The organism is Photorhabdus sp. P32 (genome assembly GCF_038085095.1).
In the GTDB taxonomy this organism is placed as follows: Bacteria; Pseudomonadota; Gammaproteobacteria; order Enterobacterales; family Enterobacteriaceae; genus Photorhabdus; species Photorhabdus luminescens.
This window is the reverse complement of sequence record NZ_JAZGJN010000276.1, coordinates 1-57,671: the sequence shown is the minus strand read 5'-3', so window position 1 is coordinate 57,671 and position 57,671 is coordinate 1. Positions and strand designations below refer to the sequence as shown.

Genomic DNA, 57,671 nt, shown 5'->3' with positions numbered 1-57,671 from the left:
ATAGCAATTTAATTCATCTATTGAATTTTTTTGATTTAATGCGGATATTAGCTCAATGTTGTTTAATTGTTCTATATCATGCAAATATAATTTATCACTAATTGAAATTAAATTCTCAAGCAATGATGGCTTGTGTTTTTTTATTAAATCCATCACTTTTGGACCATCAAGTATTTCTACATTTTTAGAATCCAAGAATAATAGTTCGTGTATCTCATTTAGCAATCTGTTATTAACTTGATATGGGGTTGCTAAGAATACTAAGTCAGGTAGTTGTTCATCTCCATTATGTAGTTTTATTTTTTTCGTAAAGCATTGTCTGAGTTGGACGATTAAATTGGAAAGTACGTTCTTTTCAGAAGTATTAGACTCTTCACCTATTTTTTTTGTTTGAATTGCATATATACTAATCCCTTTTAGTGGCATTTCGTGGATTGCTATGAGATCTTTACCTTGCTCATATGGGCCACCAACAAAATCAACTCGGGAAAACGACATTGATTCGAATAAGGGTTTCAATACACTTTTAGTGAAGTCATCTTCCTTCATATCCTGCATTGCTTTTAAGTATATATTAAGATTACTTTCGTCAATATTAACCATGATACATTTAATTTTTAAATTAGTAGATATAGAGTATACTGACACAACTCTTAATTTAAAAAAAGTATTAGTAGTCAAAGTGTAAGTGGCATCATATCCTCCTATTGGCAGCCTTGAAAATTGGGTAGCAACTTTAGATTGTAATTAAAAAAATAGTCTTATTGTGATATCTAAAACAATCTGCTTACCTAAATCCATTTAAAATGATGTTTTTGTATTGATACTTAGGCGCGTTAGGTTGTGATTTCAATCGCTTTCGCAGCATGGGGGAGTAAAATCCATTCTGATTTTACCTTATTTCAAGTGAGTTGAAACACGTACTCACTTACTTTTTCACATAAGTGTCAAGTAATGAAACCCATCAGCCTTTCGCCTCAATGAGATTGAACTATGCCTTAATCTCATTTCACCTCACATGAGCAGAATCGTTTTCGCACATCCAGCCCACGTTTGTGCTATTAGGATCTTAACGCTAGCTCTATTACGCTATTACGGTGGGCTTAGTAAACTATCGTAAGTTGGCAATGCCAGAACTTACCTGAATAATTCCAGAAATGTTATCTGAGCCAAAAAAAGAGCTTGCTCTACTCTGATAAGTATGGTTATAGTTTTCCGGCATCCGGTGTCAGGACGTTAATCCTGACAACTCAGAAGACGACACATGGTGCCCCAAACATCTTTTTTGTGCTATTAGTCTGACTCACCTTTTTTCCAAACATTGGATATAACCAGTGTCTTTCAAGAACAATGATGGCTCAAGCGGGGAAGCCGAAATATTTACCAATACTTTCAGAGCTGGTTGCACCATCCCTGTCCGGGCTACCACTAGCGAAATTGGCATATCCGGTGGAAACCCTTACCCACTTCTACTTGAAGGAATCTGCCACCATGCTGGCTACTACCCCACTCCAAAATTTCCCTAAATTCGAATATCGTTTTCTGGTCCTGCCACACGCTGACATGACGACTAAACCTTGCTGCGTCTCTGTTAAGGTTTCTACCGAACTGAAAGCCACTGCGTGCTGGCGCCTCATTTTATCCTGTTCTTTGCCGCCTAGGAGGTACGTCATGCATAATTCTCTTGACCTCGTTGACGCGATGAACAAAATCGAATGCCTAGCCGCTGCTGCTCAGTTTCTGACGAGCAATGAAGAAGAGCGCATGGTTCAAATGGAACTGCTCAGCATCATCGAAGATACCGCCCGTAAGGCACATGATTTCAAAGGAGGTAGCGATGCGTAACTATTTCCAGATCAAAGGCTATGGCATCAATAAACGCGGACTGATAGTAGGTATCAGCTATCAGATCATTCCTTCCACCAACAAACATACCACCGCAAACGCATTACAGAAGGCGGAGTAAGATGGCCTTACCCACGTCACCTCAATGTGCAGGAGATAGCAGCATGACCCATAGTCAAATGTCCCTTGAGGAAGTAATTAGCCGAGTACAGCAAGCGCAGACGGTGCTGTCTGTCTGGATGAAAGCTCTAACCACTGACGACGGTAACGTGCCGGACATGGTTGATTCAGTGATAACCATTCTGGACGGCTTACCAGATGCAATCGCACTTCAAATGGAGGAACCAAGCATGAGCCATGAAACCACTCTCCCTGAGATGGCTGAGAAAGCATGCCAAGCAGAAATCATTTGCCGAATGTTGGAAAGTTACCCGCATGAGATGACTGAGCCTGAGCTTGAAGCTATTTACTCCTTGCTTAGCAAATTAACCGGTAATGTTGCCTATTGGCTGGTCGAAGAACTAGCCCAAAAAGGAGGCAGATAATGACTATCGATTTTACTGACATCGACCAGCAGTCAGCGCAGTTGAAGAAAGCACGCGCTGTTCTTTCTTTGGTTACGAATAATCTACCTAACACCGACGAGAACGAAGAATGCTCATGGGCTATTTCGGTGGCATACAGCATCGTTTTTGATGTTATTGAGGCGCTAGATAAAACAGTTTCCATCCACCTACAAGAACGTCATGAGAGAAATAAATAACTATGAGAACTAACATCACTAACAACGCTCACCTTAATAGATGGCCGACAGGTTTAAAAGTCTCTGAAAGGGAAGCATGTTAAAAGGAAGGTTTCAGAAGCTGACAGGAGAAAAGACATCAGGGAAAACCCCTTACAACCACATGAGTTACCATTTCCGATTAAGATAAATCCTACTCTGGTGCTACCGCCTCTCCCATGCTGGATAGATGATTGGTGCTTATAGGTTCGGATAACTATACTTTTTCCAAAGGCTCTCGATTGGCCTTAGGATTAATCTGAATGACAACTTTTGGGGATGGAGATAGATATGAAAAAAATAGCGATTACCATTCTTTTGGCGCTAGCTCTGTCTGGTTGCGACAAACCGAAAATTGATGCGTCAAATGATGAATCAATGAAAGAATCAATTCAAAAGGTTAGAGAATCTTTACCCGAAGATAAGAGATCTCAGTTTGATGATGCTCTTATGATTGTCGCATTTAGCCAAATAAGTATGCAGGACCTTATACAGGGAGGAATAAGTGATAACTCATCCATACTTGAGGACAAAATGAAAGATTCCTTGGCAGGTAAGACTGGGGATGAAGTGATTACCTATGCTGATTCAGTCAAGAAGGAACGAGCCGCGAAGGAAAAAGAACAAGCTCTGCAAGAGATAAAAGAGCTAGAAGAGAAACAGCAAATCTCAAATAAAAACCTTGAGCAACTGAAAGCTTTCAAGGTAACAAGATCTCGGTTCTATTTTGAAAAACAACAATATGGCAGAGATCAACCGGTCATATCATTAAGTGTGGAGAACGGGACTACAAAATCTGTCTCCACAGCTTACTTTAAAGGCGTTATTGCCAGTCCCGATAGAGAAGTACCTTGGTTTAGCGATTCATTCAGTTACCAAATTTCAGGTGGCCTTGAGCCAGGTGAGAAAGCTGATTGGGATTTGGCGCCAAACAAATTCTCAGATTGGGGAACAGTTGATGCTCCCGCGGATGCTGTTTTTACCGTAACAGTCATTCAAATAGATGATGCTGAGGGTAATTCAATTTTTGGCGATACCTCATTCAATGATAAAGATGCCTCTAGGCTCGCGGAACTCAAAGCGAAATATCCTGAGGATACCTACTAAAAATGGACTGAATAGCCCACCGCCAGGTGGGTTATTTTGCGGAATGTTTCCCCTGGCGCAACCATGCGCTATAGGGAGACGTCAAGATGTCTAGACGATTGTATTTACAACACAAATCGACTTCTTTATTTATGCCTTAAACACCTGCGTCTGGTGCCATTCAATAAATTTATCTGCCGGGTAATACTGACGATTACGCGGCAGATAAAGGCTTTCGCCATCTCTGGCCCAGAACAATTGCTCAACAACCGGACTACGATTGACCCCATCAGAGATTTTAATCCTCAGATGCTCATCTATGCCAATTGCACCTCTGTCAAAAGCGGAATGATGAAGTGTGCAAAGTGCCAGACCATTCTCCACAAGGCACGGACCGCCGAACTGTTTCCATTTGATGTGGGCCGCTTCCAGACCGACCAGTGAGCCATCCAGACGTAAATCATAGCCACAAACGGCACATCGGTAGTGATAAGCGCGTAAAACCACATCACGAAAACGTGGATCACGGCCATTTAACTTCTTATTAATATCAAAACCGAGTCTCTCAGCCAGACTTACCTGAATGCTTTCCGGGAAATGTTCATTAAGGATCTGTTGTGCCAGTTTATCAATAAGCGCAGGCCGACGACGCAGTAACTGGAAACTGGCTGAATCAAAACCTCCAGCAACCTGATGCTCAATCAGCTCTCGTTTTGGCGGTTCCTTACTTCCCAAGCGCGGAGTGCAGTGTTCTGCATTTTTCAGCTCCCAGAAACCATCTCTTCGTAAACGCCAAAAAGGCATGGAAGGATAGTGTTCTTTGCGACTGGGACCGAAATCGGTGAGTAATTGTAATAATGGTTGGTGGATTTCATCACCGTAATTAAACAGTTGCCCATGCCCTTTTTTGTACTCAGACAACACATACAACAGCAGCAGTGGCTTATGTGGTGCGCGTTTATCGCCTTTACGCCAGACGGTGAGTTTTGATATCGCTGTTTGCAGTGCTACGGGTGAAGTCATAACTATTAGCTAAACTGGTGAATGAATTGCGATCATGCTCCCAAAAGTAAATGAATTCAATACTTAGTTGATGCTGAATATTGAACAATCAATTCAGACAGGAAAAGAAAATACAAAATAGGTAAATATACCAATATCTCAAAATTCAACTCACTCACCAGTATCCAGATATTTTAATAATTCTGGGTTGTTAGAATATTTCGATAAATATAGGGATTTAACTTTTACTTTCTTTTAATGTTTTTATTATTTCCGCTTCAATTAATTCACCAGAAATATATTCCTTTAGATTCAGAGGAGGAACAAAGTTATGGTTACCTAATACATCATAAAAATCTATTTAATTTTTATCTTTCAGAAATAACAGATAGAATAACTGTTATCGAATCATACTCTGGCAAGGATAATTTATTGATCATGATATTTTTACCAAACTCAAAATTTCCATAGTCAATCATTAGTTTATATTCCCCTACAATAAATTATTTAAATGAATACAAATTTATTTACCCACAATGCAATTATATTACGAAACCACTAAACATTATAAATTAGAATTATTACCAATCAAAACAATAAAAATACCATTACATAAAAGCATCTCATTGAATTAAAAATAAAAAACAGCAAACACATTAAATATCTAACTGAAAAATTACTTATTCCGATGGTTATCAAGATAATTTGTGTTTTCTCTAAAATACACATAATAATTATTTGCCCTGATGGTTTTAATGTGTTACTTATTTTCACTTGTTAAGATTTATTTTTTCTCTAACACATCTTGAACTACTTATGTAGTTGAATAACAAAATGTTATTATTACTTTTCTCAAAATATCAAGAGGAGACTGTTATGGCATTACAAGAAGTTGGAAAGATGAGTCTTAAAAACTCAGGTGGATTTATTGCTAGAATCCAATTTAGCTATATGGATGGCGACGGTGAAAAGCATTTAAGTAATAAAGGTAATGATATTAATCTTGGAGCAACAAAAACTGCTGATCCAGGTGATCTTGGTGTTCCTGACGGAGCAATGATCTTTATGCATGTGTCTGTAGTATGGGGAAATGATAATGAAGCTCGTCAAACTTTTTTATACAAAAAAGGAAGTCAATCGACTGCGAGTTATGTTATTAGTGGCACGACATTAAGCAACGATCTCGGCTTGATCGATGTTTCGTAATATATATGGCCCTCCATTTATGAGGGCTTTTTTCACAAGTTAATTATATTTCATACCTTATCTCCTTAATTATGACACACCCGATAAAACTAGAGATTTAACTCTTGAAAAATTGAGACCTCTCCTACATCCAGCAGACAATCCCGGTTTATCAGTGAATAGTTCCTGGGAGTTTCATTATCTAGCCGATACCCTTGCCAACCAGTAGAACTACGTTGGATATTATGGGATTTATAATGTCTGGCGAAAAATAATTTATTTCCCCGCAACCCGCCTTTTCCTGAAAGGAGATCTATAACCATGAAAAATCATAATTTTCCAATTATCTCTAGTAAGCTATTTTAAAAATACATATTAATGTTAAAATTTTTGTACCATTTCTACAGATGCGAAATCATATTCTTAATAAACTATTACAAAGAACAACCCGATTGATTTTTTTAATCTGTATTCGCAAACGCGTAGCACTGTCTATTCAGAAGGAGAGCTTATGAAATCAAGAGCTGCTGTTGCATTCGGACCGGGCCGCCCCCTTGAAGTTGTTGAAATCGATGTCGCCCCACCCCAAGCCGGTGAAGTGTTGGTCAAAATCAGTCATACCGGCGTGTGTCATACGGATGCCTTCACCCTGTCAGGGGATGATCCGGAAGGCGTTTTTCCTGTCATACTCGGGCATGAAGGCGCTGGCATCGTCGTTGAAGTTGGCGAAGGCGTCACCAGCGTCAAACCCGGTGACCACGTTATCCCTCTTTATACCGCAGAATGCGGAGAGTGCCTGTTTTGCAAATCAGGAAAAACCAACCTGTGTGTAGCTGTGCGGGCAACTCAAGGGAAAGGCGTAATGCCGGACGGTACAACCCGTTTTTCCTACAAAGGACAGCCTATTTATCATTATATGGGTTGCTCCACATTCAGCGAATACACAGTGGTAGCCGAAGTATCACTGGCAAAAATCAACCCGGAAGCAAACCATGAAGAAGTGTGCCTACTGGGCTGCGGTGTCACTACTGGCATCGGCGCAGTGCACAATACCGCTAAAGTACAGTCTGGTGACTCTGTCGCCGTCTTTGGGCTCGGCGGCATTGGCCTTGCCGTGATCCAAGGCGCTCGTCAGGCAAAAGCTGGCAGGATCATTGCCATCGATACAAATCCGGCAAAATTTGAGCTGGCAAGACAGTTCGGCGCCACCGACTGCCTGAACCCGAATGATTACGATAAACCTATCCAACAAGTCATCATAGAGATGACGGAATGGGGAGTAGATCATACTTTCGAGTGTATTGGTAATGTCAATGTGATGCGTGCCGCGCTCGAAAGCGCACACCGCGGCTGGGGGCAATCAGTGATTATTGGTGTGGCTGGTGCCGGACAGGAAATCTCAACCCGACCATTCCAACTGGTCACCGGTCGTTCGTGGCGAGGCACTGCCTTCGGCGGTGTCAAAGGCCGTAGTCAGTTGCCTAAAATGGTGGAAGAGGCAATGAAAGGTGAAATTGAGTTAAAACCTTTTGTTACTCACACCTTATCGCTCGAACGCATTAATGAGGCATTCGATCTGATGCATGAGGGAAAATCTATTCGTACAGTCATCCATTACTAAGCTGTTCTGAGGGAGTTAAAAACCATGCTGTAATAGGTGGTTTTTAACAAAACAGGAAACGATAGCCCCAGGTTCACCGGGAAATGAGTGAACCTGTAGGTTTTACTAGAGAGAGGAAAAATAATGGAGAGGATTGAACGCCACGCTTGTTTTGGGGGATGGCAGGATGTTTATCAGCATGAATCGGCCGTACTTGGCTGCACCATGAATTTTGCAGTCTACCTTCCTCCTCAGGCTGAACATCAGAAATTACCCGTGCTGTACTGGCTCTCAGGACTAACATGCAACGAGCAGAATTTCATCACTAAAGCGGGAGCTCAACGCTACGCCGCCGAACAGGGTATTATCCTTGTCGCCCCAGATACCAGCCCTCGTGGTGAGAAAGTTGCAGATGACGATGCTTATGATCTGGGTCAGGGCGCCGGTTTTTACCTCAACGCAACACAGGAGCCTTGGGCCCCACACTATCGCATGTATGATTATGTGGTATCAGAGCTACCGACACTGATCGAAGCACATTTCCCGGTAACAGCCGCTCGGGCCATCAGTGGTCATTCTATGGGTGGTCATGGAGCGCTGATGATCGCACTACGCAATCCAGATCGTTACCACAGCGTATCGGCCTTTTCACCGATTGTCGCTCCCTCTCAAGTTCCTTGGGGAGAAAAAGCTTTTCGCTCTTATCTGGGCGAAGATCGTGACACATGGAAATCCTATGACACAATCGAGCTGCTAACCAATAGCGCCAAATCATTGCATATGCTAATTGATATCGGTACCGACGACCCATTTCTTGAAGAGCAATTACGTCCTGAGCTGTTGATGAATGTATGCGAAAACAGCGGGCATCACTACACGCTGAACCTGCGCACTGGTTATGATCATAGCTACTATTTCGTCGCCAGTTTTATCGGCGAGCATATCGCATATCATGCCAATGTATTGAAGGAAATTTGTTCTGATAATCAATAAATCACACACAAATCCATCAATATTTTTACGATAAAGGATGACCAAATCAATACAAGTTCAGATAAAAAGCCCGATATTAAAAGGCATTAAGGAAGTTTTTTTACCACATTTATCTTGGGTCAATCCTGTAAAGTAGGCCGCTGGCTTGAAGTGAATTCTCCAGCGGCATCCTGCCAAATCTTGCAACAACTTTATGAAGAATCACTGGAATAACTTATTAAAAGGCAGAAGATATAGGAACAGACTTTTCATCGGTGACAAAATAAAAAATGAGATTCGTCATAAATAAATTGAATAATATCCCATGTAAGATATTGGAGAACAAAACACCCAATGAATTATTTTTAAATCAAAAAAATTATCTTATAGTATAGATAAAATCATTTTCACTTATTATACGAATATACAAACTTTAATAAATCATTCACCCAAGATGATAAATCTTAGTCATAAACCCACTAGATAATTGACTACGAAAAAATCAGGATGGCAAAACATCTAATGAATTATTAGAGAAATACGAAACTATTTACTCACAGTGTAATTATGTCGCAATTACTATGCAAAACAATTGAAATTATTACCAATAAAAATAATAAAGTTATTATTGTATAAAAATAACTATCTCATTAGATTATATTATAAAGAAAAAATAGGCACCAGATTACATATCTAATGAAATAAAATCGCTTATTCTGGTATTTATCAAAATAATTTTTGTTTTTGCTAAAATACACATAATAAATATTTGCTCTAATGATTTTAATATGTTATTTATTTTTACCTGTGAATATCTATTTTTTATCTAACACATCTTAAATTGCCTATGTATCTGAATAACTAAATGTTATTAGTTTTTTCTCAAAAGGAGACTGTGATGACATTGCAAGAAATTGGCAAAATGAGTCTTAAAAATTCAGGTGGGTTTGTTGCTAGAATCCAATTTAGTTATATGGATGGCGACGGTGAAAAGCATTTAAGTAAACAAGGTAATAATATTACTCTTGGATTAACCGATACTGTTGACCCAGGCGATCTTGGCGTTCCTGATGGCTCAATAGTTTTTATGCATGTATTTGTAGTATGGGGAAATGATAATGAAGCCCGCAAGGCTTTTTTATACAAAAAAGGAAGCCAAATACTTGCCAGCTACGATATCAGCGGTACGACATTAAGCAATGATCTTGGGTTGATCGATATTTCGTAATAGATATATACCTAATAGATTTCGAGTTGCAGCGCGGCGGCAAGTGAATGAATCCCCAGGAGCATAGATAACTATGTGACTGGGGTGAGTGAAAGCAGCCAACAAAGCAGCAGCTTGAAAGATGAAGGGTATAAACTTTTCATTTTTAAACTGCCTCCCTATGTACGGATTAGTGTCCAACATTTGGGAGACAGTTCATGCTTGCACTCTCTCACATTCCGAGCCTGAAAACACGTTTATCAGGCATTGTTCCTAATATTTCAGTCACTCTTCTACATGTACACCATCACACCAAAAGTGTGTTAGTTAGTAGCGAAATTCTTTTTTGTGATTTGAGTTATAAAAATCCATTTGAAAAAAAATAGTTCTGTTCATCTCCAGCACAGTACTGTTACTTTAGTATCTCTGTATCTTCTTATAGAGCTCCTGTATTAAATCATTACCTATTATTTGGTTGGAAATATAGAGGTGAAGACTTGAGCGATTTTATATTCTCGAAAAACCATCTGAATCCCTTTCAATCTCAGTTGGAGGAACTTGATGCAAAATTAGTTCCCATTGAGGGAGAGGTTCCTTCAAAGTTAAAAGGTACCTTCTTTAGAATTGGTCCCGGTCGCCTGCACAGGGGGGACGAATATTATAATCATCTATTTGATGGGGATGGGATGATATTCAAAGTAACGTTCAGTGATAATGGGGTATTCTATAGAAACAGACATGTATTAACAAAGGAATACTTAAGAGAGGAAAAAGCTCAAAGGTTACTGTATCGCTCAGTTGGAACCGTCCCCAGAAAAATAAAATTCAGGATGAGATTTTTTATTATTAAAAATACGGCAAATACAAATATTGTGTATCATTCTCATAAACTTCTGGCGTTATGGGAAGGAGGAATGCCACATTTAATTAATCCGGTAACTCTTGAGACAATTTCAAAATATGATTTTTCTGGAAAGCTAAGAACACGATTTTATTTCCTTCCCAAACTTAACCTTTGTGAAGCACCATTTACAGCACATCCTAGAAAAATATCAGATGATGATAATTTATATGGATTTGGCGTGACATATGGTATTGGATCTAAGTTGACGCTATACAAAATAGACAGTGCCGGCGACCTGACTGTGATACGCAATATTCAGCTTAAGAAAAGGTACTTAATTCACGATTTCATAGTAACAAAAAATTACTTTTTATTTTTTTTAGGTGGGCCGCATATAAAGCTTACGTTGAGGAATATAATTGGCAATGAAAGCATCCTTGCATCCATGAATTCACGTGAAAGTGAAAATAGCAGGATTCTTTTAGTTTCAAGAGAATGCCATGATGCGAAATTCTATGATGCAGTTCCTGGATTTATTTTTCACTTCGTAAATGGCTATGAAGATGCCAATGGGAATGTGATTTTTGATGCCTCATTTTGGAGGTCATTCCCAGCATTTACATACAATATATTTGAAAATAATAGCTCAGAGCTTTGTCGTTTTACTTTATGCACTGCATCCGGGAATATCGATAAAGAAATTTTATTCAGGGGGAATACTGATTTCCCAGCCATAAACCCTATAGTCGGTGGTAGAAAGCACAGATATGCCTGGTTCGTTTGCTGGGGGGATTCTGAAAGTGAAGAGAAGTCAATAATTAAATTTGATTTTTTTAACAAGAGTGTATTAAGCCGCAGTTTTGATAATGATTTGCCTGAAGAGCCTGTTTTTGTAGCCAAAGAGGATTCTGTTAAAGAAGATGATGGTTGGCTTATTTTTAGGGTTTATGTCGAAAAATTGCACTGTACAGATATCGTGGTTTTAAATGCTGATGATCTCTCAATGGTGTGCAGATTACGTTTGCCGCACCATATTCCAATGGGAATGCATCACTGCTGGATAGATGAAGTTATGCCGGAAGCCTAAAGCCTGTAGCAGCAATATAAACTTATCATTGTTTTTCAAATGATTAGTGAAATTATTTACGTGATTCGGGAAATATTTATGAACGTTAATACTGCACGCGTTATGAATTACGAAGAGACATTACTGGAGCTACAGAGTGCGCTACAACAGCACCTAGAACTGGTACTTCCTTCAGGAGCCCCGGATGACAAAATCTGCGCAGCCATGCGAGAAAGTACACTGGTGTCTGGAAAACGTATCCGCCCCCTCCTATTGCTGCTCATAATCCTGGATCTTGGAGAAAACCCCAAGAAGACTGACTTTCTACAGCTGGCATCTGCAATTGAAATAGTGCATACAGCCTCATTAATTTTAGACGATCTTCCCTGTATGGATAATGCTGAGCATCGGCGCGGACACCCAGCTATTCATCGGCAGTATGGTGAAAGTGTAGCGATCCTAACGGCTGTAGCCTTGCTGAGCCGAGCTTTTGGCCTCATTGTAGAAACAAACCTTCCTGAATACGATAAATCCGCTGCTGTCGCCATACTTTCCCATGCAGTTGGTTTAAACGGTCTTGTCCAGGGGCAGTTTCGCGATCTGAATAATACATTCTGTACTGGTAATTATCATACCATTGCGACCACCAACGATTTAAAAACCGGTTTGCTTTTCGACGCAACATTTCAGTTAGCGGCAATTGCTGTGAATGCACCTGATATAACTCGTCAGGCATTGCGTCATGTATCACAACATTTGGGGCAGGCGTTTCAATTACTGGATGACTTGAACGATGACCAGAATAATACAGGGAAAGATATGTATCAGGATAAGGAGAAGTTAACAATGGTTACACTGCTCGGAAAATCTAAAGTGCATGAACATTTACGCAGGCACATCAGATACATTGATAAATATTTGGCGGTAGTGGGTCGCAGAAATTTAGCTTCACAATATTTTATACGATACTGGTTTGATAAAAATATTGCGATGTTTAATTAATTTCAACCTTGGCCTGAAAAAAATGAAAAATATCGATCACACTCAGCATAAAAATGAGCATCTGGATATTATATTCCATTCCCCTCAAACTGAGACCCAGGTAAGAACGGGGTTTGCTGAGCGGGGAGCAGATAAAAGTCGCCTGCTTTTGCACAGGAAGCGCCGATATTGCTGCGCTGCGTACAGCTGTTCTGTTACCAACATGAGTTTTTCCGCTATGACTGCATATCTTTAATCTCTTTCAATAAACACGAATTTCCGTGATGTATATGGCTCTTGATGAGGTTAATAACTTTGTGACTGTCGGAGGATCAACAAAATGATGTACGACTGGGATCTGATTTTGGTGGGAGGAGGATTCGCTAACGGACTGATCGCGATGCGTCTTCAGCAGTGCAAACCACATCTGCGAGTGTTGATTATTGAAAACACAGAAACAATAGGAGGCAATCACACGTGGTCATTTCATCAACATGATCTTACTGAAGCGGAACATGGGTGGATAGCACCACTGATCACCTATCGCTGGTCAGGTTACGACGTCATTTTTCCAGTATTTCAACGCACATTGCCACATTCATATTTCAGTATCACATCCCAACACTTTGCAAGCATACTCCATGCATATTTAGGCGAGCGTATACAGACTCGTTTATTGGTACAGGAGCTGACTCCACAGAAAGTTTACTTACAGGACGGCTCGTCTCTAAGTGCCGACGCAGTCATTGATGGGAGAGGCTGGCGACCGGGACCATTTATGGGGTGTGGCGCCCAGGCATTTTTTGGTCAGGAATGGGAACTGGAAGAATCGCACTCTTTAACCCACCCGATTTTAATGGACACCAGTGTGGGGCAGGATACAGGTTATCGATTTGTCTACGTCTTACCGTTTTCCTCAACTCGTCTGCTGATAGAGGACACTCATTACGTTGATCGGGAGCCACCGGATAAGGCTTTGTCACAGGCAACTATCGCAGAGTACGCGAAGAAGCATGGCTGGAAACTGGGTAAATTAGTTCGAGAAGAGAGCGGTTGTCTCCCGATTACACTTACGGGAGATTTTACCTCTTTCTGGGCACAGCTAGCAGGACAGCCCACCTGCGGGTTACGCGCAGCTTTGTTTCACCCCACAACAGGCTACTCTCTGCCACACGCCGTTCGGTTAGCAGATCGTATTGTTGCTCTGCCGGAGCTTACCGATACCTCCTTATTCATTACTCTCAGGGATTACGCACGACAACAGTGGCAACACCAGCGCTTTTTCCGTCTTCTAAATCGCATGCTCTTCCTGGCTGGAGAGCCGCAACAACGTTGGAAAATGATGCAGCGTTTTTATCAACTTTCCCCAAATTTGATTGCGCGTTTTTATGCAGAGCAACTTAATGCCGTCGATAAAGCCCGGATTCTCATAGGTAAACCACCGGTGCCGATAAAAGGCGCCCTAAAGGCAATGTTTAAACAACACAAGAAGCTTCAGGGTTTTTATCATGATTAAAGCGCTGGTAATTGGTGCTGGGTTTGGTGGGCTGGCGCTGGCAATAAGGCTCCAATCCGCAGGGATTCCGACATGTATTTTGGAACAACGGGACAAGCCGGGCGGACGCGCTTATGTTTATAAGGAACAGGGGTTCACCTTTGATGCCGGCCCCACCGTAATCACCGCTCCCAATGCCATTGAAGAATTGTTCACACAGGCTGGTAAACGTATGGCTAATTACATCGATTTACTTCCCATACGCCCTTTTTATCGGCTCTGTTGGGAGTCCGGCAAGATGTTTGATTACGACAATGATCAGCAACATCTGGAAGCGCAAATCCATACGTTCAATCCAAGAGATGTTAACGGGTATCGACGCTTTCTGGACTATTCCCGGGAAACCTTTAATGAAGGCTACCTAAAACTTGGAACAGTGCCCTTCCTCTCTTTTCGCAATATGCTGAGTGCGGCGCCACAGTTGGTACGTCTACACGCATGGCGTAGTGTTTATAGTCAGGTGGCGCACTTTATCAAGGATGAAAATCTGCGCCAGGCATTTTCATTTCACTCGCTACTGATAGGAGGTAACCCCTTTGTTGCACCTTCTATCTATACTTTGATCCACGCACTGGAACGAGAATGGGGGGTCTGGTTTCCGCGGGGAGGAACCAGCGCCCTAGTTGAAGCAATGGTGAAATTATTTACTGACATTGGTGGAAAAATTGAGCTTAATGCAAAGGTAAAACGCTTCACCATCCATGACAATCGGGTTACAGGTGTACAATTAACTGATGGACGCAATATTACATGTGACATTGTGGCCTCAAATGCCGATGTTATTCACACCTATAAGCACTTGTTGGATCAGCATCCGGTCGGAATGGCCCGCGCCCGAACACTGGCGCGTAAACGAATGAGCAATTCACTATTCGTGCTTTACTTCGGTCTGAACCACCACCATGCCCAATTAGCCCATCATACAGTTTGCTTTGGTCCACGCTATAAGGAACTCATCGAAGATATTTTTTATCATGACCGACTGGCGGAGGATTTCTCGCTCTATCTCCATGCCCCCTGTGTTACTGACTCATCCCTTGCTCCTCCGGGATGCGCAAGTTACTACGTTCTGGCCCCTGTACCACACTTGGGGACAGCTAATCTCAACTGGGATATAGAGGGGCCGCGCTTACGTGACCGTATTTTCGCGTATCTGGAAAAGCACTATATGCCCGGTCTGCTCAAGCAGTTAGTCGTTCATCGTATCTTTACCCCATTTGATTTTCGTGACCAGCTAAATGCCCATCTAGGTTCGGCCTTCTCCTTTGAACCCTTGCTGACACAAAGCGCCTGGTTCCGACCACACAATCGGGACAGCCGCATTGATAATCTGTACCTCGTCGGCGCAGGCACACATCCTGGAGCGGGTATTCCCGGCGTGATTGGATCAGCAAAAACCACAGCCACATTGATGTTAGAAGATATCGCCAGATGAATCCCACGCTACTTAAACACGTTACTCAGATAATGAAGCAAGGCTCAAAAAGCTTTGCCAGTGTCACCCGACTTTTCGATACGGCAACACGGCACAGCACAATGATGCTGTACGCCTGGTGCCGTTATTGTGATGATATAATAGACGGGCAAGAGCTGGGGAGACGAATAAGCAATGTTGATAAGTATGACGTCCACGAGAAACTTCAAATGCTGCAACACCTGACGAGGCAGGCTTATAACGGTTTACCGATGACCGAACCTGCTTTTGCAGCTTTTCAGACAGTCGCTCTGAATCATGAAATCCCTCAGCAACAGGCTTTCGAACATCTGGAAGGATTCGCGATGGATGTACGCGGTGACCCTTGCAGAACTTTAGATGATACTCTGAGATATTGTTACCATGTCGCGGGCGTGGTTGGACTGATGATGGCAAGGGTGATGGGGGTTCGCGAGGATAGTGTGCTGGATCGGGCCTGCGATCTAGGAATTGCTTTTCAGTTAACTAATATTGCTCGAGATATTATTGAGGACGCAAAGGCCGGGCGTTGCTACCTTCCACTAGAATGGCTTTACCAAGAAGGGTTAATGCCGGACACACTTATTTATACCGAAAACCGTCCTGCGCTAGCTCGGGTGGCATCCCGATTGATTGCGGAAGCGGAATCTTATTATACCTCTGCCCTGATAGGGCTTGCTGGTTTACCTTTACGTTCAGCCTGGGTCATAGCTTCTGCTCATAGTATCTATCGTGAAATCGGCATTAAAGTGCAGCAAGCAGGAGTACAGGCCTGGGAATGCAGACAAAAAACCAATCGTAGAGAGAAAGTTACCTTATTAATGACCGGCGCAATGCAGGCGCTTACATCTCGGGTGGCAACAATAACGCCTCGCGATCCCAAATTGTGGCAGCGGCCTCATTAAAACTTAACTCTGCTTCATTGCGGGGTACCCTGCATTTCGTCACCTAAACAGAAATGTTAACTATGAATGTCAACAACAGGTTAAAAGTAGGTCTTCCACACTTTGTTGTGTGTGTCCAGCCAGCGCAGTCTCTCATGTCTGAACTCTTGTCTATAACTTAGACGTCAACCTGTTACAGAACAGCAACTGTTTATGTAAAACAAGAGTGGCTGGCGCAAAGCGCCATATAATATTTACTCTCCCGGCTTCAAGCTGCGTATTTCCTAATGAACTATGATTCAACCAATCAGGCTTAACCATAGGGACTTGCAATGACTGGCGCAAAGTAGATAGTTTCCCCGCCACCAGCCTTTTCCCTGACATGCTGCACTCCCCTTCCTTTTTCAAGGTTCAAGCTTATTACTAAGCAAGGATAAGTCAGGCTTGCAATAGGCTTTCCAACAGCCTATACTTTTGATTATAAATAACCTTAAGCACTTGATTTACAAAGCAAAACGGCGCACTTAGAATGGAATGTCATCATCAAAATCCATTGGCGGCTCATTGCTCTGTGGAGCAAAAGATTGAGCTGGACGTGAAGGAGCGCCACCACCGCTGAACTGCTGAGATTGTTGCTGTGGTTGCGGCTGCTGCGGCTGTCCCCAACTTCCGCCTTGCGGTTGGCTATCCTGGAAATTACCACCAGCGCGGCTTCCCATCATTTGCATGGTGCCGCCCATGTTTACCACCACTTCTGTAGTGTAACGCTCCTGACCGTTCTGATCCTGCCATTTACGGGTTTGCAGAGAACCTTCAATATAAACCTGTGAACCTTTACGCAAGTATTCACCCGCGACTTCCGCCAGCTTGCCAAACAAAACAACCCGGTGCCATTCAGTCTTCTCTTTCATCTCACCGGTTTGTTTATCGCGCCAGCTTTCAGAAGTCGCCAGAGTAATGTTAGTCACTGCACCGCCGTTTGGCATATAGCGGACTTCCGGGTCTTGCCCCAGGTTACCGATTAAAATAACTTTGTTTATGCCTCTGCTGGCCATTGGGAATACTCCTGATGAAATGAATTTCTACAATTATTAAGTAACGCAGTTTAACATGCGACACTAAAAATGAAACGTGGCCGCTTTAAAGCGGACTTTGCGAAGCTCACCGTACTTTCATATTGTCATACTGTACTTATTACATTATTTCACTTAAATACTGTATATCTAATCAGTCAACTCTGTGTAATAATAACTCACTTATTATTATATACCCTATGGATTTCAAGATGAATCGCGGCGGCAAGGGAGTGAATCCCCGGGAGCATAGCAAACTATGTGACCGGGGTGAGCGAGTGCAGCCAACAAAGAGGCAACTTGAAAGATAACGGGTATATGCACGTATGAATAATCCGGGAAATGATTCATGGATAACATCGAAGTTCGGGGCGCACGTACCCACAATCTCAAAAATATCAATCTGATAATTCCCCGAGACAAGCTGATCGTTATCACGGGCTTGTCCGGCTCAGGTAAGTCTTCTCTGGCATTTGATACGCTTTATGCTGAGGGACAGCGTCGTTATGTGGAATCGCTTTCAGCTTATGCGCGCCAATTTCTGTCACTGATGGAGAAACCCGATGTTGACCATATCGAAGGATTATCCCCGGCCATTTCCATCGAGCAAAAATCTACTTCCCATAATCCACGTTCAACCGTGGGGACAATTACCGAAATTCATGATTATCTACGTTTGCTGTTTGCCCGCGTAGGCGAACCACGTTGCCCAGAACACGATATTCCATTGGCGGCACAGACGGTTAGTCAGATGGTAGATAATGTGCTAACACTGCCAGAAGGTCATCGTCTGATGTTACTGGCGCCGATCGTCAAAGAGCGAAAAGGCGAGCATACTAAATTGTTGGATAATCTGGCGGCACAAGGTTATATCCGCGCTCGCATTGATGGTGAAGTCTGTGATCTATCTGATCCACCGAAATTAGAATTACAGAAAAAACACACCATTGAAGTCGTTATTGATCGCTTTAAAGTTCGCGCCGATCTGGCGCAACGTCTGGCGGAATCTTTTGAAACAGCGCTGGAACTTTCAGGCGGTACCGCTATTGTCGCCAATATCGATGATAATACCGCCGAAGAGCTGATTTTCTCTGCTAACTTTGCGTGTCCTGCATGTGGCTATAGCATGAGTGAACTGGAACCTCGCCTGTTCTCTTTCAACAATCCAGCCGGGGCTTGCCCAACTTGTGATGGTTTAGGCATTCAGCAATTTTTTGATCCTGATAGAGTCATTCAGAATGGTGATATCTCCCTAGCCGGTGGGGCAATTCGCGGCTGGGATCGTCGTAATTTCTACTATTTCCAGATGCTATGTTCATTGGCGGAACATTATAAATTCGATATCGAAGCTCCCTTTAATTCTCTTAGCGCCAATATTCAGAAAGTGGTGTTGTACGGTTCCGGTAAACAATCCATCGAATTTAAATACATCAATGACCGTGGCGATACCACGGTGCGCCACCATCCATTCGAAGGCGTACTGCATAATATGGAACGCCGTTATAAAGAGACGGAATCCACTGCTGTTCGGGAGGAACTGGCGAAATATATTAGTAATCGCTCGTGTATTTCCTGCCACGGAACCCGCTTACGTAAAGAAGCCCGTTACGTATTTATTGAGAATACCACTCTGCCGGAGATCTCAGATTTCAGTATCGGCCATGCAATGGATTTCTTTCAAAACATTAAACTCAGTGGTCAACGTGCGCAAATTGCTGAAAAAGTATTGAAAGAGATCCGCGACCGCTTGAAATTTCTGGTTAATGTCGGTCTGAATTATCTGACTCTCTCTCGTTCTGCCGAAACCCTGTCCGGCGGCGAAGCTCAACGTATCCGCCTTGCCAGCCAGATTGGCGCAGGTTTAGTGGGCGTGATGTATGTACTTGATGAACCTTCTATCGGGTTGCACCAGCGGGATAATGAACGCCTGCTGGAAACGCTAATCCACTTGCGCAATCTGGGGAATACCGTGATTGTGGTTGAACATGATGAGGATGCCATCCGGGCTGCCGACCATATCATTGATATCGGCCCCGGCGCAGGTGTACATGGCGGTGAAATCGTCGCGGAAGGCACAGTTAAAGACATTATGGTGAGCAAAGAGTCACTGACAGGTCAATTCCTGAGTGGCAAACGGGAAATTGCCATCCCAGAAAAGCGTATCCCGGCTGATCCGAAAAAGGTGCTGAAACTGATTGGAGCGAAAGGTAATAACCTGAAAAATGTGACGTTCAATCTGCCAGTTGGGTTATTTACTTGTATTACCGGGGTTTCTGGTTCCGGTAAATCGACGCTAATCAATGATACGCTGTTCCCCATTGCACAACGTCAGTTAAATGGCGCAACCAATATCACCCCTGCACCTTATATTGATATTCAAGGGCTAGAACATTTCGACAAAGTGATTGATATTGACCAGAGCCCGATTGGCCGAACTCCTCGCTCTAACCCGGCAACTTATACCGGCGTATTCACACCCGTCCGTGAATTGTTCGCTGGCGTCCCTGAATCACGCGCCCGTGGTTATACACCCGGACGATTCAGTTTTAACGTTAAAGGTGGGCGCTGTGAAGCTTGCCAAGGTGATGGCGTTATTAAGGTAGAAATGCATTTCTTGCCTGATATTTATGTCCCTTGTGATCAGTGCAAAGGTAAGCGTTATAACCGTGAAACACTGGAAGTAAAATATAAGGGCAAGAATATCAATGAAGTATTGAATATGACGATCGAAGAAGCCCGTGAATTCTTTGATGCGGTTCCTGCTCTGGCCCGTAAACTACAAACCCTCATGGACGTCGGTCTTTCCTACATCCGTCTGGGTCAATCAGCAACAACGTTATCAGGCGGTGAAGCGCAGCGAGTAAAACTGGCACGTGAACTATCTAAACGCGGAACTGGACAAACGTTATATATTCTTGATGAGCCAACAACAGGTTTGCATTTTGCTGATATTCAGCAGCTATTAGCGGTTCTGCATCAATTACGCGATCAAGGGAATACTATTGTAGTTATTGAACATAACCTTGATGTGATTAAAACCGCTGACTGGATCGTGGATCTTGGCCCAGAAGGAGGTAGCGGCGGCGGCGAAATCCTGATTTCTGGTACACCAGAAGAGGTCGCCGAATGTGAGGCATCACATACTGCACGTTTCCTGAAACCGATATTGAAAAAAGAAGCATAATTCGCAAACAAGGGGCAATTTAAGCCCCTTTATTTCTGACGACGACTTATCAATCCTTTGAGGTAGAACCCCTTTAACCAACTTGAGGATGGAACTTAAAGCATAACGAGTTGTTTTTACCCACGGCTTTCCCAATAACGGCAAGCAATTTTCGCTGCCAGTTGAGCGTTATTAAGTACCAACTGAATATTGGCAGACAAGCTATCACCCCCAGTTAACTCAGCCACTCTGGATAACAAAAACGGCGTACACGCCTTTCCGCTCAGCCCCTGTTCAACGGATTCACACACTGCTTGTTCGATCGCAGCATTGATCTCCGCTTCCGGCATGGCGTGTGGCTCAGGGATAGGATTGGCAATCACCAAACCGCCCTGTAATCCAGTATCCCATTTTACTGCCATCGCCTGAGCTATTTGTTCTGGGGAATCCAGTCGAATATTGACGGGAAATGGGCTGGTACGACAGAAGAACGCCGGCAAAACATGAGTCTGATAGCCAATTAATGGTACACCGTGAGTTTCAAGATATTCTGTTGTCAGGCCAAGATCCAGAATGGATTTAGCGCCAGCACAGACTACCGCGACACTGGTTTTCGCTAATTCCTGTAAATCGGCAGAAATATCAAAAGTCTGTTCCGCGCCACGGTGCACACCACCAATACCGCCGGTAGCGAAGATGCTAATCCCGGCCATTGCAGCAATAATCATGGTAGAAGCAACCGTCGTCGCGCCATTCTTTCCGGCCGCTATAACAAAGGGTAAATCACGACGGCTGACTTTAGTTATCTTGTCAGCTTCTCTACCCAAAAACTCTATTTCTCCATGCGACAGACCGACTTTCATAATCCCATTGATAACAGCAATTGTTGCAGGAACAGCGCCATTTTCCCTGATTTTCTGCTCAACTTTTAACGCAGTTTTTACATTTTGCGGATAAGGCATTCCATGAGCAATAATGGTAGATTCCAACGCCACAACCGGTCGGTTATTCGCTAAAGCCTCTGTAACTTCCAGGGAAATATCCAGATATTCATTGCTAATAGCATGATTTTTCATGAGATTGTAATTCCAACAGTTTTTGGACACTGCCATTTGACAGATTTGGATTATTGGTAAATTCGCAAGAGAGCGTAAGCGCGGAACATCCTTGAGCAAAGCGAACGCTTTCCGCCAGCGTCATATTTTCTAGCCAGCAGTTCACCAGTCCGGCCATCATGGCATCTCCGGCGCCTGTTACATTGACAATCTTGATACCGATGGGAAGTGACCAGCCTGCCACACCATCGCTTTCACTAAAGTAGACCCCCTCTACACCCATGCTGAGTACCAGCCGCTGCACACCTTGATCGTGAAACCACCGCGCCATTGCCGGAACATCGGTAGGTCGGGTAATTTTCATTCCACTCAGTGCTTCCGCTTCCAGACAATTAGGTTTTAACGTGTGGATATAGGAAAGCCAGTTTTTAATCTTAGGTGCTTTAAATGCGGATACTGTATCCACAAATACCGGCACCGTTCCGGCATTAGTCAACAGCCAAACCAAAGCTTCTTCAGATAAATTGCAATCAATAACCAGTACGCCGGCGTGCTGAATAAGATCACAATGATTCGCTAACAATGACGGCGTCAGTTTTCCCAAAATATGCATGTCATTGATGGCAACCAACATCTCACCACCATCATCTAATAAGGAGACATATGTCGAGGTATTTTCACCATAAAGCTTATAGCAGTAGTCGATATTAACACCTGCGCATCTGGCCTGATCCAGTAAAGTGCTACCATAGAAATCATCGCCAACAACAGAAATAAGATGACATTCTTTACCTAATAATGCGATATTTTGGGCAATATTTCTGCCTACACCACCAGGAGTACATTTTATTTTTCCTGGGTTAGAATCTTGATAAATGAGCTTATTCGATGCATAACCGCAAACATCCATATTAATAGAGCCAACCGCTACCACATAATTATGATCAGATAAAATATAACCTTTCCCTTTTATATATCCCTTATTCATTAAATTCATAATATGACCAGCAACACCCGAGCGACTTATACCTAAAACATCGGCAATTTCCTGCTGTGGGATCAACGGATCTCGTCTCAGAAGTTGCAATATTTGTTTTTCCCGATTTGTCATTTTTGGACACTTGTTTGTTCTTAAACACACGTTTGTTTTATGTGTTAAAAGCAAAACAGTAAAGCGGGATTTTTTATTTTACAACGAAGTTGAGAGAATGATCGTAAGAGCATATGACTGGATTTTCAGCCCGACTTTATGTGATAACCATCAAGTTAAATCCTGATGAAAAATCCTTTTTACTGCATATTAATAACCAACCGGTGTTTTATGCTAGAAATAAATTCAATAAAACAAAGCACTAAGTAAACTTTTATCGAAAGCTAACAAATGTTTGGATATACCTTGAAATGGTGAAAATTATTTCTCACCATCTGAAATATGTTTCATGAAAAGTTGATCTTTTTCACATTAAAAAAACATACTTCATAGCAGAAAATATCCGCGAACAAATTATATACGCTGCAATTAGAATAATTCTTACATTAGACTTCATCCTATAAAGAATAAATACAAATAATTTAACGTTATTACTCTTATAAACAAAAATGCTTATAAATCTCTTGCTCATATAAACAAAAATGTTTATATTTATTTTCAAGTTAAACAAACAGGAGGAGGCAGAGAAGCAAAGCGAGTTTCGCCGGTGGCTTAAAGCTCAAGGATCAGAATTTAAAGATGGGACTAACCATTTGAAAGTTTTCTTGAACGGTAAGCAAACCACGATGCCAAGGCACCCTAATAAAGAAATCCCAGAACCGCTGAGGAAATTAATATTAAAACAGCTAGGTATCAAATGACAGACCGGCCCTAAGGGGCTGGTTACTCGCATAACTTCACTGAGTAAAATATGCGATACCCAGTAAAATTCGAACATGACGAAACAGGTTGGGCTGTGATATTCCCAGATATCCCAGAAGCCTTAACAGGCGGAGATACTAGAGAAGAAGCGTTAGCTATGGCGCAGGATGCTCTGGTTACTGCATTTGATTTCTACTTTGAAGACCGGCGCGAAATACCAACACCATCGACTGAAGGAGAAGCTTTTGTCGAAGTACCAGCCAGTATAGCGGCTAAGGTTTTACTGTTGAATACGATGCTTCAAACAAGAACAAGCAACGCAGAACTTGCGCGGTTATTGGGAACCCGACCGCAAGAAATTCAACGTATAGTGTCATTAAGTCATAGCACTAAAATTGACACCATCGCGAATGCGTTAAATGCCTTGGGCAAACATCTAGAACTTGTTGCCATTTAAACATCACGATAATAACCTTAAGCCTCGCCGCAGCGAGGTTTAAGTGAATAACTAAATTTAAATTACGGCCTCATTACCATTTATCTCGATAGTTAAATGATATTTGATACCAATATTTATCTGTTTCAATTTTATTTTTAAAATATGATTCAAGTGTTGGCACCCATTCTTTTTTTACATCGAATGCGCCATTATTAATATTATCTTCAATAGGAAGCCCTAATTTTTCTATTACTTAACCATCATCTCCCAGATCTCTAGAATATTCTTCACCAATAAACTCTTCCGTTTTTCTATCAAACCACGCAATGTTTAACTTTAATCCCATTACTTACCTCATAAAAATTTTTTAATGCTACGTCATGATCATCCTCTGCTAATAACTTACCTGTTTTATTAAACAGAAAGTACACATTAACACTATATATAAACACAGACAATTAAAGTAGAAACAGATCGATCTCAAGCAATAATGATTAAATTTTATTTTTCTTGTAAATATCAGGACGAACAATTTGCCAAACAAAGTTATCTGATTTTACCGGCGAATAACCCGTCTTTTCATATAACCAAGGAGCTGTGGTAGTAACCAGCATAATTCTTCTGAGCTTTATTATTTGAGGATGTTCCAGACAACACTCCATCATCCAACGTGCTAATCCTAACCCCTGATAATCATCCAAAATAAAAACATCACATAGATAACCAAAGGTCGCGAAATCAGTCACAATACGCGCAAATCCTATCTGCCGCGAATTTTCGTACAAACCAAAATTTAAGCTATTTTCAATTGATAATTTCACAGTTTCTTTATCAATTCCTTCTGCCCAACTCATTTTCGCCAGAAACTGATGAATAAAATTAATATCTAATTCATGTTTATCCGTAGAAATAATATAACCATTCTTTTCCCAACGATGTAACTTTTCCATTTAGCTTCCTTATTAAATAAAACGACGTTAATTATCCTTTAATCATCATAATCAAAGAATAGCACTCGTCAAGATATATTATAAAATTGTGTCGTAGATAAATCCAAGTTAGAATAAGTAATCACCATTTTTTAAGTAAGTAAATTCAATAAGCTAATGATGAAGTGTATTCGTTATTACCATCAAGATAGTATAATATAAAGAACTGACTCTCTATTCATCATAGAGCTCAATCCTTCTAATCGCTAATCCTTACCTGATATATCGGGTTCAATTCAAAAAAGGTAGCTTTATACTCTGGTGGTTGATATATAAGTTACCGTTTTTTAGCTATAGTAATAATAAATACATTATGTCCATTTTTTTCATCTTCCTTGATATTTTCTATAGCTTCTTTATTATTTTTTTCCACCTTTTCTAAGTCATTCCCCGGATTCACTAATCCATCCCAAATAGCATCTAACCTAGCCTCAAACTTTCCGGTGTTACGATGCCAAATAAACCCTTCAATACGTGAAATTACTAAATTCTTATTAGTGGCAATTTCACAGACTCCAATCGCCGCTTGAGGAGTTAATTTCATTCCAACACTTCCACCTAAGGCAAAGAACTCATCAGGATTAGTATAAACACGTAACTGATCTATAGATATACTCATTTTATTTACTCCACTTAATTCGATTATCAGCATTCCAACCAGAGACTGTCGCTGTATCATTCCTTCCTAATTTATCTGACATTTTATTAGATCGACGATTATCTGTTAATTTTCCATTCGTGATATAGTTTGACTAATAATTGCAGACTGAAAAAACATAAAAATAAAAATATTAAAATTCAATTAGTTGAAGCAAAAAGCAAGCGCACCATATTATGGCGCGCTTCTAAGAAGGGATGTACTGCTATTCTACAAAATTATCAATCATTATCATCAATAACAGATTATTTATATTAGAATCTATTATTTATTTACCGCCGCAAATGTCTCAGCAATACGTGCAACATTACGATGGTTAACACCTGCCATACAGACTCGGCCATTACCGACCAGATAAACAGCAAATTCTTGGCGCAAGCGATCCACCTGTTTCTGGCTAAAACCGGTATAGCTGAACATCCCGCGCTGTTTCATAAAATACTCAAAGTTTTTCTCTGGTAATGCTGTTTTCAAAGCATCCACCAGCACCGTGCGCATTTCCAAAATACGCAAGCGCATATGCTCCACTTCTGTCAACCATTGTGCCTTCAAAGCAGGATCAGTCAGTACTTTCGCCACAACCTGCGCCCCAAAATTCGGTGGGGTAGAGTAGACGCGACGTACACCCGCTTTTAACTGCCCCAATACCCTCTCTTTGGTCTGTTCATCATCACAAATGACAGACAAGCCACCCACACGCTCACCATACATAGAAAATATCTTGGAGAAGGAGTTGCTCACCAGACAAGGCAAACCGGCTGTCGCCATAGCACGAATGGCGTAAGCATCTTTTTCCATACCATCCCCAAGCCCCTGATAAGCAATATCAAGGAATGGCAGTAATTCTCTCTCTTTAACAATCTGAACAACTTGATCCCATTGATCATAGGTCAGATCCGATCCGGTTGGGTTATGGCAACAAGGGTGCATCACAATAATGCTTTTTGCCGGCAACTTCCTGAATGTTTCCAGCATTTCATTGAATTTTACCCCTTTAGTCTGGGTATCAAAATAAGGGTAATAGTTCACCTTGATACCAGCCCCCGCAAAAATAGCGGCGTGGTTTTCCCAAGTTGGATCACTGCACCACACTTCTGAATCAGGGAAATAACGACGCAGAAAATCAGCACCAATTTTAAGGGCGCCAGAACCGCCCAATGATTGAATCGTTGCCACTATCCGCTGTTTCAATACCGGATGATCTTTACCAAATAACAGTTCCTGAACCGCAAGACGATACGATTCCAATCCCTCCATCGGCAGATAAAGAGAAGCCGTCTGTGACAACGCTCTAAGCTGTTCTTCTGCGGTAGCCACTGCCTGCAATTGCGGAATCACACCCTGCTCATCGTAATACAGCCCGATACTCAGATTAATTTTTTCCGTGCGAGGATCTTTTGTAAACTCTTCAGCCAGCGAAAGAATAGGATCACCAGCATAAGCATCAACATTCTGGAACATCAGGCTCTACTCCTTATCAGTCAGTTATTTAATAAACAATATAACCTACAGCATTATTCGTCCAGGTATTCCATCACCACTCTGGAAGTGAGTTTAGTCACCAGTTCATAAGTAATGATACCAGTGCATTCAGCAATCCGTTCCACTGGCAGCACATCTCCCCAGAGCACCACTTCATCACCCACTTTATCTGTCGCATCTGGACCTAAATCAACAGAGATCATGTCCATTGAGACACGACCAGCAATCGGCACTTCACGACCATTAATATGTATTGGCGTTCCCGAAGGCGCACTGCGCGGATAACCATCACCATAACCGATAGCTACAACACCAAGGCAAGTATCACGTTCACTGATCCAAGTCCCACCATAGCCAACCGATTCACCAGCTTTATGCTTACGAACAGCAATTAAGCTCGACTTTAAGGTCATTGCTGGGATCAGGTTAAAATCCGTGGCTGTTTTATCAGACAATGGCGATACACCATACATCATCAGCCCAGGACGCACCCAATCTTGATGGACTTCCGGCCACAACAGGATGCCTCCCGATGCATCAATAGATTTTTCTCCCGGTTTGTCAGCACAGAAAGCCTGAAAACAGGCTATCTGCTGGCAAGTGGTGTCTACCGTTGGCTCATCAGCTCTGCCAAAATGGCTGACAATATTGACGGGCTGTCGCACATTTTTACAACGACTTAGCCGTTGATAAAATTCTTCGGCATCTTCCGGCCTTACACCTAAGCGATGCATCCCGCTATCCAATTTCATCCATACTTTTATCGGATGAGATAATTTAGCCTGTTCCAGCGCTTCCAACTGTTCAATGCTGTGAACCACGGTTTCAATATGATTAGCAACCAGTACTGGCAGATCAGCCGCACCAAAGCATCCTTCCAATAACAGAATCGGTTTGACGATACCACCATGACGCAACGTCAGGGCTTCGCCAATTCGCGCTACACCGAAACAATCGGCATCTTCCAGCGTATGTGCTGTCTCCAGTAAACCGTGGCCATAAGCGTTTGCTTTCACAACTGCAATCAGATTGCTTTTAGGGGCGATCTCCCTTACCCGTTGCAAGTTATGTCGCAGAGCGCGGCGGTCAATAACTGCGGTTGCCGCTTTCATTCTATTCCTTAAATTTATTGATTCTTTGGTAGTTAATACTTATTCGTCGTCATAACTTGGTCCGGCGTAGTTATCAAACCGCGACCATTGACCATTAAACGTCAGGCGAACTGTACCGATTGGACCGTTACGCTGCTTACCGAGAATGATTTCAGCCACACCTTTCATGTCGCTGCTCTCATGGTAAACCTCGTCACGATAGATAAACATAATGAGGTCGGCATCCTGCTCAATAGAGCCGGATTCACGTAGATCAGAGTTAACTGGGCGCTTATCTGCCCGCTGTTCAAGGCTACGGTTGAGCTGAGAAAGTGCAACCACCGGCACTTGAAGCTCTTTAGCCAAAGCTTTTAGTGAACGGGAAATCTCCGCAATTTCCAAAGTACGATTATCAGATAAGGCCGGAACCCGCATTAATTGCAGGTAGTCGATCATGATCAGGCTCAATCCGCCATTTTCGCGGAAGACGCGGCGAGCGCGGGAACGGACTTCGGTAGGCGTCAAGCCAGATGAGTCGTCAATATACATATTGCGTTTTTCCAGCAATATCCCCATTGTACTGGAGATCCGCGCCCAATCTTCATCATCAAGCTGACCGGTACGGATACGGGTTTGATCCACCCGTGAAAGGGATGCCAGCATACGCATCATGATCTGGTTGCCGGGCATCTCAAGACTGAAAATCAAAACAGGCTTATCCTGCATCATGGCTGCGTTTTCACACAGGTTCATGGCGAAAGTGGTTTTACCCATAGAAGGACGCGCAGCCACAATGATTAAGTCTGATTTTTGTAAGCCTGCGGTTTTCTTATCCAGATCCTGATAACCAGTTGAAACACCGGTTACACCATCGTGAGGACGTTGATAAAGTTGCTCAATCCGCTCGACGGTTTCTTCAAGGATCTGTTCTATTCCTTTCGGCCCTTCATCTTTACTGGCACGATTTTCAGCGATCTGGAACACCCGTGATTCGGCCAGATCCAATAATTCTTCGCTGCTCCTGCCTTGAGGATCATAACCGGCATCTGCAATTTCATTTGCAACAGCAATCATCTCGCGGACAACAGCGCGTTCGCGGACAATATCCGCATAAGCATTAATGTTAGCCGCACTTGGCGTATTTTTGGATAATTCGGCCAGATAAGCAAAACCGCCTACATTATTCAGTTCCCCACTCTGCTCAAGGGATTCCGATAATGTAATCAGGTCGATAGGGTTGCCCATCTCCAGCAACCGCTGCATTTCAGCAAAAATGCGCCGATGTGGACGACTGAAAAAATCATTGCTAGTCACACGTTCGGAAACATTATCCCAACGTTCGTTATCTAGCATTAAACCGCCTAACACAGACTGCTCTGCTTCCAAAGAGTGTGGCGGAAGTTTCAGCCCTTCCATTTGGCGATCTTTCGGTTCAGCCATTTTGTTGTGAGTTGATTTTTTTCCCGCCATGAATCCCGCAATAATCTACTGATAAATCTGCAACAGCACATGAGTATACGCTATGAAGTGCCTTGAGTAATTACATATAGTTTGTAATTATTTCTGACACATTAAAGCCCGTTTACAATCAGTTCAACTACTACGCGCATACACATTCCCCTTATATTGATGAGGTTGAGTCATGGCAAAACATATCGAATTTTCCGCAACCGGCGGCCCTGAAGTTCTCCAATATTGTGAATTCACCCCCAGAGCTCCTGCTGACGATGAAGTACAAGTAGAAAATAGAGCGATTGGAATTAATTACATCGACACTTATATTCGTAGCGGGCTATACCCACCGGCACAATTACCTAGCGGCCTGGGCACTGAGGCCGCAGGCGTAGTGACCAAAGTGGGTTCAGCTGTCACTACCATAAAAGCGGGTAATCGTGTAGTTTACGCGCAATCAACTTTAGGCGCTTACAGTGAAGTGCATAATGTCGCGGAAAGCAAAGTCGCTGTTCTGCCAGATACCATCTCCTTCGAACAAGCCGCTGCTTCTTTTCTGAAAGGACTGACTGTTTACTATCTTCTACGCCGTACCTACAAAATCCAGTCAGGCGAACCCTTTTTGTTTCATGCCGCCGCTGGCGGCGTTGGGCTAATTGCCTGCCAATGGGCAAAAGTTTTGGGTGCAAAACTGATCGGAACAGTCGGCTCTGATGAGAAAGCACAACGCGCTAAAGATGCCGGTGCATGGCAGGTCATTAACTATAACCGTGAAAATATTGTCGAACGGGTTCATCAAATCACCAACGGTGAAAAAGTCAGTGTAGTTTATGATTCTGTTGGTAAATCGACCTGGCTGAATTCACTGGATTGCTTGAAACGCCACGGGTTGATGGTTAGCTTTGGCAATGCATCCGGGCCAGTTACCGGTGTCGATTTGGGGATTTTAAATCAGAAAGGCTCACTGTTTGTTACCCGCCCTTCTATCGCCGGCTATATTTCAACGCGCGAAGAATTGGATGAGGCGAGCAAAGAATTGTTTGATCTGATTGCCAGCGGCAAAATTAATGTGGATGTACCAGAAAATCAGAAGTTCCCGTTAAGTGAGGCAACAAAGGCACATCAGATTCTAGAAAGTCGAGCAACGCAAGGATCAAGTTTACTGCTCCCTTAGCGGTAAAATGAGCGGGTTATTAACCAAATCAACAAGTCTAATTCCTCATTATGCCGCAATTGCCTGCACGAATAACCTTATGAGAGGAAGGCAATGCTGGCTGAATATATGAAAGATAAAACAAAACAATACCCCTCCTGGTAGGGGTATCACACCTCAAACAGGTAAGTAACGATAAGATTGAGGCGCTGTTATCCCCTGACCAAGCATATTTAAAGGCAGAGGTTTATCGTATTTTTTAACATTACCAATACTAATTGCAACAGCCTTTTCTCTTCCTTCAAAATAACTATCAAAAAAATCCTTTGTTGTGCCCGCAAATTGATGAGTCATTTCCCATACAACAGAAGGAGCATCAGAAATAATATCTTCAATTTCAAACTCACCAACAACCATTCCGATCGGCATAGTTGCATATATAACAACGGATTGAACTTGATTATTTTTAAAAGCAATTTTCCTAAATTCAAATTTCTTTGAACCATCAAGTATTTTATCAACATATTCTGGTTTAATTGATAATAAAACTTTCATTAACTTCACTCAGTTTGATAATATTATTAAATTGATCATCAGTTAATTTCATTATTCCCCAATAATCATCATTATTTAAACCAACTTCATTAATGAGTCTATCACGAATAATCCTTTTAGGTAAAGCCACATTATAAGTAAATCTTACTATATATGGGTATTTCCTTCTTTTATATTTTTCAATTAATTCGCTTTCACTAAAGACACTAAACTTACTACAATAATCAATATAACTTTCTAACGTTGGAAACTCATCAATAACTCTAACTTCTTCAACAACGCAAAGTGAACTAATCACAGATCTATACCCTATGGATTTCAAGATGCATCGCGGCGGCAAGGGAGCGAATCCCCGGGAGCATAGATAACTATGCGACCGGGGTGAGTGAGTGCAGCCAACAAAGAGGCAACTTGAAAGATAACGGGTATATATCGCGCAGGTCCTTGTCCATCAGACGTTCTATATATAACAATGATATCCCCTCTCTTCATATGAAGGACGTATTTCATTGCACATATATATATTTTATGAATACTATTAGTGTGTGAAACATCCTGAATAATATCAGGTGACTCAGTAAAAAGCCGAGAGTCAGGAAAAAGGCGTGTATGAAATTCTGGATATAATGTTCGAGCTTTCGGTGTTGAATAATACCTAACAAACTAGTTGCTATGTATTTACTATCATCAAGAATCACATAGACTGGGATATTATTGCCAAAAGCAGTTACCCAAGCATCTAATATGACAGAATTAATTTATTCGAACAGCATCACAATATTTCGCAAAAATATATGGATATCTGTTTTTGTCTGATAATAGGAAGATAACCAAGAAAAATAGATAAAAGCACAGCAAAAGATCACGCAATATCCATAAATATTTTAGTGCTTAAGTCTCATATAGGCTGTGCTTTCAAAGGTAAAACGAGCGGATATTACATCCGCTCAGTCACCATAGCTAACGCCTGTTCCACAACAGAAATATCAGCACCCGATTTGTGTGCATTCTCGCTAAGATGACGACGCCACTGACGCGCCCCCGGAATCCCCTGAAAAATACCTAAAATATGGCGGGTAATATGACCCAGATATGTTCCTTTTGATAGTTCTTGCTCTATATAAGGATAAAGCGCTTTGACCACGGCAACGGTATCAACCACCGGCATTGAAGCATCAAATAATTCATGATCAACCTGTGCCAGAATAGACGGGTTTTGATAAGCCTCACGCCCAATCATAATTCCATCTACATGTTGTAGATGCTGTTTCGCTTCTTCCAACGATTTAACACCGCCATTAATAGCAATCGTCAATTGAGGGAAATCTTTTTTCAATTGATAAACTCGTGGGTAATCCAGCGGTGGAATCTCACGGTTTTCTTTTGGACTTAAACCAGAAAGCCACGCTTTACGAGCATGAATGGTAAATATATTGCAACCACTACGTCGCACAACGGTATCAATAAAATCACACAGGAATTGGTAACTGTCTTGTTCATCAATACCGATACGGGTTTTAACTGTCACCGGCACATTAACCACATCCTGCATGGCTTTGACGCAATCAGCGACCAGTTCCGCTTCTCCCATCAAGCAAGCGCCAAAACGACCATTTTGTACCCGGTCAGAAGGACAACCGACATTTAGGTTAATTTCATCATAGCCCCGCTCCTGAGCAATCTTCGCACAATGCGCCAACGCTTGCGGATCACTGCCGCCCAGTTGTAATGCTATCGGATGTTCTTCTTCGCTATATGCCAGATAATCGCCTTTACCATGAATAATCGCCCCGGTTGTCACCATTTCGGTATATAACAGCGTTTGCTGACTTAATAAACGATGGAAATAACGGCAGTGACGATCTGTCCAATCGAGCATCGGGGCGACGGAGAAACGGTTAAGGCTATATTTAACCGTTTCTTTATCTTTTTCATTGAATTTAAAAGTTTTTTCAATTTCTTTACTTTGGTGCATCGCTATACTTTTTAGATTATTTTGACATTCTCAGTACCCCATAAATAGGGGAGCTAACGCGGAGAATAATATTAAATTATGGCCTACTATAGCATAGAGAAACGTCTCCGTACTGATGGCGCTATCAGGTATCGTTGACAATTGACATAAAGAAATATTGCAGGTGATTTAATGTAGAACCGTACAGGTTGCTATCAGGAATATTTTGGGGAAAGCGCGGAGTACGTTTACTACTTTAATATAATTATTTCGGCTTTAAAGGATAAACGGGACCAAAGTCCCATTCCTTTTACTGATATTGAACGTTGAAGTTAATAACCGCGCCACACGCTGCTGCATAACGTTCCAAAGTCTTCATACTTGCGCCAAGAGGATTTTTTTCAAGCCTATTGATACCTGATGGTTTGATACCAATTTTCTCTGCCAGCTCAGTCTTTGACATGCCAGAACGTTCACGCATCTCAAATAATATCTGTATCAGTTCCAACTCCTTGTCGGCTTCCTTATACGCAGCGATAGACTCCGCGTCATTCAACATCAACTCCTTCAATTCGTTCAGTGATACTGGTTTCATTTGAACTCCTTAAGCCTCATATGGGCTGTCTTGATGGCTGCTGCCGGGGTTTTCTCAGTCTTCTTCACGAATGCATGTAGCAGATAGATCTTCTGACCTCTCGCAAACGCATACAGTGACCGGGCAATGTCTTTATCTCCTACCCTTAGTTCAAATATACCACCGCCGATAACTCGGCTATGTGGCATCCTGAGAGCATTGCCTTCAATTGCCAGACGTTCTATTAACCTAAACATCCTACCACGTATCTGAGATGGCAATGTGGCAAGTTCAGTAGCAGCGGCTTCATGAGTAAGTATAGTATACATTTATTTTCCTCCATTAAGGAAATTATATTATAAAAGAAATAATATTTAAAAAATAAAAATTACTCTAAAAGAGAAATAAAAGAGTGGGGGGGCGTATAGACAACAGAATTACTGCCTGTTCCAATAAAACAACAGACTAAAGGAATATAATCATGACCATACAGACAGCAAAAACCAAGCTGATGACTGACACCTGATGTTCAGGACATTTTCGGTTATGCCCTACATGTTGCACAGACTGGGGGAAAACATTCTCAGGCCAAGCCATTGAAAGGATTTGGTGGGGCTGGTGTACTAGAAGTCGTAGAAGACTACATTGGCGACACTTACCGGGAGGTATATACCGTTAAATTTGGAACTGCTATCTATGTTCTACATGTATTTCAGAAAAAATCATCGACAGAGATAGCAACACCTAAGCCAGATATGGATAAAATTCGCGAACGATTGAAAATCGCAGAAGACCATGCCAGAGGAAGATAATATGAACCACAATATCGAAGTCAGTAGCGGTAACATTTATATCGATCTCGGTATGGAAGATGCCGAAGAAATGCAAGTCAAAGCACAACTTGCTACTACTATCGGCAATATCATTAAAAGCCGTCGCCTAACACAAGAAAAAGCCGCTCAATTGTTAGGCATGACTCAACCCCGCTTATCTAACATGCTACGTGGGCAATTCCGAGGTATCAGCGAGGCAAAAATGTTAGATTGCCTGAATCGACTAGGGCGTGACGTTCAGATTGTGATCGGGAAACCACGCCGGACACCCGGTAGCCAGCCTTAAAGTCGTTTTTTCTTAATACAACTTTCACAATAGCCCAATCTTCTGGGCTATTTTTTTATCTGCTGTAAAAAACTTGAACCTAAATCCTATCAACAGCTTTGGCTAGCGCAAAACTGTGAAACCTCTATTCTGGATTCTGGCCAGTAGATCGGCAAATAATTATTAAGTACTACCTAATCAGTGCCAATATCATCATGCCCTTCTTCAAATTCCCATTGAATATTATATTTGTCTATAAAATAAAAATATCTGATCTTACCTATAATCTCACACGTTTCTTGTTTTAAAACAGCGTTTTTTTCATCCTCTTCGTTAAAGAAGATAAATTCATCACGGGTGATTTCATCTATTTTGTATGGCTTATATAATGGCGATGAATTTATTAATCTGACATCAGGCGAGTTTTTTATATGCTCAAATACACTATCTATATTTTTTACTCTAAGACAAATATGCCCAATACCTCCAATATCATTAACTTCTTTTATTTCAATCCTTTTTGTTCCAGTTGGATTATGATATTCCATTAATTCAATAAAAACCCCAGCACCAGGAATTTCCAGAAATGCTATTGATACATCTACCTGTTCAGGGTTATCAATAAAACCTGCTGATTTTGCAAAACCCTTATTTTTGAAATGAGGAAAGAATTGCCTAGGTATTGCCCCAAATAGATTTTTATAAAAATCTATTGCCGCCATCATATCATCTACAACAATATTAATATGACCTAATCCTTTAAAGTCTATCATTATCTTTCTCCATTAATTTATATAGAGTATAATTCCACACGAAATAAAAATAATTAAATAAAATTATCAATCACATCCGCTAAAGTCAAGTTATAAATCATATAATAATAACTTAATCAATTGAGAAATAATCACTATAAAAATAAAAAACAATGAAAAAATTAGTTTACAGTAGATAATCAACAATTAAGATTTAAGTTTAAAGCCTGATATTTCCCCAAAAATCAAACAGATCAATTTTTGGGGTGAATTAAAGAAGTTGCGTCTATTTATCTCTCTGGTTTTTCAGGCCAATCAATATCCATTGCCTGTGAAACATCTATCCGATTAAGTTTTACCCTGTATTCTTTCCATGCCAATAAAGCCATTTTCTCTTCCTCAATCGCAATACCTAAATCAACAGCATCTTGCAGTGGTGCAATTTGATTTGTTGCCTCAGCAATGAGTTGTTGTTTTTGGAATTCAGCATATTGCCGTAATGCATCTTCCGTTGGCGGGGGAATATCTGCCCACTCCGGCAAACCTTTTTTATTGGCTACACGATGTTTTCCTTCTGGCGCATGATTAGCAGCATATTCCTGATAAATATCATTACCGACTTCTATAATATCATCCGGCAATGAACCAGCAGTAATATAATTTTGTTTCAATTCTACCGGGTAGAAAGCATTCGTTTTTGCACTGTAATAATACATAATTAATATCCTATCGCTATCCAAAAGAATGGGCTATCCCATTTGGCATTTACCCAAGAATTTAATAAATCGAAAGATGAATGATCAATTACATTTACATAGCCAACAGATGCCCCCATAAAACCCATTTTACTTTGAATAGAATTAATATTGACGGCATAATGGGTATTGGAAAAACTAATCGGCAATTGAATACGCTCTATACGGCCAGCATCAATGACCTTAGTACGCCCCCATTGGTAGATAACGCCGGTATCTCCACATTTCCACCAACCATTAATCGCTTTACTGGCAGAATTCTTATTACCTTTAGCATTAACTTGGTTATCTACTTCTTCTTTTGTGTATACCCCAATATCCACGGCATCCAGATCAATATTCTCAGATAATTCCTTACCATTCACTTGCCGGATGTTGGGCACTCTGCCATTAATATTCTCATTTAACGAAGTTATTATTTCCTGGACAAGCTTTTGCGTAACTGCCAGCGTATTGCTATCGCCAAGTACATCTGTAAGTTGAATAACACCTTTTTGTGTTAATGAAGCACTTGGAATTTCTATTAAAGCTTTTTTCTCTAAAGCGGTATTTAATTGGGTAGTGAGCTTGTCTATATCGCCATCATCCAAAACATCATCACTACATTGTGTAGCGATAAAATTAGCTACCACCGATGATATAGTTGACGACTGACGCAGGACCTTATTTAATAAATCAATGGAAATAACATTGGGAGAAATTCCCATATTCAATTCCTGACTTTCTTCATATTCTTCCTGAGAAACAATATTAGCATCCGGGCTAATAGAAAAGGCTTTAAAATCATTCTTATTACTCATGAGTTCTCCTTAAAGAAAAAACTTATGCTTTCATTAAATAAGACTTTGAGTTAATGAAAATTAAAATATCCACCTGATCATCGCATATAATTTTAGATCGCATTTCAATAATAGCCTTTTTCTGATAAGGAATGATGAAATATTTTTATAACTTAGTAAAATTAACTATTTTTTTATAATTGATGCAGATAATAATTCAATATTTTAAACCAAATTTATAGCCAATTTTCTCATTTACATTCAACATCCAAAGCCCCTCTGTTTGAACTGTTCCCCAAAAACTCAGGTAAGCAAATAAAATAAGCTAACATACTTTAATCTGAATTTTGTGATGTTCCTCTCACAACAAAGAATCGCCAGTTCCAATAGGCTTTGCCAGCTTATAAAAACATTCTTAAAGATTTATTAGCTTGAATTATCCAGAATAGGTCTATTCTTAATATGTGGACAAGTTCTATTGTCAATACTTATTAAACCTACTAAGTAAGGGAAAATTATATGCCATCAAGAAGAGACGTCATAGTTGGAGGATTAAGTCTTGCTGCTGCCGGTACGCTATCCGCTGTATCCTCAGCCAACGCCGCAACTGCTAACATAAAACTGACAGGAGCCTACAAAACAAATAGTGCAGAAAAATCCCTTGATATTATTAATCTTTACGACCTGGAAAAAGAAGCACGTAAATTGATTCCTGCCCCCCAATTCGGCTATATCAGCGGCGGCTCAGGCGATGAATGGACTTTACGTGAAAACACCAGAGCGTTTGACGATTTCCAAATTATTCCTCGCTATCTCGCAGGAGTAAAAGAGCCTGACACAACAACTGAATTGCTCGGCAGTAAAGTAGATATGCCTATTTTCATTCCCCCGATGGCAGCACATGGGCTATCTCATACCACTGCTGAATTGGGAACAGCAAGAGGCGCTGCCGCTGCCGGCACACTGTTTACCGCACAAACTCTAGCTAATTCACCTCTTGAAGAGATAGCAAAAGTGAGTAATGGACCTAAATGGTTCCAAATTTATTTTACCAAGGATATGGGCATTAACCGCGAAATGATACGCCGAGCCAAAGCGATGGGAGCAACCGCAATCGTCTTTACGGTCGATTTAGAGTGGAGTGGTAATAGAGAAACCGATAAACGTAATAAATTTGTTTTCCCACATTCATTACCATTTCCTAATATTCCAGGCGTTCCCGCAGGAGCAAGCTTATCAGAGATTACAGCGCTATTTAAACGGGATCTTGATTTTAATGACCTTGAGTTCCTCGCCAAAGAATCAGGTCTTCCAATCATCGTAAAAGGTATTCAATCCGCCGAAAATGCTAAAGAATGTGTTGAACACGGCGCCGCAGCGATTCAAGTTTCAAATCACGGCGGCCGTCAATTAGATACTGTACCGGCAGCAATCGCTTCATTACCGCACATTGTTGAAGCTGTTGGATCTAAAATTCCAGTCTATCTGGATGGAGGCATCCGCCGCGGTACCCATGTGTTTAAAGCGCTCGCATTAGGCGCCAAAGCTGTCGCTATCGGTAGGCCCATTTTGTATGCGCTGGCATTGGGCGGAGCGCCAGGCGTAACTTCCATTTTAAACCTACTAAAGGATGAGTTGAAACTTAGCATGAAGCTGGCAGGATGTGCGGCCATTAAAGATATAGAGAGAAAATTTATTAGTTTGATTTAACCCATTAACTAATAAAGTAAATATTGGCCCCGTTTCATTTGAAACAGGTGATTTCAGGAAACGGGGTAAATTATGTTACTTTTTAATAAATCCGAATATTGAAAGCAGAAACTTGTGGTAGAGATTTACAAACTCCAATAGACCATCTTCAATGGGGAATGAATTTCGTAGTGACAGACAATATCAGCAAACAAGTCGAACTTTACATTCAAGTTGAAACCACAAAAAAATAATTAAGCCACTATTTTCTATATTAATTACTTATTTCCCCTTGAAATGTTCTTCAAGGGGAAACATTTCATGTAAATATTAATGAAGTATACGAGACGCTGACAGCTCAGTAATATCAAATTCATAACTTTGTTGTTCTTCCATGTTACTACGTACAACATCTTCTACTAATGCAGAAAAACCTGTCATCATCTGCCTTTCCATAATAACGCCTTTTGGTTCAGGCCACGGTAAACTAGCAATTGGCCAGTCACAATGTGACTTATAATAATTAAATTGTTCCAGCCGTTCTTTAGATCGGTTAAAATCATTACTCCAATAAGCATTTCCTAGCCGAAAATTTGTATAAAATTCATCAAAATTACCGAAGATTTCATAAACATAATCCGCAGTTTTCAGCATATTTTTCCATGCCATTTCTTCACTAATATAACCAGCACAAAAACAGTTACGACTTAAAACAATTGCAAGCCACAAATCAAACCCCCACACTAATGCAGGAGGGCGTCTATTAATAGGTTTGGAGCATTTATAAATATAGTCAGGCGTTACTTCAACTAATTTAGCAAGTACTTTAAACATTTTCCCATCACTAAGAGCAACATCAATAGCAAAATGTTTTGAATGTACCCCCTCCCACAAACCCGTTAGCATTTTCATATACCCGTCTTCATCAATAATTCCCCAGTCGCTATATAATTGGGATTGATGTTCCTGGGTCAGAGATAATGGGAGCAGGCAGTAACGATAGTTATCATGGGCAACTCGTGACTGTAAAGGATAATGCTCTAGAGTTTCACTCCAAAAACCTAGCCAATAGTCACTAACAATATTTAACCGTAATGCCTGGCGCTTCTCTTCTGGTAAAAGAGATAAACCTGCTTGTTGATAATAACGCCGTTGCTCCCATTCAGGACGCTTAACAATGCGATAAATAATAACAGAGAGTAACATTACACCCAATAATGCTACACCTCCTACTTGTGCCAGAAGTAAATAGTCGGTATCAGGGACAGATACATTACCTATTATAAATAAAACAATTGCTACAGATAATACAATACCCATACATACCGCAATTACAAATAAAATATTAATCAACGCATATAATGCTCTTAGAAAAGGTAACTTTCTTTTTTCACAGATAATATGCTTCATTACCTGATAGCCTTTGACAGGGAACTGTCTATAATGAGGCTGATTTTGTAAAAGCTCTTTCATCACAAATGCTTCCTTTCCGAAAATTATCTGTCATATACGATAATTCTTGTCTGTATTATCATAAACTTCAAGAAAACATTATTTTTTCTATTGAGTACCAATTTAACCAAATTAACTCCATCAGGGGACAATCACAATGAACTTTACTGGATAATATTTTCTATTGAAGAAACATGATAACATCACAATATTATTATCGTACTGGTTGTAAGGGGCGCAATGAAATTGATTAATCAAAAAAAGTTACTGGAACAGGCCGAAGTTATTTGCCAGGCTCGTGGAGTTCGCTTTACTCCGCAGCGGCTTGAGGTTTTGCGTCTAATTTCAGCGCAGCCAGGGGCAATCAGTGCTTATGATTTACTGGATTTGCTACGGGAAGCAGAACCGCAGGCCAAACCACCTACCGTATACCGGGCACTGGAATTTCTGTTGGAACAGGGGTTTATTCATAAAATAGAATCCACCAACAGTTATGTCCTATGTCACCATATTGAACAACCAAGTCACACCTCCGCGATGTTTATTTGTGACCGTTGTGGTTCTGTTACAGAACGAGATGGCGGAACCGTTGAATCCGCCATCCAACAGTTAGCAAAAACAGCCGGGTTCAGTTTACGCCATACCGTCATCGAGGCGCATGGCTTATGCTCACCCTGTGAAGAGATCGAATCCTGTACTAAACGAGGTGAATGCCAGCATGACCACAGCATTGAAGTAAAAAAGAAGTAGATAGTCAGTAAATACTTACCTTTGGTACAGAGCCAGACTGAAATAAACAACCGCAGAATCACGTTTAAGATAATCATAATCACAACGATAAATTCAATATACCCGTTATCTTTCAAGTTGCTTCTTTGTTGGCTGCACTCACTCACCCCGGTCACATAGTTAGCTATGCTCCCGGGGATTCGCTCCCTTGCCGTCGCGATGCATCTTGAAATCCATTGGGTATAACATGATTCTGCCGGAATATTGCAATTCTTTAATAATCTCAAAAACAACAATTTGATATTTTATTATCAAGACCAGTTGCCGTTACGAATCACCCCAACCGCCAATCCTTCAATTGTCAAACTCTGTTCACGCAAATCCACCACAATTGGCTTAAATTCGGGGTTTTCTGCCAACAATTCAACTCTATTTCCAGTCTGTTTAAAACGTTTTACCGTCACTTCATCTTCAATGCGGGCAACAATAATCTGCCCATTATGCACATCTTGGGTTTTATGCACGGCCAACAGATCGCCATCCATAATCCCAACGTCTTTCATAGACATGCCGCTGACCCGCAACAGGAAATCCGCACTTGGCTTAAACAGTGCAGGATCAACCTGATAATGACTTTCGATATGCTCCTGTGCCAACAGTGGTTCACCTGCGGCTACACGGCCAATTAACGGTAAACCAGATTCTTCAAACAATAAACGGATACCTCTAGATGCCCCTGCGACAATCTCTATCACCCCTTTACGAGCCAATGCTTTCAAATGCTCTTCAGCCGCGTTAGGTGAACGAAAGCCAAGACGTGCTGCAATTTCAGCACGCGTTGGCGGCATCCCCGTTTGCGAAATATGGTCACGCACCAAGTCATAAACTTGCTGCTGCCTTGCGGTAAGTGCTTTCATTTCGTCCCCTGTTTGTTTATACAGTCAATATGTGAGTATATACAGCTAAATAACGATTGGGAACCTGCCAGGGTAGAAAATTAGCCAATTATAATATAATACCTAACTATTAAACTAAATCAGGCCATAAAATAGCGCCAAAGGATGGTCCCCCAGACAATTAATGACAGAATCATCGTTAGAAAGACAGCCGCCGATCCCATATCTTTCGCGCGGCCGGACAGTTCATGGAACTCACTGCCAATACGGTCAACCACTGCTTCAATAGCACTATTCAGGATTTCCACAATCAGCACCAGCATCACTGAACCAATCAGTAAAACGCGTTCGATTGCGTCGATATCCAGATAAAATGCAACCATCATAGCCAACATCGCTAAAACTATTTCCTGACGGAAAGCTGCTTCATTTTTCCATGCTGCCCTAATGCCCTTCACCGAATATACGATTGCTTTAATGATACGGGTCAAGCCCTTGGATTGATTCGCCATAAATTATTCACACCAAATATGAGGTTATTTGACACTTTCCCCTTTTATTATTGTCTTAACACAACAGATCTCAACCCCTGTTTCTGGTATGCTGGCAACGTGTTGCTAACTAAGAGGCTTCAAGATATTTATGTCAAGTTGGCGTAAAATATATTATAAATTATTGAATTTACCACTAAAAATACTGGTAAAGAGCAAACTTATCCCCACAGATCCTATTACTGAATTGCGGCTCGATACGACACGCCCGATTCTATACGTGCTGCCGTATCACTCCAAAGCAGATTTACTGGCATTACGTCAGCAATGTCTTGAGCAGGATCTACCGGACCCGTTAAATTCACTGGAGATCGGTGACACTGAACTTCCCAGCTATGTATTTATCGATAATGGCCCACGTGTATTCCGCTATTGTGCGCCAAAGCAGGAATCGGTAAAAATTTTCCATGCTTATCTGGATCTACATCGCAATAATCCAAATTTGGATATTCAAATGCTGCCGGTTTCTGTCATGTTCGGTCGTTCCCCCGGACGCGAAGGGCAGAGCGCTCCATATTTGCGGCTACTCAATGGTATCCAAAAATTCTTTGCCATTCTCTGGCTAGGCCGAGATAGTTTTGTGCGCTTTTCAAACACAGTATCTCTACGCTATATGGCAACTGAGCATGGCACTGACAAGACTATTGCCCACAAGCTGGCTCGTGTGGCGCGAATGCACTACTCGCGCCAACGCCTGGCAGCCGTTGGGCCGCGCCTGCCGGTTCGTCAGGAGCTGTTCAACAAGTTACTGGCATCGAAAGCGATGGAAAAAGCGGTCTCTGATGAGGCCCGCACCAAGAAAATCTCACATGAGAAAGCCCGGCAGAATGCCATTAACATGATGGAAGAGATTGCTGCGAATTTCTCTTATGAAACGGTACGGCTGTCAGGCCGTGTACTAGGCTGGACCTGGAACCGCTTGTATCAAGGGATCAATGTTCACAATGCTGAACGTATCCGCCGTCTGGCGCAGGATGGCCATGAACTGGTTTATGCGCCCTGCCACCGTAGCCACATGGATTATTTGCTGCTCTCCTACGTGCTCTATCATCAAGGCTTGGTACCGCCCCATATCGCCGCTGGCATCAACCTGAATTTTTGGCCGGCAGGGCCAATATTCCGCCGCCTTGGCGCATTTTTCATCCGCCGCACGTTCAAGGGTAATAAACTCTACGCCACGATATTCCGGGAATATCTAGGTGAGTTGTTTGCCCGAGGTTATTCTGTTGAGTACTTTATGGAAGGTGGTCGCTCCAGGACAGGTCGTTTACTCGATCCCAAAACGGGTACGCTGTCCATGACGTTACAGGCGCTGTTGAGAGGCGAATCACGTCCAATTACCATTATTCCAATTTATATCGGCTACGAACATGTGATGGAAGTTGCCACCTATGCCAAAGAGCTGCGTGGCGCAACCAAAGAGAAAGAGGGCCTTTTCCAGATGATACGCGGTTTGCGTAAACTTCGTAATCTGGGGCAAGGCTACGTTAACTTTGGCGAACCCATCCCGTTGATCCAATACCTTAACAATCATGTTCCTAGCTGGCGCGATTCTATTGATCCAATAGAATTCCATCGCCCCGAATGGTTCAATCCGACAGTCAGTCAACTGTCTGAAAAAGTTATGGTAAACATCAACAATACTGCGGCGGCTAACGCGATCAACTTGTGTTCAACTGCCCTGCTTTCGTCGCGTCAGCGGGCACTAACTCGTGAGCAACTGCTTGAGCAACTGGATTGTTATATACAGCTCATGCACAATGCGCCCTACGCTGCCGATGTTACTGTACCAAAGAAAACCGCAGAGGAGTTGTTAGAACACGCTCTGCAAATGGATAAGTTCGAAGTAGACAAAGACAGCATGGGTGACATTATCATTCTGCCACGTGAACGTGCAGTTCTGATGACCTACTACCGCAACAATATTCAACATCTATTAGTATTGCCATCACTGATTGCCTGCATCGTTATTCATCATCGCCGCATCAGCCGCGAAGCGTTATTAAACCAAGTCGCCATCATTTATCCACTTCTTAAAGCCGAACTGTTTATGCGTTATAGCAAAACAGAGCTGCCAGAAGTGGTTAATACGCTGATCAACGAACTGACCCGCCAGTGCCTTATCTGCAACAAGGAGCATGGCATGCTGGTGCTTAATCCAGCACGTATCCGCCCCCTGCAATTGCTGGCAGCCGGCATCCGTGAAACACTGCAACGTTATGCCATCACCCTCTCTTTACTGAACGCCAACCCAGTAATCAGCCGGGGAGTGCTGGAAAAAGAGAGTCGGATGTTAGCGCAACGTCTGTCGGTATTGCATGGCATCAACGCGCCTGAATTCTTTGATAAGGCAGTATTTACTACGTCGGTAAATACACTGCGTGAAGAAGGTTATATCAGTGACAGTGGTAATGCGATTACAGCAAATACTCAGGAGCTGTATCAGGTATTAGGTGAATTGATGTCACCTGAGATTCGTCTTACTATCGAGAGTGTCAGTTTGCCGCCAGAGCATAACGATACCGAAGAGAGTAGTACCAAGGAAAGATAATCTTCTTAAATACTGGTGATAATGGTTATTCACATTATCACCAGATATTTCAGACATAGCTGAAAAAGATGCCAAGGAATAGCACCAGACCAACGTAATTATTATTGAGGAATGCCTGGAAACAAAGTTCTCTTTCCCGACTGGCAATCAGTTTCTGCTGATAAATAAATAACGTGCCCGCAAGCAACAGCGACCAATAGTAGATACCGCCCAGATTTATCATATAACCCACCAGCACCAGCACCAGTAACATAGCGAGTTGCAATAATCCTATAATCAATTTATCGAAACGACCAAACAGGATAGCGGTGGACTTAACGCCAATTTTTAAATCATCATTTCGATCAACCATCGCATACTGCGTATCGTAAATAACCGACCAGAAGATATTAGCCAAGAATAACAGCCAACACTCTAGTGGTAAGGATTCACTAACCGCAGCAAATCCCATAGGAATAGCCCAACCGTAAGCTGCCCCCAGTACAAACTGAGGAAGATGACTAAACCGTTTAACAAAGGGGTAAAGCCAAGCCAGAGCCAAGCCAACGACTGACAACCCGATCGCCATTTTATTCAGGGTTAAAACCAGTCCGAAAGAAATCAGCGCCAATACGACAAACAGGATCTTGCTCTCTTTCTCACTAATAGCGCCGCTCGGCAGGGGACGTGTTTTTGTACGTTCAACACAACCATCAAATTTTCTGTCAGCAAAATCATTGATTGCACATCCTGCTGCACGCATCAGAAACACACCCGCAGTAAAGACTAATAATATGTGCATATTCGGAATGCCTTTACCGGCCATCCATAAAGCCCAGAAAGTCGGCCACAACAACAATAATGCACCTATAGGTTTATTAATACGCACTAAACGGCAATAGGCCAGCCATTTACTTTGCGCCATACTTCCCGCCACTTCTGTTTCCCCCTTTTAAATTTTACTTTTGTATACAGGTGACTCAGGTAAAAAGACTTCCGTCAACAATAACGGTTTGCCTGATAACCTCAGCAATGATCGTCTCGCCCAACGGTTCCCCTGCTGCCCCACATGAATATAGTCGCGCGTTAATTTATTACCACTAAAAAGATAGCGCCCCAGTGGGACTGTTCCTAAATCAACCAAACTTTCATCAGGGCCGGTCAATGTTGATTCAGGGATTAACGTCCGCCCCAATAGCCAGGGAATATTATCACCGCACAGTACGATCTCACGCAGCCAATATCTTTGGCTAGTTAGCAAATGCTCACTTTCGTCAGAAAGTTGTTCTGCGGTAATAAAACATTCTCTGAATGGTATGATACGAACACAATTGCAGTATTGCTCAAAACGGCGGGTCATAGAGCCTAATTCCATCAACCAATCTGAAATCTCATCAGGTAGAGTAAGTGAATCCACCGAAAGCCAATGAATTGGCGCCGTTGTTAATATTGAGTCAGCTAACATGTGATTTTCCATTAGACAAATTTCTTCTATCCGAGGGCACAATTAATAGCCACCGAGCATACCACGTTATAGGTAGGAAGAATAAAAAGTTATAACGGATTCTATAAATAACGTTTACCAAATATGAGCGAACCATGATAAACATAATTCGCTCATATCAATTAAATGTCCAATTCAGAATAAGCGATTAACGCCATGCTTTAAAACGGTTAATCAACCCATTTGTCGAACTATCGTGGCTGACAACCCTATTATCACCCTTAAGTTCTGGCAAAATACGGTTAGCCAATTGCTTACCTAATTCAACTCCCCATTGATCAAAAGTAAAGATGTTGAGAATCGCCCCTTGCACAAATATTTTATGTTCATACATGGCAATCAACGCCCCCAAGCTAAATGGGGTAATTTCACGTAACAGAATAGAATTAGTCGGGCGATTTCCTTCAAACACTTTAAATGGCGCAACATGTTCAACTTCAACCGCAGTTTTACCGCTGACGATAAATTCAGCATCCACCTGCTCACGGGATTTACCAAAGGCTAATGCTTCTGTCTGGGCAAAGAAATTGGATAATAATTTGTTGTGATGGTCACTCAATGGATTATGGCTGATGGCTGGCGCAATAAAATCACAGGGGATCAATTTAGTTCCCTGATGAATAAGCTGATAAAACGCATGCTGACCATTGGTTCCAGGTTCTCCCCAGATAATTGGGCCAGTTTGGTAATCTACTGGATGACCATTGCGATCAATATATTTACCATTGGATTCCATATTGCCTTGCTGAAAATAGGCAGCAAAGCGATGCATGTACTGATCGTATGGCAGAATCGCTTCAGTTTCTGCGCCAAAGAAATTGTTGTACCAAATACCAATTAACGCCAGCAATACAGGAATATTCTGCTCAAATGGAGTATTGGCAACATGCTGATCCATTGCATGCGCCCCACTGAGCAATTGTTCAAAATTTTCAAACCCAACAGAGAGCGCAATAGACAAACCAATTGCTGACCACAACGAATAACGGCCGCCAACCCAATCCCAAAACTCAAACATATTTTGGGTATCGATACCAAATTGCTTAACTTCCTGTTCATTGGTGGAAAGCGCCGCAAAATGCTTTGCAATATGCCCTTCATCACCCGCGCTTTCTAGGAACCAGTCACGAGCAGAATGAGCATTAGTCATCGTTTCCTGGGTAGTGAACGTTTTGGAAGCAATGAGAAACAGCGTCGTTTCCGGGTTAAGTGCTTTCAAGGTTTCCGCAATATGGGTTCCATCAACATTAGAAACAAAATGCATATTCAGGTGATTCTTATAAGGTTTCAGCGCTTCCGTCACCATATAAGGGCCAAGATCTGAACCACCGATACCGATATTCACAACATCAGTCATCACCTTACCGGTATAACCTTTCCACTCGCCATTAATCACGCGTTCACTGAAATCTTTCATTTTTGCCAACACAGCGTTGACCTGCGGCATAACATCTTCCCCGTCAACCCTAATTGGGGCGTTGCTGCGATTACGTAGAGCAATATGCAGGACAGCACGATTTTCAGTACAGTTAATTTTCTCACCCGAAAACATACTGCGAATAGCCCCGGCAACATCCGTCTCTTTAGCAAGTGCCTGTAACTTTTCTAATGTCTCAGTTGTAATGCGATTTTTTGAAAAATCCACCAAAATCTGGTCATCGAATGTCGCGGAGAACTTAGCAAAACGATTTGGCTCCTGTTCAAACAACTCACGTATGTGAATATCCTTTATCTGCGCAAAATGCCGTTCTAACGCTTTCCAAGCTGAGGTTTGACTAGGATTGATATTTTTCATAGCTATGCTCTCTATCAACTGACTGTAATTAATTGGGAGTAAAGAAAGATTGTAACCTGTAATTCTATGATTCAAGCCTCTTTTCCTTTAATCGCTGATATTGGTCAAAACGATTAGGTTTTTCTAGTTCTATTTGCTGAGGTGTATAAAAAATAATTGCCTCTCTCTACTATCCTCAATTTTTTTTATGATTCTTATGGCGTCATGAAAGATATTGATGCAGCTCTTCACTCCGTTGACTCAAACCGGTTAACCCGATATTTCTAAAAAGACTATCCAGTTAACAGAAGGTTATCGCAATGAGTGCTGTTTCATTCCAATGCCCAGAAATTGGCGGGCATGTAGTCGCAAAATTTGGTGGTACCAGCGTGGCAAATTTCGATGCCATGAATAACAGTGCAGATATCGTACTGGCAAATAAAGCAGTACGTGTGGTTGTACTGTCTGCTTCTGCCGGTATAACCAACTTATTAGTTGCATTAGCGGAAGGTTGCGATGCAGATAAGCGGGCTGACTACTTGAAACAGATCCACACCATTCAATACGCAATTATTGATCGCTTGCATGAATCCGATACGATTCGTCAAGAGATTAATCGTCTACTGGAAAACATTAAAACCCTTGCTGAAACCGCATCTCTGGCAACCTCTGCGGCTCTGACAGATGAATTAGTCAGCCACGGTGAACTGATGTCCACACGATTATTTACCGAATTGCTTCGCCAGCGCGGTAAAGATGCCGAATGGTTCGATATACGTAAAGTGATGTATACCGACGATCATTTTGGTCGTGCAGAACCAAATCGTGAACAACTTCAATCGTTGGCGACAGAACATCTCTTACCACAGCTGAAAAATACCTTGGTCGTCACCCAAGGTTTTATTGGTCGTGAAGAGCGCGGTCGCACCACTACACTGGGGCGTGGCGGCAGCGATTATACAGCTGCACTCTTGGGAGAAGCCCTTGGCCTAAAACGCGTTGATATCTGGACAGATGTCCCGGGCATTTACACCACTGACCCGCGAGTCGTTCCAGCCGCCCAACGAATCGATAAGATTGCCTTTGATGAAGCGGCGGAGATGGCAACATTTGGCGCCAAAATCCTACATCCAGCAACGCTGTTTCCCGCTATTCGCTGTGGCATTCCAGTATTTGTCGGTTCTAGTAAAAACCCACAGGCTGGCGGTACGCTGGTCTGTGATACCACAGAAGCCGCACCACAGTTCCGCGCTATCACCCTGCGACAGAAACAGACGTTGCTGACACTACATAGCCTGAAAATGCTGCACGCACAGGGATTTTTGGCTGAAATATTTACCATTCTGTCACGTCATAATATCTCAGTAGATTTGATCACCACTTCTGAAGTCAATGTGGCATTAACACTCGACACCACTGGCTCTACTAGCACAAATGGCAGCCTGCTGACCAATGCGCTTATGACGGAGCTTTCGACGCTATGCCGGGTTGAAGTGGAAGAAAATCTGGCGCTGGTGGCAATTATTGGTAATCAGCTTTCTCAAACCAGTGGATTAGGAAAAAAGGTTTTTAGTGTGCTGGAAAGATTCAATCTCCGTATGATCAGTCATGGCGCTAGCAGCCATAACTTGTGCTTACTTGTTCAAGGCAAAGACGCAGAACAAATTGTTCAAACGCTTCATCAGCGTTTGTTTGAGTCAATATAGTTTTTCAGGTATTTAATATCCCGCCCAGTCTTTTGACTAAGCGGGATATGACAATAAATCCATCATTTTATAACTTAAATACTATTAGTCGTTCGCAATGTTGACCATAATGCTTTCATCGCCTTTCCTTTAGGGAAAGCAATATATTCCGGTTCAATTAACGACGGCCGCCAGCTCATTTTATATTGACGTTGCGAAGCAGCAGGATAAACAATGCCGCCTTTTGATGACAACCATTTGGCAACTTTATAAAAGATTGTCGAGTCATTAATGTATCCCTCCTCGCCGAACTCCACCAAAGGGGTGAAGCCCAAATGAAGGTAGGAAACTACGCCCTCTTTCAGGAAGTCATTAATCGCCGTTTCATTAATAAACTGCATAGTGCCGTCGGGTATATCCGGTTTTTTTCGGGATAGATTATGAAACCATCCCGATGTCTCCCCCCAAGTGTAGCTATAAACAATATATGCCTGAATTTGTTCTCCCTGAGTTGCAATATATACTCTATGCTCGCCTGAATTCACTTCCACAGTGTTGAAATCAATCACCAATTTTTTCAGGGCTTTCGCATGTTTTTCTTTCAACCAAAGCTGATTAATATATTCTAGTTGTGGTTTAAATCGATAATATTCCTCTTGCGAGCAGATCTCTCGAACAGAAATCCCCGCTCTTCTGGATTTACTGATTTTATTTCTAAGCTGTTGAAACCGTTTGCCTTTCATGTCATATCCATCAAGGCTCAATGAATAACTCGCGCCAAGCTGGTTCACAGAAAAGCCATTATTTTTCAACAATACAAAATCGCTCTTATCACCGTGCAGAAAAACCGGGAAAGCCCGCTTTTCTCTGGTGAAGTTGAGAAAAGAGTGTAAAAGTGCGGCTCGTTCTTCGCCAGGAGCTAAAATACCACCTACACACATATGCAGATTTTTGTCCTGAAAGAAACCAATAGCCCCCTTTTGGTTAGTAAACCAATATGTTTCACTATTGAACAACAGGCTACTCAACGGGTGCTTTGCATAACAAAGCACTTTTCTAAGATGACTGTTGCCAAGAACATCCTGAGCGTTCCCGGTGGCAATAATCTGGGGAGCATCAAGCAACATGCTCATAACGCTCACCTTGATTATTTCGGGAATATTGGACAGGGATAAACCCATGCTTTCTCGCAATATCCCGAATGGCCAATGCATCATTGTAATCAATGGCTCTACCGATGCTTTGATGAACATTCACCCCTTCAAGCGCCACAGCAATAGTTTCTGACAAACAAGCAAGATTTACCCCCTCAGGTATATCGATCAAGTTGCAATCGCTATAGATCACTTTCTCAGGCTGATAGACCAATCCCCCCTCGTAAATGTGATGATTGCCATCACGAATGAAATCGAATGGTCTGGCCGCATCAAAAACGATGGCGGAATCTTTCAAGTAATGGGTATTCAAGAAAGGTTTACCTTCACTCGTTGCCGAGACGATAAAATCAGCCTGATTCAAAGAGTGTTCATAACTCTCTATCGCTTCCAAACCAAAGGTACCAACGACTTCAAGCACTTGCTGATGTAATACTTGTGCATCTGTCACACCCGGATTTTGTTTAACAAGCCATTTTCTCATCTTATCCATGACCGAATCCGGCTGAATGACATCATTAGTTCTTAATACTGAGGAAAGAAGCGCCTTAGTCAGTTCAGAGAGTAATATGCGCGCTTTATTAGGGCGGCTCACCAAGATAATCCGGCCAAAATTGTGAGCCAAACCAATGACTGAAAGCCTGCCTACCGAGCCTCTGGCGCCCACTACCGCCAATGTTTGCCGGGATGCGCTTTCCGTCAACATTGAGCGTATTCCTTCAACCACCGCCACCGCTGTCAGCGAGTTGCCATTAGTTATTATCCGGCCCTGCCGATTATTCACCAGGCTAGTACCGCCGTTAGTAATAACCGAGGTATAAGCGCCTAAACCGACAATTTCAGCGCCATTTTTCTCTGCCATATCAAGATATTCCTTCATCAATACCGCCCGTTCTTTTGCCGACAATGCCATCATATCTTCAGGATTAATAGGTGAGAAAAGGAGCATACCATTAGCATATGCCGTTGAACTTTCGACACCAAACTCAACAGCGATATCAGGATTAAAATCAATCGAGGCAACCTGCATGATCCAACTCCCAAGCCGTTTCTGCTGTTCCTGCGTGTAATTCTCTTTTATCGACAGACAATAAGAGTGAGAAAACTCACTAACCGAAGTGGTATGAATTAAGAAAGCGAATTTCTTACCCTCAATCAACCCAGGAATAGGCGCTTTAATCTGAGCAATGTTTTTGTTCCCCGATATTGGATAACTCACCGAAGCAGGCGGGAGATCTGCAACAGGTATGTCTATCAAGTGTGAAAAAAGAATGTCATATCGTCCATTCTCAACCAGTTGACATACTTCATCAAAAGCCGTGAAAAACGTTTTAATATCTTCTTTGGAAACGTTAAGCGGCGGCTCAAAACGTACAGAACAGGGACGAGACATTAACGGCATGGTGAAAAGACCATAATGTTTTAATAAGAAACTACAAATAATATAAGCCAGACCACCACTTTTTTGACTGAAATTGATAAATATGTTGTCAACCGCTTTGCTGTCCTGTATTTCAAGACCACGCATCAACCCAGCCCCTTGCCAGTAAAAATGCTCTGGGTACTTAGCAGATAATTGCTCAAGACATTCATCAACATAACGGCTGACTTCTTGAATATGAGTTAACGCTTTACCGTCATCTTTAGTCAGATGCTCAATAACAGCAATCCCCATCGTTGCGGCCAGAACGTTATTAGCAAAAGTGGAGCTATGCTTCCTATCAAACTCGGATAAATAAAGCTCATCTGAATACAACATCGCGCCAATCGGCGAGATACCTGCCCCTAACGCCTTGGAAAACAGAATCACATCCGGTTTCAAAGCGTAGAGCGTAGCTGCACAGAATGCCCCAAGCCTACCGATACCCGTCTGAACTTCATCAAATACTGACAATGTGCCATTTTGTTTACACATCACCAAAATATTAGACAATGTATCCGGTGGAATGACTTTCATTCCACCTTCTCCTTGCACCGGTTCAACGATAAATGCGGCAAATTCCCGGCTCTCCAGCTTTCTTTTTATTTCATCCAAATCTTCACTATCAACCTGCTCATATAATTTATCATCGTAAATGAAATCGGCTTTAAACCGATTTGATCCTGTAGCGGATAATGCCGAATAGGTTTTACCGTGAAAACTGCGATGTAAGCTCAGAATACGCTTTCTGCCAGTAAACAAACGGGTAAATTTAATCGCAGCTTCTACCGTTTCAGCGCCACTGTTAGTAAACGTACAGTGGGTATATTTTTCCTTATCTACTTGCTCTGCAAGCATTTCAGCTAATAGCCGTACCTTTTTGTGAATATTAGGTTGAAAGAAGATAGGTTCTTTATTTTCAGTGAATCTATTAATTTCAGCGATAGCGAAATCAGGATTATGCCCAAATGGTAGTGCGCCATATTGAGCCAAAAAATCCTTAACAACCTGGCCGTCCGATAATATAAGCCGGTTATCTTGAGCAGACTTAATATCCAGTTCAAGACCCACGGAGTTTAATAAATTCTCACGATATTGATTAACAAACATAGTTTTCTCTCTTTTTTTAGGTGTACACAGTCATGCTGTAAACAGCATGGAAAAATCCTTGAGTTATAAATAGGTGATTCTAAAAGTAATTAAGCTTGTTGCATGATCTGGTTAATCATTTGGAATTCTCCTATCGGATGAAATTTGAATAACTGTACTGCCAAATAGAAATTCATTATTTCTGGTGTTGTCATTACCTTAATCCCACCGCAACATCGGAATATGAAACTGGCAGTTTCCTCAAGGATCTTTTCCAAGGTATAACGTAACGCGAGAATCTTATGGACGGCATTTTCATCCTGGCTAGCATAAAAGGCAATAATCAACATCTGACCAAGAATAACATTAATCTTATAATCAGCTTGAGTCAGGGTATATTTAATTGGCTGCTGTTCCACGACCTTTTCAGGAATAAAACGAGTAAGCCCATCAAGAACTCCAGAATAAGTATTTGCAGCAAAATAATTAAATAGTGATAAGCCGCAGGAAAGCACCATCTGTTGTTCAATCCCCTTATAATGAGAAAGTCGTTTAGACGACACTTCAGCATCCAAGAATTTGATTTCTTGATTATCACTTTCAGTCAAAATTCCCAATTTCCAAAAAGGAATAACCTTAAGATTCTGCGCCGATTTAGAAATCAGCACGACTCTCATTTCATTGTCATGATCGGTATCGCAGACTGATAACACATAATAGTCAGCAATCGAAGAGAGAGAACAAGGCTTCTTCGAACCATTAACAAACAGCTTTCCCTCTTTTGAATGCATCTTAAGTGATGGTGTAAAAATATTCGTTCCAGGTAGACCCTCTGCAAAAGCAGAAGCAACCAACGCTTTTGATGCCATAACTTCATTCAATAATACGTCGCTGTCTTCGAATATGTCAGAGAATTTACTGCAAGCCAATACAATATGATTATGCATTGTTAAGGCAATACCAACTGCGGGAAGCCACGCCGAAGCTTCACGGATAGTATTACCCACTTGATGAAGCCCCTCTATACTGGATTGCGCCGCCAAACGTAGGCATTGTGAAGCGGCCTCAGAACTCAACAACAATCTTTTCAATCTATCTGGTGTCAAATGTTGGTATTTCCCACTATTCTTCCTGAGTTCTTCAACAATATTTGTCATTTTTAATTCTCCTTAGCCTACTCAAACAACCGACTGAATAAGGCCAATATCTACACTAAACCCATATACTTAAGACGTGACTGCTGCATCTGTTCAACTAAAGAATGGGACAGCTCAAGGCGAGACTCCACCGTAGAATCGGACAACAACATCCCAGGCGCTAATTCATAACCTTCAATAAAGCGTAAGTGGTGCTGCATACCCCGTTGATAGAACATTTCACGCTCCACAAACAAGTCATCAACGGATACCTGATTCCATAACGCCAATCCTTCTTCTATACACTCAAGAGCTGACTGCTTTAGAGAGCTATCATTTTCGAGCGCCATCTTGACGATATTTGCGCACACCGTCAGATGTCTTAATTCATCCGCATTGGCTCTGGCTTGTGTCTCGGCGGCGACAACATCAAAAGGGCGCCACTTGATTTCGCTGAGCTCTGACGTTGGTGCAAGCACGCCTTCCAAAACGACAGTAATGATTAGCACGCCGGCAATATAATCATTTTTCAACACGACCCATTTGTCGAAATAAGTTCTCAATGTCTCCAACATATTGGTCATTTTGCCTCGTAAGAGGCTTTCCATTTTTCCGGCCACATTGTCGATATCCGCAAAGCCTATTCTGACCAGATGTTCTCTGAATAATTTGGCATGCCTACCTTCATCAAATATCTGAGTCAACATATAATCGAAATTGATATTGTCAGGCGACTTATCTGCAAGTAGCAATAACGCTTTCGTTGCTTCATATTCAGAAATCGATTTAAAAGAAAGTTCCCTAATCAGAGATTCCCGTAAATCACCCGGCAAATAGGTTAATTTAGGATCATTGGCATAATGGGTTATTTTTCTTTGCTCAACATTTATCTGTTCAGAAAACCATTCATCCAAGCCCCAATCCTTTGCCTGCATTTCTATTTCCGATGCCTGTTTAATTAAATCCATAGTATTCATTCCTCATTAAATAAGTTATCTATACCCGTTATCTTTCAAGTTGCCTCTTTGTTGGCTGCGCTCACTCACCCCGGTCACATAGTTCTCTATGCTCCCGGGGATTCTCTCCCTTGCCGTCGCGATGCATCTTGAAATCCATAGGGTATATCTCTCAATCATGACCCACTTTAATGAACCGTGGGCTGCTTAAATACACTAATAGATAACTTAGGAAAATTTCCCAGTACACCTCGATCTAGACAGATATGGACAAATAGTGCAATAACACTGTAATTGTCCTTAAAGAACCAGATCCAGAGCAAACTAATCACACTAAGTGTGAATAAATTGTGGCAAATATTATAAATGGTATAAAAGGCTTGAGGAGGAATTTCTTTTTTATTCAGCAAACTCCAGATCCGCCCTGGGTAATAACCAATAATATCAATCAGAAAAAACAACAAAATAAATTGCCACCAATTTATATAATTTTCAAGCTGCCAGGTCAGAAATAAACTGATAAAAAACAATCCTAGAAATTCCCAACGCAGAATTTTCAATGTATTAATCATCGCTATTCTCCATTATTTCTCTTTTCATGATTGCAATAATATCTCCTGGCTGTTTAATCCAGGCGCTATGAGGATTACCTTTGAAAGATAAAGTTATTTCCCTAACTTCTGCGTTAGGTATAAGACTTGCTAATACTTGAGTGGACTTCAACGGAGCCCAATTATCTCCTTTAAGACAGATATAAACAGCCTTGGATAAATGCTTATTCTCCTTCCCCTTATAAGCACGGACATGATAATAATTTCCCGTACAAGCCGTTCTGGACCAGTCCCGCATTAACCCCTTAGCTTCTCTTATGCCAAAACCAATCTTTTTCCCAGGGAGATAACCATATAACGCAGTCAAAATGTTAAAAATAATCGCTGCCGTTATTATCTGCACCCTCCCCATTCCCTGCCAATTCTTATACCATACGTTCCCGGTTGCCACACAAAACAGAGAAAATGGCCGGTCAGTTGAGCAGGCAAAGAGCGTTGCAATATGCCCCCCAAGACTGTGACCAAAGACAATAGGAATTTTATTGTTATTTAATTCAACAGCCTTGTCTAACATTGCCGGCAGATAATCCCGCAACAGATCGGAATAGTTATAGTCATTTTCTCGACTTGGTTTAGGTTGGCTGTCTCCATAGCCTGGCATATCCGCAGTGACAACCTGAAACCCCTCTTTTACCAGTTGTTGTATTAAAGTTTCATATTTCCTGATTTCCACACCAATAGCAGGTAACAATATAATAACTCTGCCATGACTATCTCCCTGATAAACTTTATAATTACAGAGAAAATTGCCAGCCACTTTAAAATAATTACCGTTAATATTATTTTTCATATCTATATGCTCTCAACAACTACATCACGCTCCAGTGACTGGCATTGGCGATAAATTCGCCAAAAAAATTATGTTTTAAATGCGATAGGTGTCAAATAGTTGTCCATCTCGCCGAGCTATTAGTCATTTTCTAATTTGTTATTAACCAATAAAAAAGCCCCTTATACTTTCTTAGTAACAGGCTATAGATAAATCAAGAAACATATATTATTTTATAAATTATTTGCTGGAAAAATTATTTTACACATTAGAAAAATTTAATTTAAATTGTAAATCATATCGTTTAAATATTAACAAATAAGTTATAAATCAATAATAAAAATATCAATTTTAAATATATTGAATTTATATGAAACAATATTGACAAAAA

At 41.7% G+C, this 57,671-nt stretch carries 56 protein-coding genes and 2 pseudogenes (1 of these 58 running past the window's edge); 24 read left to right on the top strand and 34 right to left on the bottom strand.

The window, feature by feature from the left end; all coding sequences use genetic code 11:
- Positions 1-549: the beginning of an NACHT domain-containing protein gene (locus tag V2H77_RS15290; protein ID WP_341499482.1), read on the bottom strand. Its footprint begins 2,094 nt before the window's first position; the window shows 549 of its 2,643 coding nt (coding positions 1-549); it begins with the start codon at positions 547-549; the stop codon falls past the left edge of the window.
- A gap of 920 nt (positions 550-1,469) precedes the next feature.
- A complete protein-coding gene (locus V2H77_RS15285) occupies positions 1,470-1,673 on the bottom strand; it encodes a hypothetical protein (RefSeq protein WP_341499481.1) in 204 nt (67 codons plus the stop codon).
- Here V2H77_RS15285 and V2H77_RS15280 point away from each other — a divergent pair.
- From V2H77_RS15280 to V2H77_RS15260, 5 genes are all read left to right on the top strand, one after another.
- Positions 1,672-1,845 carry a hypothetical protein gene (locus V2H77_RS15280; protein WP_265379414.1) on the top strand — a complete coding sequence of 58 codons (174 nt, stop codon included), beginning with the start codon at positions 1,672-1,674 and terminating at the stop codon, positions 1,843-1,845. The two genes, V2H77_RS15285 and V2H77_RS15280, sit on opposite strands and share 2 nt — an antisense overlap.
- Complete coding sequence (locus V2H77_RS15275; RefSeq protein ID WP_341499480.1) at positions 1,838-1,966, top strand: hypothetical protein; 129 nt, start codon at positions 1,838-1,840, stop codon at positions 1,964-1,966. The genes V2H77_RS15280 and V2H77_RS15275 overlap by 8 nt, the downstream gene beginning before the upstream one ends.
- A 43-nt stretch (positions 1,967-2,009) precedes the next feature.
- Complete coding sequence (locus tag V2H77_RS15270; protein WP_341499479.1) at positions 2,010-2,390, top strand: hypothetical protein; 381 nt, start codon at positions 2,010-2,012, stop codon at positions 2,388-2,390.
- Positions 2,390-2,608, top strand: a complete 219-nt coding sequence (locus V2H77_RS15265) for a hypothetical protein (RefSeq protein WP_341499478.1) — start codon at positions 2,390-2,392, stop codon at positions 2,606-2,608. Before V2H77_RS15270 ends, V2H77_RS15265 begins: the two co-directional genes overlap by 1 nt.
- A gap of 309 nt (positions 2,609-2,917) precedes the next feature.
- Positions 2,918-3,733, top strand: coding sequence for a DUF6694 family lipoprotein (locus tag V2H77_RS15260; protein WP_341499477.1), 816 nt, complete (start codon positions 2,918-2,920; stop codon positions 3,731-3,733).
- Positions 3,734-3,862: 129 nt separating this feature from the next.
- Here V2H77_RS15260 and V2H77_RS15255 read toward each other — a convergent pair whose 3' ends face one another.
- Positions 3,863-4,735, bottom strand: coding sequence for a phosphorothioated DNA-binding restriction endonuclease (locus V2H77_RS15255; protein WP_341499476.1), 873 nt, complete (start codon positions 4,733-4,735; stop codon positions 3,863-3,865).
- Between the two features lie 855 nt (positions 4,736-5,590).
- On the opposite strand from V2H77_RS15255, the gene V2H77_RS15250 reads away from it, so the two are divergent.
- The 9 genes from V2H77_RS15250 (at position 5,591) to crtB (ending at position 16,482) form a co-directional block, all read left to right on the top strand.
- A complete protein-coding gene (locus V2H77_RS15250; protein WP_341499475.1) occupies positions 5,591-5,920 on the top strand; it encodes a hypothetical protein in 330 nt (109 codons plus the stop codon).
- Between the two features lie 490 nt (positions 5,921-6,410).
- Positions 6,411-7,520: an S-(hydroxymethyl)glutathione dehydrogenase/class III alcohol dehydrogenase gene (locus V2H77_RS15245; RefSeq protein ID WP_341499474.1), complete on the top strand. Its 1,110-nt coding sequence runs from the start codon at positions 6,411-6,413 to the stop codon at positions 7,518-7,520.
- Between the two features lie 123 nt (positions 7,521-7,643).
- Positions 7,644-8,492: an S-formylglutathione hydrolase gene (gene fghA, locus V2H77_RS15240; RefSeq protein WP_341499473.1), complete on the top strand. Its 849-nt coding sequence runs from the start codon at positions 7,644-7,646 to the stop codon at positions 8,490-8,492.
- A gap of 877 nt (positions 8,493-9,369) precedes the next feature.
- Positions 9,370-9,699: a hypothetical protein gene (locus V2H77_RS15235; RefSeq protein ID WP_049582936.1), complete on the top strand. Its 330-nt coding sequence runs from the start codon at positions 9,370-9,372 to the stop codon at positions 9,697-9,699.
- A gap of 476 nt (positions 9,700-10,175) precedes the next feature.
- Entirely contained in the window at positions 10,176-11,609 is a 1,434-nt protein-coding gene (locus V2H77_RS15230) for a carotenoid oxygenase family protein (protein WP_341499472.1), read from the top strand.
- Between the two features lie 78 nt (positions 11,610-11,687).
- Positions 11,688-12,590 (top strand): polyprenyl synthetase family protein, encoded by a 903-nt coding sequence (locus V2H77_RS15225; RefSeq protein WP_341499471.1) that lies wholly within the window; start codon positions 11,688-11,690, stop codon positions 12,588-12,590.
- Between the two features lie 319 nt (positions 12,591-12,909).
- Complete coding sequence (gene crtY / locus V2H77_RS15220) at positions 12,910-14,085, top strand: lycopene beta-cyclase CrtY (RefSeq protein ID WP_341499470.1); 1,176 nt, start codon at positions 12,910-12,912, stop codon at positions 14,083-14,085.
- The gene (locus tag V2H77_RS15215; RefSeq protein WP_341499469.1) at positions 14,078-15,559 is read left to right on the top strand and encodes a phytoene desaturase; all 1,482 of its coding nucleotides are present in this window, start codon (positions 14,078-14,080) and stop codon (positions 15,557-15,559) included. The genes crtY and V2H77_RS15215 overlap by 8 nt, the downstream gene beginning before the upstream one ends.
- Positions 15,556-16,482, top strand: coding sequence for a 15-cis-phytoene synthase CrtB (crtB, locus tag V2H77_RS15210; protein WP_341499468.1), 927 nt, complete (start codon positions 15,556-15,558; stop codon positions 16,480-16,482). Before V2H77_RS15215 ends, crtB begins: the two co-directional genes overlap by 4 nt.
- A gap of 150 nt (positions 16,483-16,632) precedes the next feature.
- Here crtB and V2H77_RS15205 read toward each other — a convergent pair whose 3' ends face one another.
- Complete coding sequence (locus tag V2H77_RS15205; RefSeq protein ID WP_341499467.1) at positions 16,633-16,845, bottom strand: hypothetical protein; 213 nt, start codon at positions 16,843-16,845, stop codon at positions 16,633-16,635.
- Positions 16,846-16,985: 140 nt separating this feature from the next.
- Positions 16,986-17,516 (bottom strand): single-stranded DNA-binding protein, encoded by a 531-nt coding sequence (locus V2H77_RS15200; RefSeq protein ID WP_088373561.1) that lies wholly within the window; start codon positions 17,514-17,516, stop codon positions 16,986-16,988.
- 367 nt (positions 17,517-17,883) lie between these two features.
- On the opposite strand from V2H77_RS15200, the gene uvrA reads away from it, so the two are divergent.
- Positions 17,884-20,718 carry an excinuclease ABC subunit UvrA gene (gene uvrA / locus V2H77_RS15195; RefSeq protein WP_341499466.1) on the top strand — a complete coding sequence of 945 codons (2,835 nt, stop codon included), beginning with the start codon at positions 17,884-17,886 and terminating at the stop codon, positions 20,716-20,718.
- 116 nt (positions 20,719-20,834) lie between these two features.
- Here the strand turns inward: uvrA and V2H77_RS15190 are convergent, their stop codons facing one another.
- Together V2H77_RS15190 and V2H77_RS15185 are read right to left on the bottom strand one after the other, a co-directional pair.
- Positions 20,835-21,773 carry a pseudouridine-5'-phosphate glycosidase gene (locus V2H77_RS15190; protein ID WP_341499465.1) on the bottom strand — a complete coding sequence of 313 codons (939 nt, stop codon included), beginning with the start codon at positions 21,771-21,773 and terminating at the stop codon, positions 20,835-20,837.
- The gene (locus V2H77_RS15185) at positions 21,754-22,863 is read right to left on the bottom strand and encodes a PfkB family carbohydrate kinase (RefSeq protein WP_341499464.1); all 1,110 of its coding nucleotides are present in this window, start codon (positions 22,861-22,863) and stop codon (positions 21,754-21,756) included. The genes V2H77_RS15190 and V2H77_RS15185 overlap by 20 nt, the downstream gene beginning before the upstream one ends.
- Before the next feature lie 521 nt (positions 22,864-23,384).
- Between V2H77_RS15185 and V2H77_RS15180 the strand changes: the two genes are divergently transcribed.
- Positions 23,385-23,603 carry a type II toxin-antitoxin system HicA family toxin gene (locus V2H77_RS15180; protein ID WP_341499463.1) on the top strand — a complete coding sequence of 73 codons (219 nt, stop codon included), beginning with the start codon at positions 23,385-23,387 and terminating at the stop codon, positions 23,601-23,603.
- A gap of 50 nt (positions 23,604-23,653) precedes the next feature.
- A complete protein-coding gene (locus tag V2H77_RS15175) occupies positions 23,654-24,061 on the top strand; it encodes a type II toxin-antitoxin system HicB family antitoxin (RefSeq protein WP_341499462.1) in 408 nt (135 codons plus the stop codon).
- 73 nt (positions 24,062-24,134) lie between these two features.
- On the opposite strand, the pseudogene V2H77_RS15170 reads toward V2H77_RS15175, so the two are convergent.
- The 6 genes and pseudogenes from V2H77_RS15170 to dnaB form a co-directional block, all read right to left on the bottom strand.
- Positions 24,135-24,389, bottom strand: a pseudogene (locus tag V2H77_RS15170) (cloacin immunity family protein).
- Between the two features lie 148 nt (positions 24,390-24,537).
- Entirely contained in the window at positions 24,538-24,993 is a 456-nt protein-coding gene (locus V2H77_RS15165) for a GNAT family N-acetyltransferase (RefSeq protein ID WP_341499461.1), read from the bottom strand.
- Between the two features lie 316 nt (positions 24,994-25,309).
- The gene (locus V2H77_RS15160) at positions 25,310-25,651 is read right to left on the bottom strand and encodes a colicin immunity protein (RefSeq protein WP_341499460.1); all 342 of its coding nucleotides are present in this window, start codon (positions 25,649-25,651) and stop codon (positions 25,310-25,312) included.
- Positions 25,652-25,954: 303 nt separating this feature from the next.
- Entirely contained in the window at positions 25,955-27,151 is a 1,197-nt protein-coding gene (locus V2H77_RS15155) for an amino acid aminotransferase (protein WP_341499459.1), read from the bottom strand.
- Between the two features lie 53 nt (positions 27,152-27,204).
- Positions 27,205-28,284 carry an alanine racemase gene (alr, locus tag V2H77_RS15150; RefSeq protein ID WP_341499458.1) on the bottom strand — a complete coding sequence of 360 codons (1,080 nt, stop codon included), beginning with the start codon at positions 28,282-28,284 and terminating at the stop codon, positions 27,205-27,207.
- A 39-nt stretch (positions 28,285-28,323) separates the two neighbouring features.
- Entirely contained in the window at positions 28,324-29,733 is a 1,410-nt protein-coding gene (dnaB, locus tag V2H77_RS15145; protein ID WP_049582966.1) for a replicative DNA helicase, read from the bottom strand.
- A 172-nt stretch (positions 29,734-29,905) separates the two neighbouring features.
- Between dnaB and V2H77_RS15140 the strand changes: the two genes are divergently transcribed.
- Positions 29,906-30,889: a quinone oxidoreductase gene (locus V2H77_RS15140; RefSeq protein ID WP_341499457.1), complete on the top strand. Its 984-nt coding sequence runs from the start codon at positions 29,906-29,908 to the stop codon at positions 30,887-30,889.
- A 156-nt stretch (positions 30,890-31,045) separates the two neighbouring features.
- Here V2H77_RS15140 and V2H77_RS15135 read toward each other — a convergent pair whose 3' ends face one another.
- The 6 genes and pseudogenes from V2H77_RS15135 to V2H77_RS15110 form a co-directional block, all read right to left on the bottom strand.
- The gene (locus V2H77_RS15135) at positions 31,046-31,423 is read right to left on the bottom strand and encodes an ASCH domain-containing protein (protein ID WP_341499456.1); all 378 of its coding nucleotides are present in this window, start codon (positions 31,421-31,423) and stop codon (positions 31,046-31,048) included.
- Positions 31,401-31,721 (bottom strand): hypothetical protein, encoded by a 321-nt coding sequence (locus tag V2H77_RS15130; RefSeq protein ID WP_341499455.1) that lies wholly within the window; start codon positions 31,719-31,721, stop codon positions 31,401-31,403. Before V2H77_RS15130 ends, V2H77_RS15135 begins: the two co-directional genes overlap by 23 nt.
- Positions 31,722-31,855: 134 nt before the next feature.
- Positions 31,856-32,050: pseudogene (locus tag V2H77_RS15125) on the bottom strand (N-acetyltransferase); the annotation flags it as partial.
- 310 nt (positions 32,051-32,360) lie between these two features.
- The gene (dusA, locus tag V2H77_RS15120; RefSeq protein WP_049582974.1) at positions 32,361-33,398 is read right to left on the bottom strand and encodes a tRNA dihydrouridine(20/20a) synthase DusA; all 1,038 of its coding nucleotides are present in this window, start codon (positions 33,396-33,398) and stop codon (positions 32,361-32,363) included.
- 289 nt (positions 33,399-33,687) lie between these two features.
- Positions 33,688-33,972 (bottom strand): helix-turn-helix domain-containing protein, encoded by a 285-nt coding sequence (locus tag V2H77_RS15115; RefSeq protein WP_049582975.1) that lies wholly within the window; start codon positions 33,970-33,972, stop codon positions 33,688-33,690.
- Positions 33,969-34,280 carry a type II toxin-antitoxin system RelE/ParE family toxin gene (locus V2H77_RS15110; RefSeq protein ID WP_049582976.1) on the bottom strand — a complete coding sequence of 104 codons (312 nt, stop codon included), beginning with the start codon at positions 34,278-34,280 and terminating at the stop codon, positions 33,969-33,971. Before V2H77_RS15110 ends, V2H77_RS15115 begins: the two co-directional genes overlap by 4 nt.
- A 186-nt stretch (positions 34,281-34,466) precedes the next feature.
- Here V2H77_RS15110 and V2H77_RS15105 point away from each other — a divergent pair, with 186 nt between their 5' ends.
- Together V2H77_RS15105 and V2H77_RS15100 are read left to right on the top strand one after the other, a co-directional pair.
- Positions 34,467-34,763 carry a type II toxin-antitoxin system RelE/ParE family toxin gene (locus tag V2H77_RS15105; RefSeq protein WP_049582977.1) on the top strand — a complete coding sequence of 99 codons (297 nt, stop codon included), beginning with the start codon at positions 34,467-34,469 and terminating at the stop codon, positions 34,761-34,763.
- Between the two features lies 1 nt (position 34,764).
- Complete coding sequence (locus V2H77_RS15100) at positions 34,765-35,070, top strand: helix-turn-helix domain-containing protein (RefSeq protein ID WP_341499454.1); 306 nt, start codon at positions 34,765-34,767, stop codon at positions 35,068-35,070.
- Positions 35,071-35,243: 173 nt separating this feature from the next.
- Here V2H77_RS15100 and V2H77_RS15095 read toward each other — a convergent pair whose 3' ends face one another.
- The 3 genes from V2H77_RS15095 to V2H77_RS15085 all read right to left on the bottom strand — a co-directional run bounded on the left by V2H77_RS15095 (position 35,244) and on the right by V2H77_RS15085 (position 37,356).
- On the bottom strand, positions 35,244-35,822 hold the full coding sequence (locus V2H77_RS15095) for a VOC family protein (RefSeq protein ID WP_265379437.1): 579 nt from the start codon (positions 35,820-35,822) through the stop codon (positions 35,244-35,246).
- Positions 35,823-36,091: 269 nt separating this feature from the next.
- A complete protein-coding gene (locus V2H77_RS15090) occupies positions 36,092-36,517 on the bottom strand; it encodes a tail fiber assembly protein (RefSeq protein WP_341499453.1) in 426 nt (141 codons plus the stop codon).
- Positions 36,518-36,519: 2 nt separating this feature from the next.
- Positions 36,520-37,356 carry a gp53-like domain-containing protein gene (locus V2H77_RS15085; RefSeq protein WP_341499452.1) on the bottom strand — a complete coding sequence of 279 codons (837 nt, stop codon included), beginning with the start codon at positions 37,354-37,356 and terminating at the stop codon, positions 36,520-36,522.
- Between the two features lie 498 nt (positions 37,357-37,854).
- Between V2H77_RS15085 and V2H77_RS15080 the strand changes: the two genes are divergently transcribed.
- Positions 37,855-39,045, top strand: a complete 1,191-nt coding sequence (locus V2H77_RS15080; protein ID WP_265379440.1) for a lactate oxidase — start codon at positions 37,855-37,857, stop codon at positions 39,043-39,045.
- 309 nt (positions 39,046-39,354) lie between these two features.
- On the opposite strand, the gene V2H77_RS15075 is transcribed toward V2H77_RS15080, so the two are convergent.
- Positions 39,355-40,497: a DUF1266 domain-containing protein gene (locus tag V2H77_RS15075; protein ID WP_341499489.1), complete on the bottom strand. Its 1,143-nt coding sequence runs from the start codon at positions 40,495-40,497 to the stop codon at positions 39,355-39,357.
- 219 nt (positions 40,498-40,716) lie between these two features.
- On the opposite strand from V2H77_RS15075, the gene zur reads away from it, so the two are divergent.
- On the top strand, positions 40,717-41,226 hold the full coding sequence (gene zur, locus V2H77_RS15070; RefSeq protein ID WP_265379441.1) for a zinc uptake transcriptional repressor Zur: 510 nt from the start codon (positions 40,717-40,719) through the stop codon (positions 41,224-41,226).
- Positions 41,227-41,516: 290 nt separating this feature from the next.
- On the opposite strand, the gene lexA is transcribed toward zur, so the two are convergent.
- Together lexA and V2H77_RS15060 are read right to left on the bottom strand one after the other, a co-directional pair.
- A complete protein-coding gene (lexA, locus tag V2H77_RS15065) occupies positions 41,517-42,122 on the bottom strand; it encodes a transcriptional repressor LexA (RefSeq protein ID WP_341499451.1) in 606 nt (201 codons plus the stop codon).
- Between the two features lie 119 nt (positions 42,123-42,241).
- Positions 42,242-42,613 carry a diacylglycerol kinase gene (locus V2H77_RS15060; RefSeq protein ID WP_341499450.1) on the bottom strand — a complete coding sequence of 124 codons (372 nt, stop codon included), beginning with the start codon at positions 42,611-42,613 and terminating at the stop codon, positions 42,242-42,244.
- Between the two features lie 130 nt (positions 42,614-42,743).
- Between V2H77_RS15060 and plsB the strand changes: the two genes are divergently transcribed.
- Positions 42,744-45,203, top strand: coding sequence for a glycerol-3-phosphate 1-O-acyltransferase PlsB (gene plsB, locus V2H77_RS15055; RefSeq protein WP_341499449.1), 2,460 nt, complete (start codon positions 42,744-42,746; stop codon positions 45,201-45,203).
- A 49-nt stretch (positions 45,204-45,252) separates the two neighbouring features.
- Here plsB and ubiA read toward each other — a convergent pair whose 3' ends face one another.
- The 3 genes from ubiA to pgi all read right to left on the bottom strand — a co-directional run bounded on the left by ubiA (position 45,253) and on the right by pgi (position 48,481).
- A complete protein-coding gene (gene ubiA / locus V2H77_RS15050; protein WP_341499448.1) occupies positions 45,253-46,107 on the bottom strand; it encodes a 4-hydroxybenzoate octaprenyltransferase in 855 nt (284 codons plus the stop codon).
- 27 nt (positions 46,108-46,134) lie between these two features.
- Entirely contained in the window at positions 46,135-46,647 is a 513-nt protein-coding gene (gene ubiC, locus V2H77_RS15045) for a chorismate lyase (RefSeq protein ID WP_341499447.1), read from the bottom strand.
- 187 nt (positions 46,648-46,834) lie between these two features.
- Positions 46,835-48,481, bottom strand: coding sequence for a glucose-6-phosphate isomerase (gene pgi, locus V2H77_RS15040; protein WP_341499446.1), 1,647 nt, complete (start codon positions 48,479-48,481; stop codon positions 46,835-46,837).
- A 299-nt stretch (positions 48,482-48,780) separates the two neighbouring features.
- Between pgi and lysC the strand changes: the two genes are divergently transcribed.
- Positions 48,781-50,166, top strand: coding sequence for a lysine-sensitive aspartokinase 3 (gene lysC / locus V2H77_RS15035; RefSeq protein ID WP_341499445.1), 1,386 nt, complete (start codon positions 48,781-48,783; stop codon positions 50,164-50,166).
- Positions 50,167-50,240: 74 nt separating this feature from the next.
- Here the strand turns inward: lysC and V2H77_RS15030 are convergent, their stop codons facing one another.
- The 6 genes from V2H77_RS15030 to V2H77_RS15005 form a co-directional block, all read right to left on the bottom strand.
- A complete protein-coding gene (locus V2H77_RS15030) occupies positions 50,241-51,278 on the bottom strand; it encodes a DUF2156 domain-containing protein (RefSeq protein ID WP_341499444.1) in 1,038 nt (345 codons plus the stop codon).
- Positions 51,262-53,829: an aminotransferase class III-fold pyridoxal phosphate-dependent enzyme gene (locus V2H77_RS15025; protein ID WP_341499443.1), complete on the bottom strand. Its 2,568-nt coding sequence runs from the start codon at positions 53,827-53,829 to the stop codon at positions 51,262-51,264. Before V2H77_RS15025 ends, V2H77_RS15030 begins: the two co-directional genes overlap by 17 nt.
- An 89-nt stretch (positions 53,830-53,918) precedes the next feature.
- Entirely contained in the window at positions 53,919-54,965 is a 1,047-nt protein-coding gene (locus V2H77_RS15020) for an acyl-CoA dehydrogenase (RefSeq protein WP_341499442.1), read from the bottom strand.
- A 50-nt stretch (positions 54,966-55,015) separates the two neighbouring features.
- Positions 55,016-55,912, bottom strand: coding sequence for a hypothetical protein (locus V2H77_RS15015; RefSeq protein ID WP_341499441.1), 897 nt, complete (start codon positions 55,910-55,912; stop codon positions 55,016-55,018).
- A 176-nt stretch (positions 55,913-56,088) separates the two neighbouring features.
- The gene (locus V2H77_RS15010; RefSeq protein WP_265379457.1) at positions 56,089-56,472 is read right to left on the bottom strand and encodes a hypothetical protein; all 384 of its coding nucleotides are present in this window, start codon (positions 56,470-56,472) and stop codon (positions 56,089-56,091) included.
- Positions 56,465-57,301, bottom strand: a complete 837-nt coding sequence (locus V2H77_RS15005) for an alpha/beta fold hydrolase (protein WP_341499440.1) — start codon at positions 57,299-57,301, stop codon at positions 56,465-56,467. Before V2H77_RS15005 ends, V2H77_RS15010 begins: the two co-directional genes overlap by 8 nt.
- Positions 57,302-57,671 lie beyond the last annotated feature (370 nt).

Excerpts from the sequence above, each read along its gene's own strand:
- V2H77_RS15280 (WP_265379414.1), top strand. The coding sequence starts at position 1,672 with ATGCATAATTCTCTTGACCTCGTTGACGCGATGAACAAAATCGAATGC.
- V2H77_RS15285 (WP_341499481.1), bottom strand. The coding sequence starts at position 1,673 with ATGACGTACCTCCTAGGCGGCAAAGAACAGGATAAAATGAGGCGCCAG.
- V2H77_RS15275 (WP_341499480.1), top strand. The coding sequence starts at position 1,838 with ATGCGTAACTATTTCCAGATCAAAGGCTATGGCATCAATAAACGCGGA.
- V2H77_RS15270 (WP_341499479.1), top strand. The coding sequence starts at position 2,010 with ATGACCCATAGTCAAATGTCCCTTGAGGAAGTAATTAGCCGAGTACAG.
- V2H77_RS15265 (WP_341499478.1), top strand. The coding sequence starts at position 2,390 with ATGACTATCGATTTTACTGACATCGACCAGCAGTCAGCGCAGTTGAAG.
- V2H77_RS15260 (WP_341499477.1), top strand. The coding sequence starts at position 2,918 with ATGAAAAAAATAGCGATTACCATTCTTTTGGCGCTAGCTCTGTCTGGT.
- V2H77_RS15255 (WP_341499476.1), bottom strand. The coding sequence starts at position 4,735 with ATGACTTCACCCGTAGCACTGCAAACAGCGATATCAAAACTCACCGTC.
- V2H77_RS15250 (WP_341499475.1), top strand. The coding sequence starts at position 5,591 with ATGGCATTACAAGAAGTTGGAAAGATGAGTCTTAAAAACTCAGGTGGA.
- V2H77_RS15245 (WP_341499474.1), top strand. The coding sequence starts at position 6,411 with ATGAAATCAAGAGCTGCTGTTGCATTCGGACCGGGCCGCCCCCTTGAA.
- fghA (WP_341499473.1), top strand. The coding sequence starts at position 7,644 with ATGGAGAGGATTGAACGCCACGCTTGTTTTGGGGGATGGCAGGATGTT.
- V2H77_RS15235 (WP_049582936.1), top strand. The coding sequence starts at position 9,370 with ATGACATTGCAAGAAATTGGCAAAATGAGTCTTAAAAATTCAGGTGGG.
- V2H77_RS15225 (WP_341499471.1), top strand. The coding sequence starts at position 11,688 with ATGAACGTTAATACTGCACGCGTTATGAATTACGAAGAGACATTACTG.
- crtY (WP_341499470.1), top strand. The coding sequence starts at position 12,910 with ATGATGTACGACTGGGATCTGATTTTGGTGGGAGGAGGATTCGCTAAC.
- V2H77_RS15215 (WP_341499469.1), top strand. The coding sequence starts at position 14,078 with ATGATTAAAGCGCTGGTAATTGGTGCTGGGTTTGGTGGGCTGGCGCTG.
- crtB (WP_341499468.1), top strand. The coding sequence starts at position 15,556 with ATGAATCCCACGCTACTTAAACACGTTACTCAGATAATGAAGCAAGGC.
- V2H77_RS15205 (WP_341499467.1), bottom strand. The coding sequence starts at position 16,845 with ATGTCAGGGAAAAGGCTGGTGGCGGGGAAACTATCTACTTTGCGCCAG.
- V2H77_RS15200 (WP_088373561.1), bottom strand. The coding sequence starts at position 17,516 with ATGGCCAGCAGAGGCATAAACAAAGTTATTTTAATCGGTAACCTGGGG.
- uvrA (WP_341499466.1), top strand. The coding sequence starts at position 17,884 with ATGGATAACATCGAAGTTCGGGGCGCACGTACCCACAATCTCAAAAAT.
- V2H77_RS15190 (WP_341499465.1), bottom strand. The coding sequence starts at position 21,773 with ATGAAAAATCATGCTATTAGCAATGAATATCTGGATATTTCCCTGGAA.
- V2H77_RS15185 (WP_341499464.1), bottom strand. The coding sequence starts at position 22,863 with ATGACAAATCGGGAAAAACAAATATTGCAACTTCTGAGACGAGATCCG.
- V2H77_RS15180 (WP_341499463.1), top strand. The coding sequence starts at position 23,385 with ATGTTTATATTTATTTTCAAGTTAAACAAACAGGAGGAGGCAGAGAAG.
- V2H77_RS15175 (WP_341499462.1), top strand. The coding sequence starts at position 23,654 with ATGCGATACCCAGTAAAATTCGAACATGACGAAACAGGTTGGGCTGTG.
- V2H77_RS15165 (WP_341499461.1), bottom strand. The coding sequence starts at position 24,993 with ATGGAAAAGTTACATCGTTGGGAAAAGAATGGTTATATTATTTCTACG.
- V2H77_RS15160 (WP_341499460.1), bottom strand. The coding sequence starts at position 25,651 with ATGAGTATATCTATAGATCAGTTACGTGTTTATACTAATCCTGATGAG.
- V2H77_RS15155 (WP_341499459.1), bottom strand. The coding sequence starts at position 27,151 with ATGTTCCAGAATGTTGATGCTTATGCTGGTGATCCTATTCTTTCGCTG.
- alr (WP_341499458.1), bottom strand. The coding sequence starts at position 28,284 with ATGAAAGCGGCAACCGCAGTTATTGACCGCCGCGCTCTGCGACATAAC.
- dnaB (WP_049582966.1), bottom strand. The coding sequence starts at position 29,733 with ATGGCGGGAAAAAAATCAACTCACAACAAAATGGCTGAACCGAAAGAT.
- V2H77_RS15140 (WP_341499457.1), top strand. The coding sequence starts at position 29,906 with ATGGCAAAACATATCGAATTTTCCGCAACCGGCGGCCCTGAAGTTCTC.
- V2H77_RS15135 (WP_341499456.1), bottom strand. The coding sequence starts at position 31,423 with ATGAAAGTTTTATTATCAATTAAACCAGAATATGTTGATAAAATACTT.
- dusA (WP_049582974.1), bottom strand. The coding sequence starts at position 33,398 with ATGCACCAAAGTAAAGAAATTGAAAAAACTTTTAAATTCAATGAAAAA.
- V2H77_RS15115 (WP_049582975.1), bottom strand. The coding sequence starts at position 33,972 with ATGAAACCAGTATCACTGAACGAATTGAAGGAGTTGATGTTGAATGAC.
- V2H77_RS15110 (WP_049582976.1), bottom strand. The coding sequence starts at position 34,280 with ATGTATACTATACTTACTCATGAAGCCGCTGCTACTGAACTTGCCACA.
- V2H77_RS15100 (WP_341499454.1), top strand. The coding sequence starts at position 34,765 with ATGAACCACAATATCGAAGTCAGTAGCGGTAACATTTATATCGATCTC.
- V2H77_RS15095 (WP_265379437.1), bottom strand. The coding sequence starts at position 35,822 with ATGATAGACTTTAAAGGATTAGGTCATATTAATATTGTTGTAGATGAT.
- V2H77_RS15090 (WP_341499453.1), bottom strand. The coding sequence starts at position 36,517 with ATGTATTATTACAGTGCAAAAACGAATGCTTTCTACCCGGTAGAATTG.
- V2H77_RS15085 (WP_341499452.1), bottom strand. The coding sequence starts at position 37,356 with ATGAGTAATAAGAATGATTTTAAAGCCTTTTCTATTAGCCCGGATGCT.
- V2H77_RS15080 (WP_265379440.1), top strand. The coding sequence starts at position 37,855 with ATGCCATCAAGAAGAGACGTCATAGTTGGAGGATTAAGTCTTGCTGCT.
- V2H77_RS15075 (WP_341499489.1), bottom strand. The coding sequence starts at position 40,497 with ATGAAAGAGCTTTTACAAAATCAGCCTCATTATAGACAGTTCCCTGTC.
- zur (WP_265379441.1), top strand. The coding sequence starts at position 40,717 with ATGAAATTGATTAATCAAAAAAAGTTACTGGAACAGGCCGAAGTTATT.
- lexA (WP_341499451.1), bottom strand. The coding sequence starts at position 42,122 with ATGAAAGCACTTACCGCAAGGCAGCAGCAAGTTTATGACTTGGTGCGT.
- V2H77_RS15060 (WP_341499450.1), bottom strand. The coding sequence starts at position 42,613 with ATGGCGAATCAATCCAAGGGCTTGACCCGTATCATTAAAGCAATCGTA.
- plsB (WP_341499449.1), top strand. The coding sequence starts at position 42,744 with ATGTCAAGTTGGCGTAAAATATATTATAAATTATTGAATTTACCACTA.
- ubiA (WP_341499448.1), bottom strand. The coding sequence starts at position 46,107 with ATGGCGCAAAGTAAATGGCTGGCCTATTGCCGTTTAGTGCGTATTAAT.
- ubiC (WP_341499447.1), bottom strand. The coding sequence starts at position 46,647 with ATGTTAGCTGACTCAATATTAACAACGGCGCCAATTCATTGGCTTTCG.
- pgi (WP_341499446.1), bottom strand. The coding sequence starts at position 48,481 with ATGAAAAATATCAATCCTAGTCAAACCTCAGCTTGGAAAGCGTTAGAA.
- lysC (WP_341499445.1), top strand. The coding sequence starts at position 48,781 with ATGAGTGCTGTTTCATTCCAATGCCCAGAAATTGGCGGGCATGTAGTC.
- V2H77_RS15030 (WP_341499444.1), bottom strand. The coding sequence starts at position 51,278 with ATGAGCATGTTGCTTGATGCTCCCCAGATTATTGCCACCGGGAACGCT.
- V2H77_RS15025 (WP_341499443.1), bottom strand. The coding sequence starts at position 53,829 with ATGTTTGTTAATCAATATCGTGAGAATTTATTAAACTCCGTGGGTCTT.
- V2H77_RS15020 (WP_341499442.1), bottom strand. The coding sequence starts at position 54,965 with ATGACAAATATTGTTGAAGAACTCAGGAAGAATAGTGGGAAATACCAA.
- V2H77_RS15015 (WP_341499441.1), bottom strand. The coding sequence starts at position 55,912 with ATGGATTTAATTAAACAGGCATCGGAAATAGAAATGCAGGCAAAGGAT.
- V2H77_RS15010 (WP_265379457.1), bottom strand. The coding sequence starts at position 56,472 with ATGATTAATACATTGAAAATTCTGCGTTGGGAATTTCTAGGATTGTTT.
- V2H77_RS15005 (WP_341499440.1), bottom strand. The coding sequence starts at position 57,301 with ATGAAAAATAATATTAACGGTAATTATTTTAAAGTGGCTGGCAATTTT.